Origin of the sequence: Acidovorax sp. FJL06, assembly GCF_003852545.1 — a bacterium.
Lineage (GTDB): Bacteria > Pseudomonadota > Gammaproteobacteria > Burkholderiales > Burkholderiaceae_C > Acidovorax.
Window position 1 is genome coordinate 51938 of record NZ_QAJR01000034.1, and the last position, 57259, is coordinate 109196.

51 protein-coding genes and 1 tRNA gene (1 of these 52 only partly in view) are annotated in these 57259 nt (G+C 65.9%); 20 read left to right on the plus strand and 32 right to left on the minus strand.

Going from position 1 to position 57259, the window contains the following annotated elements:
* Positions 1-63: 63 nt before the first annotated feature.
* The 5 genes from gltX to folC all read right to left on the minus strand — a co-directional run bounded on the left by gltX (position 64) and on the right by folC (position 5931).
* A complete protein-coding gene (gene gltX / locus DBV10_RS18670; protein WP_124515101.1) occupies positions 64-1485 on the minus strand; it encodes a glutamate--tRNA ligase in 1422 nt (473 codons plus the stop codon).
* Positions 1486-1612: 127 nt separating this feature from the next.
* Positions 1613-3118: an amidophosphoribosyltransferase gene (gene purF, locus DBV10_RS18675; protein ID WP_124515102.1), complete on the minus strand. Its 1506-nt coding sequence runs from the start codon at positions 3116-3118 to the stop codon at positions 1613-1615.
* Between the two features lie 78 nt (positions 3119-3196).
* Positions 3197-3685, minus strand: coding sequence for a CvpA family protein (locus DBV10_RS18680; RefSeq protein ID WP_124515103.1), 489 nt, complete (start codon positions 3683-3685; stop codon positions 3197-3199).
* A 43-nt stretch (positions 3686-3728) separates the two neighbouring features.
* Positions 3729-4571, minus strand: coding sequence for an SPOR domain-containing protein (locus tag DBV10_RS18685; protein WP_124515104.1), 843 nt, complete (start codon positions 4569-4571; stop codon positions 3729-3731).
* A gap of 34 nt (positions 4572-4605) precedes the next feature.
* Positions 4606-5931, minus strand: a complete 1326-nt coding sequence (gene folC, locus DBV10_RS18690) for a bifunctional tetrahydrofolate synthase/dihydrofolate synthase (RefSeq protein WP_124515105.1) — start codon at positions 5929-5931, stop codon at positions 4606-4608.
* Between the two features lie 60 nt (positions 5932-5991).
* Here folC and DBV10_RS18695 point away from each other — a divergent pair, with 60 nt between their 5' ends.
* The 4 genes from DBV10_RS18695 to argG all read left to right on the plus strand — a co-directional run bounded on the left by DBV10_RS18695 (position 5992) and on the right by argG (position 9056).
* Positions 5992-6378 (plus strand): ArsC family reductase, encoded by a 387-nt coding sequence (locus DBV10_RS18695; protein WP_124515106.1) that lies wholly within the window; start codon positions 5992-5994, stop codon positions 6376-6378.
* A gap of 155 nt (positions 6379-6533) precedes the next feature.
* Positions 6534-7196 carry a glycine zipper 2TM domain-containing protein gene (locus DBV10_RS18700; RefSeq protein ID WP_124515107.1) on the plus strand — a complete coding sequence of 221 codons (663 nt, stop codon included), beginning with the start codon at positions 6534-6536 and terminating at the stop codon, positions 7194-7196.
* A 174-nt stretch (positions 7197-7370) separates the two neighbouring features.
* Positions 7371-7688, plus strand: a complete 318-nt coding sequence (locus DBV10_RS18705) for a pyrimidine/purine nucleoside phosphorylase (protein ID WP_124515108.1) — start codon at positions 7371-7373, stop codon at positions 7686-7688.
* A 30-nt stretch (positions 7689-7718) separates the two neighbouring features.
* Complete coding sequence (gene argG / locus DBV10_RS18710; RefSeq protein ID WP_124515109.1) at positions 7719-9056, plus strand: argininosuccinate synthase; 1338 nt, start codon at positions 7719-7721, stop codon at positions 9054-9056.
* 170 nt (positions 9057-9226) lie between these two features.
* Here the strand turns inward: argG and murB are convergent, their stop codons facing one another.
* On the minus strand, positions 9227-10300 hold the full coding sequence (murB, locus tag DBV10_RS18715; protein ID WP_124515110.1) for a UDP-N-acetylmuramate dehydrogenase: 1074 nt from the start codon (positions 10298-10300) through the stop codon (positions 9227-9229).
* A 73-nt stretch (positions 10301-10373) separates the two neighbouring features.
* Between murB and DBV10_RS18720 the strand changes: the two genes are divergently transcribed.
* The 3 genes from DBV10_RS18720 to DBV10_RS18730 are packed head-to-tail and all read left to right on the plus strand — an operon-like array spanning position 10374 to position 12608.
* The gene (locus tag DBV10_RS18720) at positions 10374-10859 is read left to right on the plus strand and encodes a YajQ family cyclic di-GMP-binding protein (protein ID WP_124515111.1); all 486 of its coding nucleotides are present in this window, start codon (positions 10374-10376) and stop codon (positions 10857-10859) included.
* Positions 10860-10904: 45 nt separating this feature from the next.
* Positions 10905-11573: a TIGR02281 family clan AA aspartic protease gene (locus tag DBV10_RS18725; RefSeq protein ID WP_370451201.1), complete on the plus strand. Its 669-nt coding sequence runs from the start codon at positions 10905-10907 to the stop codon at positions 11571-11573.
* Between the two features lie 15 nt (positions 11574-11588).
* Positions 11589-12608 (plus strand): HD-GYP domain-containing protein, encoded by a 1020-nt coding sequence (locus tag DBV10_RS18730; protein ID WP_124515112.1) that lies wholly within the window; start codon positions 11589-11591, stop codon positions 12606-12608.
* A gap of 48 nt (positions 12609-12656) precedes the next feature.
* Here the strand turns inward: DBV10_RS18730 and plsY are convergent, their stop codons facing one another.
* The 3 genes from plsY to DBV10_RS18745 form a co-directional block, all read right to left on the minus strand.
* Positions 12657-13334 carry a glycerol-3-phosphate 1-O-acyltransferase PlsY gene (gene plsY / locus DBV10_RS18735; protein ID WP_124515113.1) on the minus strand — a complete coding sequence of 226 codons (678 nt, stop codon included), beginning with the start codon at positions 13332-13334 and terminating at the stop codon, positions 12657-12659.
* 77 nt (positions 13335-13411) lie between these two features.
* Complete coding sequence (locus DBV10_RS18740; RefSeq protein WP_124515114.1) at positions 13412-13903, minus strand: aminoacyl-tRNA deacylase; 492 nt, start codon at positions 13901-13903, stop codon at positions 13412-13414.
* Between the two features lie 71 nt (positions 13904-13974).
* On the minus strand, positions 13975-14934 hold the full coding sequence (locus DBV10_RS18745; protein ID WP_124515115.1) for a LysR family transcriptional regulator: 960 nt from the start codon (positions 14932-14934) through the stop codon (positions 13975-13977).
* Between the two features lie 176 nt (positions 14935-15110).
* On the opposite strand from DBV10_RS18745, the gene DBV10_RS18750 reads away from it, so the two are divergent.
* A complete protein-coding gene (locus DBV10_RS18750) occupies positions 15111-16109 on the plus strand; it encodes a tripartite tricarboxylate transporter substrate binding protein (RefSeq protein ID WP_124515116.1) in 999 nt (332 codons plus the stop codon).
* 33 nt (positions 16110-16142) lie between these two features.
* The gene (locus DBV10_RS18755) at positions 16143-17570 is read left to right on the plus strand and encodes a M20 family metallopeptidase (protein WP_124515117.1); all 1428 of its coding nucleotides are present in this window, start codon (positions 16143-16145) and stop codon (positions 17568-17570) included.
* Positions 17571-17699: 129 nt separating this feature from the next.
* Here DBV10_RS18755 and DBV10_RS18760 read toward each other — a convergent pair whose 3' ends face one another.
* The 5 genes from DBV10_RS18760 to DBV10_RS18780 form a co-directional block, all read right to left on the minus strand.
* The gene (locus tag DBV10_RS18760; protein ID WP_124515118.1) at positions 17700-18761 is read right to left on the minus strand and encodes an aldo/keto reductase; all 1062 of its coding nucleotides are present in this window, start codon (positions 18759-18761) and stop codon (positions 17700-17702) included.
* 85 nt (positions 18762-18846) lie between these two features.
* A complete protein-coding gene (locus tag DBV10_RS18765; protein WP_124515119.1) occupies positions 18847-19728 on the minus strand; it encodes a LysR family transcriptional regulator in 882 nt (293 codons plus the stop codon).
* Positions 19729-19751: 23 nt separating this feature from the next.
* The gene (locus DBV10_RS18770) at positions 19752-20837 is read right to left on the minus strand and encodes an ABC transporter ATP-binding protein (RefSeq protein WP_199740187.1); all 1086 of its coding nucleotides are present in this window, start codon (positions 20835-20837) and stop codon (positions 19752-19754) included.
* A gap of 106 nt (positions 20838-20943) precedes the next feature.
* Positions 20944-22680, minus strand: a complete 1737-nt coding sequence (locus tag DBV10_RS18775) for an iron ABC transporter permease (protein ID WP_124515121.1) — start codon at positions 22678-22680, stop codon at positions 20944-20946.
* Positions 22681-22734: 54 nt separating this feature from the next.
* Positions 22735-24060 (minus strand): ABC transporter substrate-binding protein, encoded by a 1326-nt coding sequence (locus DBV10_RS18780; RefSeq protein WP_124515122.1) that lies wholly within the window; start codon positions 24058-24060, stop codon positions 22735-22737.
* Between the two features lie 329 nt (positions 24061-24389).
* Here DBV10_RS18780 and DBV10_RS18785 point away from each other — a divergent pair, with 329 nt between their 5' ends.
* The 4 genes from DBV10_RS18785 (at position 24390) to DBV10_RS18800 (ending at position 27087) form a co-directional block, all read left to right on the plus strand.
* Positions 24390-24938 (plus strand): chalcone isomerase family protein, encoded by a 549-nt coding sequence (locus tag DBV10_RS18785; RefSeq protein WP_158616831.1) that lies wholly within the window; start codon positions 24390-24392, stop codon positions 24936-24938.
* Between the two features lie 145 nt (positions 24939-25083).
* Positions 25084-25461, plus strand: coding sequence for a response regulator (locus DBV10_RS18790; RefSeq protein WP_124515124.1), 378 nt, complete (start codon positions 25084-25086; stop codon positions 25459-25461).
* Positions 25454-26077, plus strand: coding sequence for a hypothetical protein (locus DBV10_RS18795; RefSeq protein WP_124515125.1), 624 nt, complete (start codon positions 25454-25456; stop codon positions 26075-26077). The genes DBV10_RS18790 and DBV10_RS18795 overlap by 8 nt, the downstream gene beginning before the upstream one ends.
* 14 nt (positions 26078-26091) lie before the next feature.
* Positions 26092-27087 (plus strand): GGDEF domain-containing protein, encoded by a 996-nt coding sequence (locus DBV10_RS18800; protein ID WP_158616832.1) that lies wholly within the window; start codon positions 26092-26094, stop codon positions 27085-27087.
* 86 nt (positions 27088-27173) lie between these two features.
* Here the strand turns inward: DBV10_RS18800 and DBV10_RS18805 are convergent, their stop codons facing one another.
* The 13 genes from DBV10_RS18805 to DBV10_RS18865 form a co-directional block, all read right to left on the minus strand.
* The gene (locus DBV10_RS18805) at positions 27174-27827 is read right to left on the minus strand and encodes a Crp/Fnr family transcriptional regulator (RefSeq protein WP_158616833.1); all 654 of its coding nucleotides are present in this window, start codon (positions 27825-27827) and stop codon (positions 27174-27176) included.
* A 60-nt stretch (positions 27828-27887) separates the two neighbouring features.
* Positions 27888-29630 (minus strand): SulP family inorganic anion transporter, encoded by a 1743-nt coding sequence (locus DBV10_RS18810; RefSeq protein WP_233589977.1) that lies wholly within the window; start codon positions 29628-29630, stop codon positions 27888-27890.
* The gene (locus DBV10_RS18815) at positions 29627-31234 is read right to left on the minus strand and encodes a methyl-accepting chemotaxis protein (RefSeq protein ID WP_233589978.1); all 1608 of its coding nucleotides are present in this window, start codon (positions 31232-31234) and stop codon (positions 29627-29629) included. Before DBV10_RS18815 ends, DBV10_RS18810 begins: the two co-directional genes overlap by 4 nt.
* 70 nt (positions 31235-31304) lie before the next feature.
* Complete coding sequence (locus DBV10_RS18820; RefSeq protein ID WP_124515128.1) at positions 31305-31769, minus strand: hypothetical protein; 465 nt, start codon at positions 31767-31769, stop codon at positions 31305-31307.
* Positions 31770-31842: 73 nt separating this feature from the next.
* Entirely contained in the window at positions 31843-33456 is a 1614-nt protein-coding gene (locus DBV10_RS18825; protein ID WP_124515129.1) for a GMC family oxidoreductase, read from the minus strand.
* Positions 33457-33476: 20 nt separating this feature from the next.
* On the minus strand, positions 33477-35213 hold the full coding sequence (locus DBV10_RS18830; protein WP_124515130.1) for an alkyl sulfatase dimerization domain-containing protein: 1737 nt from the start codon (positions 35211-35213) through the stop codon (positions 33477-33479).
* A 12-nt stretch (positions 35214-35225) separates the two neighbouring features.
* Positions 35226-36917 (minus strand): alkyl sulfatase dimerization domain-containing protein, encoded by a 1692-nt coding sequence (locus tag DBV10_RS18835; protein WP_158616834.1) that lies wholly within the window; start codon positions 36915-36917, stop codon positions 35226-35228.
* 40 nt (positions 36918-36957) lie between these two features.
* Positions 36958-37947: a tripartite tricarboxylate transporter substrate binding protein gene (locus tag DBV10_RS18840; protein ID WP_124515132.1), complete on the minus strand. Its 990-nt coding sequence runs from the start codon at positions 37945-37947 to the stop codon at positions 36958-36960.
* 46 nt (positions 37948-37993) lie between these two features.
* The gene (locus DBV10_RS18845) at positions 37994-38974 is read right to left on the minus strand and encodes a tripartite tricarboxylate transporter substrate binding protein (RefSeq protein ID WP_233589979.1); all 981 of its coding nucleotides are present in this window, start codon (positions 38972-38974) and stop codon (positions 37994-37996) included.
* Positions 38975-38979: 5 nt separating this feature from the next.
* Complete coding sequence (locus tag DBV10_RS18850) at positions 38980-40419, minus strand: aldehyde dehydrogenase family protein (protein WP_124515134.1); 1440 nt, start codon at positions 40417-40419, stop codon at positions 38980-38982.
* A 21-nt stretch (positions 40420-40440) separates the two neighbouring features.
* Entirely contained in the window at positions 40441-41574 is a 1134-nt protein-coding gene (locus tag DBV10_RS18855; RefSeq protein ID WP_124515135.1) for a CaiB/BaiF CoA-transferase family protein, read from the minus strand.
* Between the two features lies 1 nt (position 41575).
* Positions 41576-42769, minus strand: a complete 1194-nt coding sequence (locus tag DBV10_RS18860; RefSeq protein ID WP_124515136.1) for an acyl-CoA dehydrogenase family protein — start codon at positions 42767-42769, stop codon at positions 41576-41578.
* Positions 42766-44301 (minus strand): AMP-binding protein, encoded by a 1536-nt coding sequence (locus DBV10_RS18865; RefSeq protein WP_124515137.1) that lies wholly within the window; start codon positions 44299-44301, stop codon positions 42766-42768. Before DBV10_RS18865 ends, DBV10_RS18860 begins: the two co-directional genes overlap by 4 nt.
* A 232-nt stretch (positions 44302-44533) precedes the next feature.
* On the opposite strand from DBV10_RS18865, the gene DBV10_RS18870 reads away from it, so the two are divergent.
* The 7 genes from DBV10_RS18870 to DBV10_RS18900 all read left to right on the plus strand — a co-directional run bounded on the left by DBV10_RS18870 (position 44534) and on the right by DBV10_RS18900 (position 52394).
* A complete protein-coding gene (locus DBV10_RS18870) occupies positions 44534-45478 on the plus strand; it encodes a LysR family transcriptional regulator (RefSeq protein WP_158616835.1) in 945 nt (314 codons plus the stop codon).
* A 172-nt stretch (positions 45479-45650) separates the two neighbouring features.
* Positions 45651-46559 carry an alpha/beta fold hydrolase gene (locus DBV10_RS18875; protein WP_124515139.1) on the plus strand — a complete coding sequence of 303 codons (909 nt, stop codon included), beginning with the start codon at positions 45651-45653 and terminating at the stop codon, positions 46557-46559.
* A 200-nt stretch (positions 46560-46759) separates the two neighbouring features.
* Positions 46760-47864 (plus strand): peptide chain release factor 2 gene (prfB, locus tag DBV10_RS18880; RefSeq protein WP_124515140.1). Its coding sequence is split into 2 segments (ribosomal slippage): positions 46760-46840 and positions 46842-47864, totalling 1104 coding nucleotides; the frame shifts between segments, so codons are not numbered across the junction.
* Positions 47865-47867: 3 nt separating this feature from the next.
* Positions 47868-48548, plus strand: coding sequence for an HAD family phosphatase (locus DBV10_RS18885; protein ID WP_124515141.1), 681 nt, complete (start codon positions 47868-47870; stop codon positions 48546-48548).
* The gene (pepN, locus tag DBV10_RS18890) at positions 48532-51276 is read left to right on the plus strand and encodes an aminopeptidase N (RefSeq protein WP_124515142.1); all 2745 of its coding nucleotides are present in this window, start codon (positions 48532-48534) and stop codon (positions 51274-51276) included. The genes DBV10_RS18885 and pepN overlap by 17 nt, the downstream gene beginning before the upstream one ends.
* 22 nt (positions 51277-51298) lie before the next feature.
* Positions 51299-52306, plus strand: a complete 1008-nt coding sequence (locus tag DBV10_RS18895) for a class 1 fructose-bisphosphatase (RefSeq protein WP_124515143.1) — start codon at positions 51299-51301, stop codon at positions 52304-52306.
* A gap of 12 nt (positions 52307-52318) precedes the next feature.
* Positions 52319-52394, plus strand: a tRNA-Thr gene (locus DBV10_RS18900).
* A gap of 66 nt (positions 52395-52460) precedes the next feature.
* Here the strand turns inward: DBV10_RS18900 and DBV10_RS18905 are convergent.
* The 5 genes from DBV10_RS18905 to nirB form a co-directional block, all read right to left on the minus strand.
* The gene (locus DBV10_RS18905; RefSeq protein ID WP_124515144.1) at positions 52461-54203 is read right to left on the minus strand and encodes a bifunctional protein-serine/threonine kinase/phosphatase; all 1743 of its coding nucleotides are present in this window, start codon (positions 54201-54203) and stop codon (positions 52461-52463) included.
* A 44-nt stretch (positions 54204-54247) separates the two neighbouring features.
* Positions 54248-55060: a formate/nitrite transporter family protein gene (locus tag DBV10_RS18910; protein ID WP_124515145.1), complete on the minus strand. Its 813-nt coding sequence runs from the start codon at positions 55058-55060 to the stop codon at positions 54248-54250.
* A gap of 329 nt (positions 55061-55389) precedes the next feature.
* Positions 55390-56664, minus strand: a complete 1275-nt coding sequence (locus DBV10_RS18915; RefSeq protein ID WP_233589980.1) for a nitrate- and nitrite sensing domain-containing protein — start codon at positions 56662-56664, stop codon at positions 55390-55392.
* A 102-nt stretch (positions 56665-56766) separates the two neighbouring features.
* Complete coding sequence (gene nirD, locus DBV10_RS18920) at positions 56767-57126, minus strand: nitrite reductase small subunit NirD (RefSeq protein WP_199740181.1); 360 nt, start codon at positions 57124-57126, stop codon at positions 56767-56769.
* A gap of 20 nt (positions 57127-57146) precedes the next feature.
* Positions 57147-57259, minus strand: partial view of a nitrite reductase large subunit NirB gene (gene nirB / locus DBV10_RS18925; protein WP_124515147.1) — the final stretch only. The gene runs 2431 nt beyond the window's last position; only the last 113 of its 2544 coding nucleotides appear in the window; its start codon lies beyond the right edge, outside the window; it ends in the stop codon at positions 57147-57149.

The following is a 57259-nucleotide window of genomic DNA, read 5'->3' on the forward strand; positions in this document are numbered from 1 at the left end:
TTAATGACCCCAAACACTTAGCATTTGTTGTCATCATCCGAGCCTTGAATTATAGACAGATTTTTAGCGGTTTCGCAAACGCGCTACAACTTTTTCACGTCCGACCAATTCCAGCACGGCATCGACCGATGGCGTGTGGGCCGTGCCCACGGTCAAAACCCGTGCTGGCATGGCCAATTGCGGCATCTTCAAGCCCTGGCTGGCGAGCACCTGCTTGAAGGCGGCACTGATAGAGGCCTTGTCCCATTCACAGGCAGACAGGGCATCGGCCAGCGCATCCAGTGCAGGTGCGATGGCTTCGGTGACATGCTGCGCGCGCTCCGCCTCCACAGGCGCCACATCGCCATAGAAGACCTGGGCCCAGTGGGCGAGCGCCACCGTGGTGTCGCAACGGTCCTTGAACAAGGCACAGATGCGCACCAGGCGGCCGTCGGCCAGCGCATCGGCGGCAATGCCACGCTGCTGCAGCTGCGGCGCCACCAGGGCGGCCAGCGCATCGTCGGGCATGGCCTTGAGGTGCTGGGCATTCACCCAGCGCAGCTTGGCCTCGTCGAACTGGGCGGCGCTGCGGCCGAGGTGATCGAGGTTGAACCATTCGAGGAACTGGGCGCGCGAGAAGATTTCGTCGTCGCCATGGCTCCAGCCCAGGCGCGCCAGGTAGTTCACCATGGCGTCGGGCAGGTAGCCTTCGTCACGGTACTGCGTCACAGGCTTGGCGCCGTTGCGCTTGCTCATCTTCTCGCCCTGCTCGTTCAGCACGGTGGGCAGGTGGGCATACACCGGAGGCTCCTTGCCCAAGGCGCGGAAGATGTTGATCTGGCGCGGCGTGTTGTTCACATGGTCGTCGCCACGGATCACATGGGTGATGTCCATGTCGATGTCGTCCACCACCACGCAGAAGTTGTAGGTGGGCGTGCCATCGGGGCGCGCGATCACCAGGTCGTCCAGCTCGTCGTTGCGGATCTCGATGCGGCCCTTGACCTTGTCTTCCCACGCCACCACACCGCCCTGCGGGTTCTTGAAGCGCAGCACGGGCTGCACACCTGCAGGCACCGGCGGCAAGGTCTTGCCGTCTTCGGGGCGCCAGGTGCCGTCATAGCGGGGTTTTTCCTTGGCGGCCATCTGCTTTTCGCGCAGGACATCCAGCTCGGCCACGCTCATGTAGCAGGGGTACACATGGCCTGCGGCCTGCAGGTCGGCCAGCACCGCCTTGTAGCGGTCCATGCGCTGCATCTGGTAGAACGGACCTTCATCGTGGTCCAACCCCAGCCAGGCCATGCCCTCGATGATCACATCCACCGCCGCCTGGCTGGAGCGCTCCAGGTCGGTGTCTTCAATGCGCAGGATGAAGTCGCCGCCCGTGGCGCGCGCAAAGGCCCAGGGGTAGAGTGCCGAGCGGATGTTGCCCAGGTGGATGAAGCCCGTGGGGGACGGGGCGAACCGGGTACGCACGCGGCCCGCGCTGGAAGCAGTGGTTTCTGTCATATCAATACGGTCTGGCCCCTTTCGGGGCCAGTGTCAAGATTCGGTCAATCCGTCTATCCATCAATCCAATGGGCAGCGGGCGAGCAACCGCCGCGCCGTCCTCATCAAAGCGGTTTGGCCGCTGCGCTCACGCCTCTTGCGCGTTCGGCAGCGCGAGGCGGGAGGTGTCTTCTTCGCCCTCTTCCACGCCCACGCGCCCTTCGTTCAGGCGGGCAATGTCTTCTGCCGTGATGTCACCCGTGACATACACGCCGTCAAAACACGAGGCATCAAAGCCCGCGATGGACGCATTGAGCGATCCCACGGCCTTCTTCATGCCATCCACATCCTGGTAGATCAGGGCATCGCAGCCAATCGCCTGGCGAATCTCTTCCACCGTGCGGCCATGGGCCACCAGCTCGCTGCTGGTGGGCATGTCGATGCCGTACACGTTGGGGTAACGCACGGGTGGTGCAGCACTGGCCAGGTACACCTTGCGGGCACCAGCGTCGCGCGCCATCTGCACGATCTCGCGGCTGGTGGTGCCGCGCACGATGGAATCATCCACCAGCAGCACGTTGCGGCCCTTGAATTCGCTGCCAATCACGTTGAGCTTCTGGCGCACGGACTTCTTGCGCACGCCCTGCCCCGGCATGATGAAGGTGCGGCCCACATAGCGGTTCTTGACGAAGCCTTCGCGGTAGGGGATGCCCAGCAGGTGCGCCAGTTGCGTGGCACTAGGGCGGCTCGACTCGGGGATCGGGATGATCACATCGATCTCATTGGGCGGCACGGTAGAGACCACGCGCTTGGCCAGGGCCTCGCCCAGGTTCAGGCGCGCCTGGTACACCGAAATGCCGTCCAGCACCGAGTCGGGACGTGCAAGGTACACAAACTCGAAGATGCAAGGGTTGAGCTGCGGTTTCTCGGCGCACTGGCTGGCATGGACCTGGCCATCCAGCGTGATGAACACCGCTTCACCGGGGTCGATGTTGCGCTCAAACACATGGGACGTGCCCTCCAGCGCCACCGACTCGCTGCCCACCATCACCGTGCCATCCTGGCTACGGCCCAGCGCCAGCGGGCGGATGCCATGGGGGTCGCGGAACGCCAGCAGGCCATGGCCGGCAATCAGGGCGATCACGGCGTACGAGCCCTTGATGCGCTTGTGCACGGCGCGCACGGCAGCGAACACATCCTCGACCTGCAGCGGCACGCCCCGGGTGGAGCGCTCCAGCTCGTGCGCCAGCACGTTCAGCAGCACCTCGGAGTCGCTCTCGGTGTTGGTGTGGCGATGGTCCGTCTGGAACAGCTCGGTGCGCAGCTCGCGGGCATTGGTCAGGTTGCCGTTGTGCACCAGCACGAGGCCGAACGGCGCGTTCACATAGAACGGCTGGGCCTCTTCCTCGCTATAGGCATTGCCCGCCGTGGGGTAGCGCACCTGGCCCAGGCCCACATTGCCCGGCAGCGCCCGCATGTTGCGCGTGCGGAACACGTCGCGCACCATGCCCTTGGCCTTGTGCATGAAGAACTTGCGGCCCTGCTGGGTCACGATGCCCGCTGCGTCCTGGCCGCGGTGCTGCAGCAGCAGCAAGGCGTCATAGATGAGCTGATTGACGGGCGTTGCACTGACGACGCCGACGATTCCACACATAGTTGTTTTCCATCCGTTTGCGGGAACAGCCCCGCGGCAACCCCATGGCAGCGGCTTTTGGCCACTGCCCCATCGATATCAGGAAGGCAGATGCCTACCAAATTCTTCCGGCAACGCCGGTTTCAAGCCCCTGAGCACTTCCGCGAGCACCGGGGCCGCTTGCGACTCCTGCCACCAGGGCGCTTCGTGCAGCGAGGTCAACCCGGCCACCACGGCCACCGCCAGCAGCAGCACCAGGCCTCTCAGCACGCCAAAAACAGCCCCCAGCGTGCGGTCTGCCGGGCGCAGGCCAATGGCCTCAATCAGCTTCTTGGCCAGCCAGGTCACAAAACCACAGGCAAACACCGACGCCACGAACACCACGACAAAACCCGCCGCATAGCGCAGTGCCCCCGCCGACTCGCCAATCGGCAGCAGTGCCGCCATGTCTGCCGCAAACCACTGTGCGACAAAAAAGGACACCACCCAGCCCAGCAACGACAACACTTCAAACACCAGGCCACGCCAGGCACCGATCAGCATCGAAGCCAGCAGCACCGCGACAAAAATCCAATCCAGCGCAGCCATGAACGCAAAGCAACCGAAAAAGCCAGAGAGCCGGGCTGCGGGCTTACAGCGTCAGCACCGAGGCCGACAGCTCCAGCCCCTTGATGCGCGCCGCCGCCTTGTCAGCCTCTGCCCGGTTGGTGAAGGGCCCCACGCGCACCCGCGTGCGTTTTCCATCCTTGGTGTCCACCACCTGGGTATAGGTCTTGAGGCCAGCACGCTCCACCTTGGTGCGCGCTTCACGGGCCTTCTCGGCATCGGCAAACGCCCCCACCTGCACGATGAAACGGCTGTCTTCGGCATTGGCGCTGGCCACCGGCTCTGCGGCACGGCCTTCCAACAGGGCACGCGCACGCGCCGATTCATCAGGGCGTTGCACAGGCTTGGGCTCAGGTGCGGGGGCCGCAGGCGGCTTGGTCTCGTGCCTGGCTTCGGGCTTGGGCGCAGCCGCAGGGGCTGCTGCCGCCACCGTGGGCGCGGGCTTGGCCGGGGCCGCGCGCGGGCCTTGCACCAGCTCTTCCCCCTCCGTCAGCCCGTTGGCGGCCGCACTGCGCGTGGCTGCCGGGCGCTGCGCCGCAGGGGCGGGGTCCTGCTGCGCGGCAGGTGCCGCTGGCTTGGCCACGGGGGCCTCGGCCACAGGGGCGGGCACGACCAGCGGAGCCACCTTGTTGCGGTCAGGAATTTCGATGGGGATATCGACAGGGATGGGCCGGGGCTGGGTATCGAACAGCAAGGGGAATCCGATCACGCCCACCAGCACCAGCACGGCGGCACCAATCAGCCGGTGGCGGGCCCGGCGGCGCATCACCTCGACACTCTCGGCCTGCGGCGTGCGCGGGCGCTTGGACGGCTTTTCGGCCTGTTGCTGCTCACCCTGCCCGGGCCACCGAAACTTGAAAAATGCCATGGAGTAACGACCCGTGCGGACCTCAGAACCTGCCCTATTGGCCCAGATGTTTGGCCTGCAGGCGAGGTGTTCCGTTGATCAGCACACCGCCCACCGTGTAAAACGAGCCAAAGACCACGATTCTATCAGCGGGGTCTGCGGCGGCCACGGCGGCCTCCAGGGCCTGCATGGGGTCTGCGTGCAAGGTGGAGGTGACATCCCGGCGGCCGCCCGCCACCATGTGGACGGCATTCCATTTTTGCTGCAGCGTGGCAGCCGTCTCGGCGCGTGGGGTGGGCAGGTTGGTGAAATACCAGCGGTCCACCAGGGGCCCGACCTTGGCCAGCATGGGCCCCAGGTCCTTGTCGGCCATGGCGCCAAAGACCGCGTGCGTGGTGGGGAAGAACCCCATCGCATCCAGGTTGGCCGTGAGCGCCGCCACCGAATGGGGGTTGTGCGCTACGTCCAGCACCAAGGTTGGCTGGCCGGGCACGATCTGGAACCGGCCCGGCAGCTCCACCAGGGCCAGGCCATTGCGCACCGCCTGGGCGGTCACCGGCAGGCGGTCGCGCAGGGCCTCCAGCGCAGCCAGCACGCCCGAGGCATTGACGAGCTGGTTGGCCCCCCGCAGCGAGGGGTAGGCCAGCCCGGCGTAACGCCGCCCCCGGCCCGCCCAGCTCCACTGCTGCTTGTCGCCCGAGAAATTGAAGTCACGCCCAAAGCTCCACAGATCCGCACCGATCTCGCGGGCATGGTCCACCACGCTCTGGGGCGCCATGGGGTCGCTCACGACCACCGGCCGGCCGGTGCGCATGATGCCCGCCTTCTCACGGCCGATGCTTTCGCGGTCAGGCCCCAAAAACTCGGTGTGGTCGATGTCGATGCTGGTGATCACGGCGCAATCGGCATCGATGACATTGGTGGCATCAAGGCGGCCGCCCAATCCGACCTCCAGGATGGCCACGTCCAGCCGCGCATGGCTCATCAGCCGCAGGATGGCCAGGGTGGTGAACTCGAAGTAGGTCAGGGATACATCGTTGCCATTTTGGGTTCTGGCGCTTTCCACGGCATCGAAGTGCGCTATCAAATCAGAAGCAGATACGCTCTCACCGTGCACGCGGCAGCGCTCCTCAAAGTGCACCAGGTGGGGCGAGGTGTACACCCCCGTGCGGTAGCCCGCCTGCTGGGCCACCGCCTCCAGCATGGCGCAGGTGGAACCCTTGCCGTTGGTGCCCGCCACGGTGATCACCGGGCACTCGAAACGCAGCGCCATGCGGCGCGCCACCTCGCTGACCCGGTCCAGGCCCATGTCGATGTTGCGGGGATGCAGCTGCTCGCAGTGGCGCAGCCAGCCTTCCAGGGTGTGGGGTTTGGTTTGCATACAGCCCGGGATTGTCGCCGAGCCGCATTCCCCACGGGCTTTTCGAGGATGATGCGCGGCATGACCAACGCCCGCATCACCCTCTACGGCATTCCCAACTGCGATACCGTCAAAAAATCCCGCGCCTGGTTCTCGGAACAAGGCCTGGACTGCCAGTTCCACGACTTCAAGAAACAGGGCGTGCCCACCAGCCAGTTGCCCGGCTGGCTGAGCGCCGTGGGCTGGCAGAAACTGGTCAACCGCCAGGGCACCACCTGGCGCAAGCTGGATGCCGGTACGCAGGCGGCGGTCACGGACGACGCCAGCGCCAGCGCCCTCATGCAGGAGCACCCGAGCGTGATCAAGCGCCCCGTGGTCGAATGGCACAGCGCGGGCCATACCCAGGTGTCCGTGGGTTTTGCCCCCGACCAATGGCAAGCCTGGCGTGACACCCTCCCCAAAGGCTGATGCCCCCAGGATCCGGCTGACATTTGCCAGCCAATGCGGGAAAATCGCACAAATCTTTACGCAGATTTACGGCTTCCCAGCCCCGAATTGACGCCCCGAGCCTAAACTTTTCTTCCGTCTGGTGCGTTATGTACCGACCCGAAAGGAGTTTCTCCATGAAAAAGATCGTCATTTTTTCCGCCCTGGCCGCCGTCGCCGCCATGGCGAGTGCCCAAGAACAAGGCCGCGTGCTGTCGGCCACCCCCATCGTCCAGCAGGTGGGCATCCCCCAGCAGGTGTGCGGCAACGAAACCGTGTACAACGGCAACCGCACCACCGGTGGCGGCGCCGTTCTGGGGGCCATCGCCGGGGGTGCCGTAGGCAACTCCATCGGCAAGGGCAGCGGCCGGGCCGCCGCCACGGCCATTGGCGTGCTCGGCGGCGCCGTGATTGGCAACCAGATCGAGGGCAGTGGCCAGCCGCAGTACCAGAACGTGCAGCGCTGCAGCACCGAGACGTACTACGAAAACCGCACGGTGGGCTACAACGTGGTGTACGAATACGCTGGCCGCCAATACACCACACGCACCCAGAACGACCCCGGCCGCTGGATTCCTGTGAACGTGAACGTGCAGCCCGCTGGCCAGACCTACTCCACCCAGCCGGATCCGTATGCGCAGCAAGGCGTGTACAGCCAGCCCGGCGTGGTGACCTCCACCTACCCGGCGCAACCCGTCTACCAACAGCCCACCTATGTGACGCCGCCCGTGACGGTGATTGAGTATGGCTACGACAGGCCGTACTACCCCCCGCACCACCGCAACCCTTACTGGCGCTAAGCCGGCGCCTGGGGCAGCAAAGCCCCAAGCCTCGTGCCCCCAAAAAGAGCCCTTCGGGGCTCTTTTTCTTTGCGCCAGGGCCCCAAGCGCATGTTTCGTTGGGCCCGGCCGCCAGCGCCGCGCCACCCCTGCCCTAAAATCGCGGGTTTCCTCTAACCCCATCCTGCGCTATCCATGACCACCGAAAAAATCGACGGCGTGTCCGTCACCACCCAGGCCAATGTGTACTTTGACGGCAAGTGCGTGAGCCACGGCATCACCTTCTCCGATGGCACGAAGAAGTCGGTGGGCGTGGTACTGCCCGCAACGCTCACCTTCAACACCGGTGCGCCCGAGATCATGGAATGCGTGGCGGGCTCCTGCGAATACAAGCTGGCAGGCACCGACGCCTGGGTGAAATCGTCCGCAGGCGACAAATTCAGCGTGCCCGGCAACTCGAAGTTCGACATCCGGGTGACCGAGGCCTACCACTACATCTGCCACTTCGGCTGATCGCACCCCACACCGCAACGGACCCCGCACATGGCCACCATTCTCCAAAGCCTGCCCCTTGGGCAAAAAGTCGGCATCGCCTTCTCGGGCGGCCTCGATACCAGCGCCGCGCTGCACTGGATGAAGCTCAAGGGCGCCATGCCCTATGCCTACACCGCCAACCTGGGCCAGCCCGACGAGCCCGACTACGACGCCATCCCCAAGAAGGCGATGGAATACGGCGCAGAAAAAGCCCGCCTGGTGGACTGCCGCACGCAGCTGGCCCACGAAGGCATCGCCGCCCTGCAGGCAGGCGCCTTCCACATCAGCACCGGCGGCCTGACCTACTTCAACACCACCCCCCTGGGCCGGGCCGTGACCGGCACCATGCTGGTGGCAGCGATGAAGGACGACGACGTCAACATCTGGGGCGACGGCTCGACCTTCAAGGGCAACGACATCGAGCGCTTCTACCGCTACGGCCTGCTCACCAACCCATCGCTCAAGATCTACAAGCCCTGGTTGGACCAGCTGTTCATCGACGAACTGGGCGGCCGCGCCGAGATGTCGGCCTTCATGACGGCAGCTGGCTTTGGCTACAAGATGAGCGCCGAGAAGGCCTACAGCACCGACAGCAACATGCTGGGCGCCACGCACGAGGCCAAGGACCTGGAGTTTTTGAACAGCGGCATCCGCATCGTCAACCCCATCATGGGCGTGGCGTTCTGGAAGCCCGAAGTCGAAGTCAAGGCCGAAGAAGTGTCGGTGCGCTTTGAAGAAGGCCAGCCTGTCGCCCTGAACGGCGTGGAATTCAACGACCCGGTCGAGCTGATCCTCGAAGCCAACCGCATTGGCGGCCGCCACGGCCTGGGCATGAGCGACCAGATCGAAAACCGCATCATCGAAGCCAAGAGCCGCGGCATCTACGAAGCCCCGGGCCTGGCGCTGCTGCACATCGCCTACGAGCGCCTGGTGACCGGCATCCACAACGAGGACACCATCGAGCAGTACCGCCTGAACGGTCTAAAGCTGGGCCGCCTGCTGTACCAGGGCCGCTGGTTCGACCCGCAGGCCATCATGCTGCGCGAAACCGCCCAGCGCTGGGTGGCCCGCGCCGTGACCGGCACCGTGACGCTGGAACTGCGCCGTGGCAACGACTATTCGCTGCTGAACACCGAATCGCCCAACCTGACCTACGCGCCCGAGCGCCTGTCGATGGAAAAGGTGGAAGACGCGCCGTTCAGCCCGCTGGACCGCATCGGCCAGTTGACCATGCGCAACCTGGACATCTCGGACACGCGCGACAAGCTCGGCGTGTATGCCCGTGCAGGCCTGCTGTCACTGGGTGGCAATGCCGCCCTGGCGCAGCTCGAAAACGACCGCAAGTAAGTTGGGCGGAGTTTTGCCACTCAAAATAGTGGCAAAAATGAATCTAGCGCTCTTCCATCGTGCGCTAGTAGCTATCAAAAAATGAGTAAAGCCACCGATCCCGGTGGCTTTTTCTTTGCCCGTTCGGTGCCGCTGGTGGCCTGCAGAGGCTCGGGAGGGGCCTGGCGGGCCTACACCACCACGGGCTCGGGCTCCAGCCGGATGCCAAAACGCTCGTACACGCTGGTCTCTATGGCCTTGGCCAGCGTCATCACCTCGCCGCCCGTCACACTGTCGGCGCCCTGCCCCCGGTTCACCAGCACCAGGGCCTGCTTTTCATACACGCCGGCCTTGCCAATGGACTTGCCCTTCCAGCCGCAGGCGTCAATCAGCCAGCCCGCCGCCAGCTTGATGCTGCCGTCGGGCATGGGGTAGTGCACGATGCGCGGCTCGCGCGCGATGATGTCGGCGCACTGGTCGGGCGACACCGTGGGGTTCTTGAAGAAGCTGCCCGCGTTGCCCACCACGGCCGGGTCGGGCAGCTTGGTGCGGCGGATGTCGCAGATCCAGTCGAAGATCTGCTGGGCCGATGGCTGCAACACGCCCTCTTCCGCCATCCGGCGCTCCAGATCCAGATAGCCCAGCACCGGCTTCCAAGGTTTGGGCAGGCAAAAACGCACATGGGTGATCACAGCGCGCCCTTCCAGGCCCATGCCCCGGGGCAACCCGTCCGCACCGGGCGCATCCGAGGGCGCGTGCTTGAACACCGAATCCCGGTAGCCAAACCCGCACTGCGCGGCATCCAGCGTGAAGGTGCGGCCCGTGGCCAGGTCAATGGCGTCCAGGGATTCAAAGCGGTCCTGCAACTCCACACCATACGCACCAATGTTCTGCACGGGCGATGCGCCCACGGTGCCGGGGATCAGGGCCAAGTTCTCCAGCCCCGGGAAACCCTGCGCCAGCGTCCAGGCCACGCAGTCGTGCCAGACCTCGCCAGCGCCCGCCTCCACGATCCAGGCCTTGGGGGTTTCCGCCACCAGGCGCAGGCCCTTGATCTCCATCTTGAGCACCACGGGCTTCACGTCGCCGGTCAGGATGATGTTGCTGCCCCCACCCAGTACGAACTTGGGCGCAGATGCCAGCTCCGGGTGGGCCAGCACGGCCAGCACATCGGCGGCGGAATGCACGCGCACCAGCGTCTGCGCGCGTGCGGCGATGCCAAAGGTGTTGCAGGGCTGCAAAGGGGCGTTTTTCTCGACTACCATTGGCCCGATTGTCGCATTCGCCCTTTGGAAGGGCTGCAATTTGCCCCCTGTTTCCCCGAGATTGAGAACCACCATGCCATCTTTTGACACCGTCTGCGAAGCCAACCTGGTTGAAGTGAAAAACGCCGTGGAGAACACCGCCAAGGAAATCGCCACCCGCTTCGACTTCAAGGGCACCTCGGCCAGCATCGAGATCAAGGACAAGGACATCACCCTGATCGGCGACGCCGACTTCCAGCTCACCCAGATCGAGGACGTGCTGCGCAACAAGCTCACCAAGCGCAATGTGGACGTGCGCTTCCTGGACATGGGCGACGTCCAGAAAATGGGCGGCGACAAGGTCAAGCAGGTCATCAAGGTGCGCAACGGCATCGAGAGCGAGCTGGCCAAGAAGATCCAGAAGCTGCTCAAGGAGAGCAAGCTCAAGGTGCAAGGCGCCATCCAGGAGGACAAGGTGCGCGTGACCGGCGCCAAGCGCGACGACCTGCAAGCTGCCATGGCCCTGATCCGCAAGGACGTGACCGACGTGCCGCTGTCTTTCGACAACTTCCGCGATTGAGCCCACGCGCCCCGCAACAAACTCCCTTCGCTTTCCCCCCGCACCATGACCACGCCCCAGCGCCTGCAGCCCTTCGCCATGGCCGTTCTTTGCGGGCTTTTGCTGGCCCCCTGGAGCGCCGTGCATGCGCAGTCGGTTGCCCTGGCCGGCATGCTGGGCAGCAAGGCCCTGCTGGTGGTGGATGCCCACCCGCCCCGCGCGGTGGGCGCCGGGGATGAATACCAGGGCGTCAAGGTGATTGCCGTCACCAAGGAAGAAGCCACCGTCGAGGTCAAGGGGGCGCGGCGCACCCTGCGGCTGGGCGAAGCCCCGGTGAGCGTGGGCGGCCGCAGCAGCAGTGCCAGCGGCCGGCGCATCACGCTGACAGCCGACAGCCGCGGGCACTTCGTGAACAGTGGCACCATCAACGGACAGGTGATGCAGTACGTGGTCGACACCGGCGCATCCACCGTCGCCATCGGCCGCCCCGACGCAGACCGCATGGGGCTGAAATACCAGAACGGCCAGCCCGTGCGCATGAGCACGGCCAATGGCGTAGGACAAGGGTGGCGCATGCGCCTGGACTCGGTGCGCATCGGCGACGTGGAGGTGTTTGGCGTGGAAGCCATCGTCACCTCCCAGCCCATGCCCTATGTGCTGCTGGGCAACAGCTTTCTGAACGAGTTCCAGATGACCCGCACCAACGACCAGATGGTGCTGGAAAAACGCAACTGACACCCGGCACCCGCAATGTCCGCCCACCCCAGCGCCAGCCACCCGCACTCCGAAGGGGAATACGAGGACCTTCTGGGCCTTTGGTCGGACCTGGAGTCGGCGCTGTCGGTGTTGCTGGCCCGGCCCTTGCAGGTGCAGGATTTCCCCGGCAAGGTGCGGCAGTTCGACGCCTGGCTGCAGGATCTGGTGGCGCACGACATCGATGCGGCGCTGTACCTGATGTTCCAGCTGGCCGCCACTTCCACCGTGGGCTACAGCGCATCGCACGCACTGGTGTGCGGCACGCTGTGCCATATCATGGCGCACGAATTCAAGCTGCCCCAGCGGGAGCGGGACAGCCTCGTGCGCGCGGCACTCACAATGAACATCGGCATGACCGCGCTGCAGGACGAGCTGGCCGAGCAGCGCGAGCGGCCCACCGCCGCACAGCAGGAGGCCATCAAGAGCCATCCGGAAGAAAGCATGCTGCTGCTGGAGCGCCTGTTCATCAGCGATGCGCTCTGGCTGGATGTGGTGGGGCAACACCATGCCAGCATCACCGAGCGTGTGCCCCTGGCCAGCCAGGACCCGGTGGACCGGCTCACCCGCATCCTGGGCACCATCGACCGCTATGCGGCCATGATCAGCCCGCGCAAGTCACGCGCGGGCCGCAGCGCCACGGATTCGGTGCGCGCCATCGTGGGGCAGGAAGTGGAGCAGCGCGACGAGGTGAGCTACACCCTGGTACGGTCCATCGGCCTGTGCCCGCCCGGCACCTTTGTCCGGCTTGACAACGGCGACACCGCCATCGTGCTGCGCCGCAGCGACAAGGCCAACCACCCCCTGGTGGCGAGCCTGCTGGACCGCGCTGGCAACCACCACGCCCAGCCCAGCCTGCACCAGACATCCTCCGGCAAGCCCCGCATTCAGTCGGCCCTGGCGCGCTCGGCGGTGAGCCTGGAGCTCAACCACCGCACCATGGTGCGGCTGGGCTTGTATGCCGCCCAGCACAGCGCCGGGCTGCGGGGGCTGGTCACGGGGCCTGGGTCGCTCTGAATTCCAGGCGATCGCCCGGGCCGCGGGCAATCGGAATCATCGCCGGTGTTACTTGTGCGCTTTGCCCGACGACGCGGCAGCACCGGCCTCCGGCTTGTCCTTCTTGCTGCCCAGGCGCGACTCCTTGCCCGCCACCAGCCGCTGGATGTTCTCTTTGTGCCGCCAGGCCAGCAGCAGCGCCATCACCACCATCGAAACGGCAATCGTGCCCTCGGCATACCAGACCACGCCATCCACCAGCAGGTAGTACACCGGGGCAAACACGGCGGCCACCAGCGAGGCCAGCGACGAGTAGCGGAAGAAAAAGGCAATGATGACCCAGGTGAGTGCCGTGGCCAGGCCCAGCCAGCCGCTGATGCCCACCAGCACGCCCAGGGCCGTGGCCACGCCCTTGCCACCCTCAAAGCGAAAGAACACCGGCCACAGGTGTCCCAGGAAAGCCGCCAGCCCCACCAGGGCCACGGTGCCGTCTTCCAGACCATAGGGATGGCCAAACCACATCACCAGCGCCACGGGCAGCCAGCCTTTCATGGCATCCAGCAGCAATGTCACGATGGCCGCAGCCTTGGAGCCCGAGCGCAGCACATTGGTAGCGCCCGGGTTCTTGCTGCCATAGGTGCGCGGATCATTCAGGCCCATCACACGCGTCACGATGACGGCAAACGACAACGAGCCCAGCAGATAAGCAGCCACGGCGGCAAGAAGGGGATAAACAACGGCGGTCAAGGCAATTCCTCGGTGATCGAATCAGATGGATGCAGACAATCAAGCTGTCTGGTGGGCTTGGGTCTTGGTGCGGCGGCCTATTCTGCCAGCGCACATTGCACAGGCTTGGCCCCGAGCAGCTGCACGCACACCTGTGGGTCCAGCTGCACCAGGAACCCCCGGCGACCACCATTGATGGCAATGCGCGGCAACGCCAAAATGGTCTCTTCGATGTACACCGGCATGGCGCGCCGCGTACCAAAGGGCGAGGTGCCCCCCACCAGGTAGCCGCTGTGGCGGTTGGCCACCTCGGGTGCGCAGGGCTCGACCGACTTGGCGCCAATCTGGCGCGCGAGGTTCTTGGTGGATACCTTGCGGTTGCCATGCATCAGCACCAAGAGCGGCTTGGCGTCCTGGTCCTGCATGACCAGTGTCTTGACCACGGTGAACGGGTCCAGCCCCAGCACCTCGGCGCTGTGCATGGCGCCGCCGTGCTCCAGGTATTCGTAAGGGTGTTCAGTGAACGCCACCTTGTTCACCTTGAGCAACTGGGTGGCTTGGGTCTCGGAAACGTGTTCTTTCTTGGCCATGGTGCGGTTCGGGTAGGGCACCGATGGTATCCGTATCCAAATGTGAATGCGCCGAACAGTCCCCCAGGGGTTCAGAACAAGATATCCGGCGCCATGGCCGCCTTGCGGCGGCGCCCCACCTTGCGCTTGCCGTACTGCTCGATGGCCGCCACCAGCACCTGCGTGAACTGCTGCACCAGCGCGGACGGCACGCGGCCCTGCGCGGCCAGCACCTGCAGGCGACGCTGCTGCAGCTGGGCTTCATCAAACGGCCGGGCCGCGAGCAGGCCGGCCTCCACCCAGCGCGCCGCCGTGAGGTAGCTGGCCAGCACCACGTCCTGCCCGCCCAGCAGCGGCAACAGCGCCGACGAGAAATTGCTCTCCACCGCAGGCACATAGCGCAGGCCCTGCACCGCACAGCTCAGGTCGAACAGCTGCCGCCCGGTGGTATTGGCCGCACCCAGCAGCAGCGGGTAGCGCACCACGTCGGCCACACTCACACTGCGCTGGCGGGCCAGCGGATGCTGCGCCGGCATGATGGCGTAGATGGGGGCAATGGCCGAATGCAGCACCTGCAGGCCTTTCTCGGGCGCCACGCTGTACTTCAGCGCCAGGTCCACCTCGCCGCGCAGCACCAGGGCCGACACCTCCTGCGGCACGGCCACCTGCAGTTGCAGCTGCACCTGCGGATGGGCCTGGCGAAAACCCGCCATCACCAGCGGCATGAAGGCGGCCGCAAACCCCTCGGTGCAGGCCAGCCGCACCCGCAGCGCGCCCTGCGCCGACAGGTCCTGCAATTGCTCGACCAGCTCCAGTGCCTGCGCATCGTGCGCATTGGCGTGGGCCAGCAGCCGGGTGCCGGCCTCGGTCAGGGCCATGCCACGCGCCTGGCGCTCGAACAGCACCACGCCCAGGCTGTCCTCGAGCTTGCCCAGCTGCCGGCTCACGGCCGAAGCCGCTACATGCAGGCGCTGCGCCGCCTGGTTGACGGAGCCGGTGCGCGCCACCTCCAGAAAGTAGCGCAGGGGCAGGCTGAGCAGGGAAATGGGCATGGCGTATCGAATCACAAAAAGGCAATGGTCAGTTGCCAAATCTCTATTCAAAGCAATGGTAAACCAGCATCCATCTTGCATGGCTTGAGGCTCCAATTCACCCATGCCCTTGTGCGACAGCCTGCAGCCCTTGCGGCGGCGCCACCTGTTGCCAGGGCCTTACCACCGGAGTCCGCATGAAACGCCTTGTTCGAGCCTCGCTGTTGTCCGCTGCCCTGGCCACCCTCGCCAGCGCCAGCAGCCTTTCGTTTGCCCAGACGGCCGCACCGTCCGAAGCCTGGCCACAGCGCGCGGTGCGCCTGGTTGTCCCCTTCCCGCCCGGCGGCGGCACCGACGCCGTGGCCCGCGCCTTGGGCCAAAAGCTGTCCGCGCGCCTGGGCCAGCCCGTGGTCACCGACAACAAGCCCGGCGCCTCCACCATCATCGGCACAGAGAGCGTGGTGAAGGCCGAGCCCGACGGCTACACCCTGCTGGTGTCGGGCTCCAGCAGCTACACCGTCAATGCCGCCCTGCGCCCCAAGCTGCCCTATGACCCGCTCAAGGACCTGGCACCCGTGGCCATCGTGGCCCGCGCACCGCTGGTGATCGTGGTCAATGCCAACGCGCCCTACAAGGACCTGGCCGCGCTGCTGGCGGCGGCCAGGTCAGCGCCCAAAGCCATCAACTACGCCACGTTCGGCTCGGGTTCGGCCCCGCACCTGGTCGGTGCGCTGCTCGAACAGGCCGCCAACGTGCGCCTGCAGGACGTGCCCTACCGGGGCAGCGCGCAGGCCATGATGGGGCTGATCGGCGGCGAGATCCAGATGGCCATCGACACGGTGGCCAGCGCCGCGCCGCATGTGCGTTCGGGCAAATTGCGTGCACTGGCGATCGCCGGCAACGAGCGCGCCCGCGCCCTGCCCTCAGTGCCCACGGTGACAGAGCAAAAGCTGCCGGATGCCGCCTTCGATGGCTGGTATGCCGTGGCCGCCCCCGCACGCACACCCGCGCCCATCGTGGACAAGCTGCTCAAGGAAGTGGAGGCTGCGATGCGCGACCCCCATCTGCAGGAGCAGATCCGTGCCCAGGGCATGGAGCCCGTTTTTGTGGGCCCCAAAGCCATGCACGCCGCCATGGACACAGAAATCGGCCGCTACCGCGCGCTGGCCCACCGCGCCAAGATCGTGGTGGATTGACGAGTGCATCGATAACCAGCAAGGACCCGCACCATGAACCGCCAACAATTGATCGACAACGTTCAGCGCTACTTCGACGACGGCCAATTTGCCACCGACCTGCGCCGCCGCGTGGCCTGGCGCACCGAAAGCGACACCGGCAAGCTGCCGCCCGAGCTGCACACCTACCTCACCGACGAAATGCAGCCCTGGCTCACCCCCCTGGGCTTTGAGTGCCAGGTGTTCGACAACCCCTCGCCGCAGGGTGGCCCCTTCCTGATGGCCCGCCGCGTGGAAAACCCGACCCTGCCCACCGTGCTCACCTATGGCCATGGCGACGTGGTCAACGGCCAGGAGAGCCAGTGGCGCGAAGGCCTCTCACCCTGGGAGCTGACCATCGAGGGCGAGCGCTGGTATGGCCGGGGCACGGCCGACAACAAGGGCCAGCACACCGTGAGCCTGGCCGCCCTGGCCCACACCATCGAGGCCCGGGGCGGCCGCCTGGGCTACAACGTGACGCTGCTCATGGAAATGGGCGAGGAGGCCGGCTCTCCTGGCCTGGGTGCGTTCTGCGAGCAGCACCGTGATGCGCTGCAGGCCGACCTCTTCCTGGCCAGCGACGGCCCGCGCGTGAACGCGAGCCACCCCACCCTCTTCCTGGGTTCACGCGGTGCGATCAACTTTGCGCTCACCGTGCGCAGCCGCGACAAGGCCTACCACTCGGGCAACTGGGGCGGCGTGCTGGCCAACCCGGCCACCGTGCTCACCCACGCGCTGGCCACGCTGGTCGATGCCAATGGCCGCATCCTCGTCAAAGGCCTGCTGCCACCTGCGCTGCCCGACAAGCTGCGCACGGCCTTGAAAGACGTGGTGATCGGCGCAGGCGCCGACGACCCGGCGCTCACACCTGGCTGGGGCGAACCGGGCCTCACACCCGCCGAGCAACTGGTGGGCTGGAATACGCTGGAGGTGCTGGCGCTGGGCGCGGGCAATGCGCAGCGGCCAATCAACGCCATCCCTTCCCAGGCGGTGGCACATTGCCAGCTGCGCTTTGTGGTGGGCACCGATTGGCAGAACGTGCAAGCCACGCTGCGCGAGCACCTGGACGCACACGGCTTCAACCAGGTCGAGATCACCATGGGCATGCTTTGCGGCGCCACGCGCCTGGATTTGCACAACCCCTGGGTGGACTGGACCCTGGCCTCGCTGCAGGCCAGCGCGGGCCAGCCGGCCACGCTGCTGCCCAACCTGGCGGGCTCGCTGCCCAACGACATCTTTGCCGACCAGCTGGGCCTGCCCACACTGTGGGTGCCCCACTCGTACCCCGCCTGCGCCCAGCACGCGCCCAACGAACATTTGCTGGCGCCAGTGGCACGCGAAGGGCTGGCGGTGATGGCGGGGTTGTTCTGGGACCTGGGCGAGCCGCAAGGCACGCCGTGGCGGGAGGGAGCCTTAGCAGCACAAACTACAGCGGATGCCTGAACGGTAAGCAACAGCCGCCAAAACTGGCGCGGCCCAAGCGAGAGACACCAAGCAAGGGCCGCCCCGCAGCGATGGTGTCGTCCCCCCTCAGGGGGGGGAAGGCGCCGCAGGCGACTCAGGGGGGAGCACTCACAGAGCCGGATCGCGCAGCTCCCAGCGGATTGCATCGATTTCCTTGAGCAGCTCGGGCGACAGCGTGGTGCCCCAGGCGTTCAGGTCCTCGTCCAGCTGCGCCACCGAGGTCACGCCGATGATGGTGCTGGCCACCTGCCACTTGGTGTAGCAGAACGCCAGTGCCATCTGGGTCGGCGTGAGTCCGTTGTCGCGCGCCAGCTGGTTGTAGCGGCGCGAAGCAGCCAGCGCTTCGGGGCGGCCCCAGCGCTGCTTGCGCACCGATTCGTAGGCCGCGATGCGTGCGCCCTGCGGCGCGTTCGGGCCGGTGGTGCCGCTTGCGTCGTACTTGCCGGTCAGCAGGCCAAAGCCCAGAGGCGAATACGCGAGCAGCGACACGTTCAGGCGGTGGCAGGTCTCGTCCATGCCGTTCTCCCAGGTGCGGTTGATCAGGCAATAGGGGTTCTGCACCGTGGCCACGCGCGGCAGGCCATGCTGCTCGGCCAGGCGCACGAATTCATGCACGCCATAAGGGGTCTCGTTCGACAGGCCGATATAGCGCACCTTGCCCGCCTTCACCAGCCCGGCCAGCGCTTCGAGCTGCTCGTGGATGGGGGTCTGCGAGGTTTCCTTGGCGGGGTCGTAGTAGAGGCTGCCGAACGCGGGCACGTGGCGTTCGGGCCAGTGAATCTGGTAGAGGTCGATCACATCGGTCTGCAGGCGGCGCAGGCTGCCTTCGCAGGAGGCCACGATGTCGGTCGCCGTCATGCCCTTGCCTTCGCGCACCCAGGGCATGCCGCGTGAGGGGCCCGCCACCTTGGTGGCCACCACCAGCTTCTGGCGCGCGCCGGGGTTCTTGGCAAACCAGTTGCCGATGATGGTCTCGGTGGCGCCAAAGGTCTCGGCCTTGGCGGGCACCGAGTACATCTCGGCCGTGTCGATGAAATTCACGCCGCGCGCCAGAGAACGACTCAGGATGGCGTGGGAATCAGGTTCGCCCACCTGTTCGCCAAAGGTCATGGTGCCCAGGCAGATGGGGGTGACTTGCAGATCGCTCTGACCGAGCTGGATGGTTTTCATGGGGCTCTCCGAAGAAGCCCCGGAGTGTACAAAGCCCTTTCGCTTTCTGCAGGGCCTGACAACAAGCCCTGGTGCATTCAGCCCCTCAGCCCAGCCCCCAGGTGGCGCGCAGCACCGACAGCGTGGCCACGATGGCCGGGTCATGCTCTGCCGAGCGCGGATGGATAAAGCTCAGCAGCGCGCCCACCCGCGCATGCGGCCAGACCACCACCTCGTCCCGCTCGCCAGCGGGCACCGCCACGTCTTCGCGCAGCAAGGCCAGGCCCACGCCCGAACGCACCAGGGCCAGCGGCGCTGCGGTTTCATCGCATTCCACCACCTGGTGGGGCACCAGGCCCTGGCGGGCGAACATGTCCTTGAGCAGGGTCTGCGCGTGGTGCTGCACGGGCGCGCCAATCCACGGCATCGCGGCGATGTCGCGCCAGCCCGCGTGCAGGATCTGCTGGCGCATCGAGAACGGCCCGGCGATGCGGTAGTGCAGGGTCTGCAAGGCCAGCCCGGTCGCTTCGCGCGGTATGTGCGGGCCGATGTAGAAGGCGCCGTGCATGAGCCCGGCCGCGACCTGGTCGCGCAGCTCTTCGGCCAGCCCGCCGCGCGTCTTGATCTCCAGCAGCGGCAAGGCGCGCACCAGGCCGCTGAGCAGAGAGCCCAGGCGCAGCGAGTCGGGGTCGGCCACCGTGCCCAACAGCAGCGATCCCGTCACCTCGCCCTGCAGCTCGCGCGCGCGGCCCAGCAAGTGGCCTGCGGCGGTGAGCACCTGCTCGGCATCCACCATCAGCGCCTCGCCGGCGCGCGTGAGGCTGATGCGGCCCGGGCGCCGGTCGAACAGGGCCACACCCAGCTCTTCCTCCAGCGCCTTGATCTGCGCGGTGATGGCGGGCTGGGTGACATGCAGGGTCTCTGCCGTGCGCGTCACGTTGCCCAGCTTGGCTGCCGTAACAAAGGCGCGCAGTTGGTAGATTTCCATTCGCGTGCAGTATGCCGGTGGAATCAGCGGTCCAGATAGCGCAATTGCGTAGGCTCAATGCCCAAGCGCACCTGTGCACCGGGCTCGAACATCGCAATGCCCGCGTAGTGCGGCTGGTCGGCCACCATGGCGATCTCGCCCACGCGCACGCGGTAGCGCGAGAACTCGCCCAGGAACTCGGCGCTTTCGACCAGCCCATCCATCCACACGCGCGAGGCATCGCCGTGCTCGTCGCGCACGCGGATGCTGACCTGGTGCGGGCGAAAGGCAATGGCGTTGGGCCCTGGCGTGGGCGGCTCGGGCGGGCGCGGCAGCGTGAGGTTGCCCAGGCCCTTGACCTGGAAATTGAGGGTCTCTCCCCCAATCGCAGTCACCTGCCCTTCCAGCAGATTGGCCGTGCCCACGAAGCCCGCCACAAAGCGGTTCTGCGGAAAGTCGTAAAGCCCCGTGGCCGAGCCCACCTGCTGCAGGATGCCCTTGTCCAGCACGGCCATGCGGTCGGCCGTGGTCATGGCCTCTTCCTGGTCGTGCGTGACAAAGATGGTGGTCAGCCCCAGCTTGCGCTGCAGGTTCTTGAGCTCTTCGCGCATCTGCACGCGCAGCTGCTTGTCGAGGTTGGACAGCGGCTCATCGAGCAGCAGCAGCTTGGGCTCGATGACCACGGTGCGCGCCAGCGCCACGCGCTGCTGCTGACCACCCGAGAGCTGGGCCGGGCGGCGCTCGGCATAGGCCGACAGGCCCACCAGCTCCAGCGCCGCGCCCACCTTGCGGCGGATGGCGTCACGCGTTTCACGCCGCTCCACCAGGCCGAAGGCCACGTTGTCCCACACCGTCATGTGCGGCCACAGCGCGTAGTTCTGGAACACCATGCCCACGTTGCGCGCATGGGGCGGCACGGTGCTGATGTCCTGGCCGTCGATCAGCAGCTCGCCGTTCTGGTGGCGGTTGAAGCCCGCGATGAGGCGCAGCAGCGTGGACTTGCCCGAGCCTGAGGGGCCCAGCAGCGCGAAGAATTCACCCGGCTCGATGCGCAGGTTCACATCGCGCAGCACGGGGGTGGTGCCATAGCTCAGGCTGATATGGCGGCATTCGAGGGAGACTTTGTTCAGGTGCATGATTTCATCCTTTGATGCATGACTTACGCAAAACAGGTTCAGGCAAGTGGCCTGCCATGGTGCACAGACCGTTGTTGCATTCTTATTTGCGCAGGTCCTTTTATGTTTTGGTGGTGACGCGCGAACGCTCCACGAAGCGGTGCGAGAAATACGTGCCCAGGCCCACGACGACAACGGCCAGCACGCCCAGGGCAGCACCCGGCCCACGGCCCGAGATGCTCTGCATGTACAGGTAGATGCCGTAGCTCATGGGCGCCTGGCTCTGGGCCGATGCCAGCAAGATGGTGGCCGACAGTTCCACGGCCGCCGTGATGAAGCTGGTGACGAAGCCCGCAAGGATGCCGCCCGCCATCAGCGGCACCATCACGCGCCGGATGGTGGACAGCTTGCTGGCGCCCAGGCTTTGCGCGGCCTCTTCCAGCGACACATGCACCTGCTGCAGCGCGGCCATGCACGAGCGCAGCGCATAGGGCAGGCGCCGCACCGCATAGGCCAGCATGATGAGCACCCAGGTGGTGATCATGGGCGTGTCGGTAAAGGGCAGGTTCACCCCCTTGAACAAACGCAGGTAGCCGATGGCCAGCACCAGGCCGGGGATGGCCAGCGCGGCCGAGGCCAGGTAGTCCAGCCACTGGCGGGCCGGCAGCTGGGTGCGCAGGATAAGGTAGGCGATGGCCGTGCCGATCACCACATCCAGGCCCGCCGCCATCACGCAGTACAGCAAGGTGTTGCCGATCATGCCGCCGGCATCGTGGAACACGGTGGCGTAATGCTCCAGCGTGTAGGAATCGGGCAGCACCGAGAAGCTCCAGACCTTGGAGAACGACATCAGCAAAATGCCCAGGTGCGGCGCCAGGGTGACGAACAGCACGAACAGGATCCAGCCGTAGGCCAGCACCGACTCCCAACCGGTCAGCTCCCGCTTCTGCAGCGAATTGCCGCCCTTTTGCATGGTGGCGTAGTCCTTGCCCTTCATCACGCGGGCGGCCATCCACAGCGCCAAGATCGAGAAGCCGATCATGATCACGCTAATCACGTAGCCCAGCGGGTCGTCGATGCCCACCGAGGTGATGCGCAGGTAGGCCTGGGGCGCGAGCATGTTGGTCACGCCCATCACCAGCGGCGTACCCAGGTCGTCGAACACCTTCACGAACACCAGCGCAGCCCCCGCCAGGTAGCCCGGCATGGCCAGCGGGAAGATCACGCGCCGGAACAGCCGCCAGCCGCGCGCGCCCAGGTTCAGGGCCGACTCTTCCATGGCGCCATCGATGTTGCGCATCGAGGCCACCAGATTCAGCAGGATGAACGGGAAGTAGTGAATGCTCTCGACAAAGGTCACGCCGACCAGCCCGTCCATGATGGGGATGGTGAAGCCGAACCAGTCGTTCAGCAGCAGGTTCATCGAGCCGCTGCGCCCGAAGATGAGCTGCAGCGCCACGGCGCCCACGAAGGGCGGCATGATGAGCGGCAGCACGCCCAGCGTCTGGATCAGCAGCGCACCGCGGAACTCGAAGCGCACCGTGAGGTAGGCCAGCGGAATCGCGATGACGCTGGCGAAGAACACGCTGGCCAGCGACACGATGAGGCTGTTGAAGAACGACTCGCGGAACACCGACTGGGCAAAGAAGTTGCCGAAGTGCCCCAGCGTGAGCCCCCCTGATTCATTGACGAAGGCCGTGTAGATGACCATGCCCACGGGCACGATCAGGAAGCACAGCAAAAAGGCCAGGATGAGAAGGAACGCCGCCCAGGGGCCAAGGCCCGAAAGCGCGTGCCACGGGCGCAAGCCCGCCGTGGGCAGGCCGGCGGCGCCGGGCTGCGTGGTAGTAGCTGACATGGTGGTTTCTCCGCAGGTGCCGGCCGCGCCCTCTGGCGCGGCGGCATGGGTTTTTTATTTCGCCAGGCTGCGCGCCTCGTTGGCAAGCTGCAGTGCACGCTCGTAGTTGCCGCGTGCCTTGTCGGCCCAGACTTGCTCCAGGCCGGTGAGTTGCTTGGACACCGCCACTTCGCGGCGGTTCTTGCGGAAGAGGTCCAGGAACTCTTCGTTCTTCACGTTGGCCTCCCCCACCAGCGGCGAATAGGCCACAGACCGCGCCTGCACCAGCAGCTCATTGCCACGCGCATTGGGCTTGGCCTTGAGCGCCTTGGCCGCCTCGTGGATGGCACGCGTGGCGGCCTGCAGCTCCTTGAGGCGGAAGGTCACCATCTGGTCAAACAGGCTGGTGACCACCTGGTAGCGGTTTTCGGACAGCTCCGCATCGAACTGCACCTTGGCGCGCTGCGCCACTTCCTGCGGCACAGGGTAGCCCGCAGGCGCCTTCAGGCTGCTGTAGGGCAGGATGGGCAAGCGGCTGATCTTGGGATCGAACAGCAATTGCTGGCCCTCGGTGGACATGCTGAAGGCCATGAACTTGCGCGCCTCCTCGGTGTTCTTGCCGCCTGCGATCAACCCGATGCTGGCCGGCACCACCGCCGTCATGGCCGGGTAGGTAAAGTCCACCGGAAAGCCCGAATACTTGCCGGCCAGGCCAAAGAAGTCGATCACGATGCCGATGCCGTACTGGCCGTTGTTCACGCCATCGGGCACCGCGAAGCTGCGGTCGGTGACAGCAGCGGCATTGCCCATCATGGCCAGCAGCTGCGACCAGCCCTTGTCCCAGCCCTCGCCCTGCAAGATGGTCTCGACCGTGAGCTGGGTCGTGCCCGAGCGCGATGGGGAGGAAATGGCCACGTGGCCAAAGTACTCGGCCCGCGTGAGGTCGCTCCACTCCTTGGGCGCCGGCAGCTTGTGGGCCTGCAGGTAGCGGGTGTTCCACATGATGCCGTAGCCCGCCAGCGCCTGGCCGTAGTACAGGCCCTGCGGGTCGTTGAGCGGGTAGGCACCGATCTTGGCCGGAGCGATGGGGTTGCGGGTGTCCGGCGCGGCCTGCAGAAGCTTGTTGCGGGCCAGCACCTCGAAGGCATCGGGGGCCGACGCCCACATGATGTCGGGCCGCTGGCCTTCAGGCAGCTCGCGCACATAGGCAATCGCCGCCGTGGTGTTCTTGTTCAGGATCTCGACCTTGATGCCCGGGTTCTTGGCCTCGAAGGCCTTCTGGTAGGCCGTGGTCAGCTCCTTGGGAAAGGAGGTGAGCACCGTCACGGTGCCCGCCTGCGCGCCCTGCACTGCACACAACAAACCGGCGGCCAGGGCCCCCGCACAAAGAATGCGCTGCATGGATGTCTCCTTATGTTCTGGTGCATGCAATGTAGGTGGCCCGTGCGGCGGCGGCCAATCATTGTTTTTGATGCGGAACATCAGTCGCGCGGCCTGTCGGGTTATCCCTGAGAACCTGCGACCCGTTGGATCGGCAAGGCCCGTTGTGCACGAACTCAGGGTAATCCTGCGGCGGTGAGCCGTGCAAATGTCGGAATTCAGACATTGCGGATAGCCACCCGTCCCTAGCATGCAGCGCTGCGCCATACGGAACTGAAAGTGAAAGTGAAGGCGTGCCTCGCAACAAGCAAAGGATGGTCATGAAAGCATGGATCGCAGGAATATCGGCAATGTGTTGGGCAGCAGCCACCTGGGCTGCGCCGGCGGAGCTGGGGGGCGTGAAGATTGAGCCCACGGCACAGGTTGCAAACGCCCCCGCGCTCACGCTCAACGGTGCCGGCCTGCGCATGGCGGGCAACAACAAGATCACGGTGACGCAGGTGTATGCGCTCAAGCGCTTTTCCAGCATGGAAGAGTTCCTGTCCATGCCCGGCCCCAAACGCTTTGTCGTCACCTACCTGCGGGAGTTTCCGGGGGGCATTCCGTACAAGAACCTGTCACGGGGCATCGAGGACAACCTGCCCAAGAGTTCGCGCTCCCTGTTGATCCCCAGCCTGATGCGCCTGAGCGACGCCCTGGCGTCGGTCAAGCGCATCGCACCGGGCGACCAGATGACCGTGGATTGGGTGCCGGGCGTGGGCAGCGTGGTCTCGATGCAAGGGCGCCAGCTCCTGGACCCGTTGCCTTCACCCGAACTGTTTCAGGGCTACGTGGCCATGTGGATAGGGGCGGCGCCGCTGGATGCTGCCGTCAAAGGCGCGCTGCTGGGCCAGGACTGAGCCCAGCGGCAATAGCTTACGCGCACCCTTGCGCTCACGATAACCGCCCTGCCTGCCCGGGCCGTGGCTCCGTTGCGAGCCCACGGTTCGCTGTGCGATGATCGTAACGCAATGTGTTCAGAATTATTTCAAGATTGTGCTGCGTATGATTTCCTCCATCCTCGTCGTTGATGACTCAAAAAGTTCCCGCAAGATCAATCTCGCCATGGTGCGGGAGTTGACGGGCGAGAACGTGACATGCCTGGAAGCCGACAGTGGTGAAGTGGCGCTGGATATTCTGGGCAGCCAGCGTGTCGATGTCGTGCTGCTGGATCTGACCATGCCAGGGATCAGTGGCTTCGACGTGCTGGCCCAGATGCGCAGCAAGCACCTCCATGGACGCGTCATCGTGGTCAGTGCCGACATCCAGCGCCTGGCCAAGGAGCGCGTGGCTTCGCTGGGCGCCACCGGCTTCATCGAAAAGCCCATCAAGATCGAGGCCCTGCGCGCCATGCTGACCCAGCTGGGAGCCATCCATGAGTGAAGAACTTTTCAACGAAGACGAGCGCGACGTCCTGGGTGAGATGGTCAACATCGCCATGGGCAAGGCGGGCGCCACGCTGGCCGAGGCGTTTGCCGGTTTCGTGAACCTGCGCGTTCCCGAGATCCGCGCCGTCAGCGCCGAGGACCTGCGCGAAACCCGCGCCCGGCTGATGCACACCTACGAGCGCATCAGTGTGCTGGAGCAGGAGTTCTTTGGCGAGTTCGCCGGCACCATCGCCGTGGTCTACGGCCCCGCCAGCTATGCGGCGCTGCGCCAGGTGCTGGGTTTTGACGACCGTGCGGGCGATGGCCGGCGCCAGCGCGAGGAACTGTTGCTGGAATTGGGCAATGCCCTGGCCAGCACCTGCGTGCAGGAAATCAGCACCTTGCTGGAGTTGCGCACCGGCCTGCGCCCGCCGCGCGTGATGGCCTTCGACGTGCCCACCAGCGAAGCCGATTGGCATCTGTTTGGCGAATTGGAGACGCTGGCCGGGCAGATGCTGCTGATCGACATCGTCTTCCACCTGGAGGGCCATGAGGTCCCCTTCGAGCTGATGGTGACCGTGCAGCAAAACTGCCTGCCTGCGCTCAAGCAAGCCCTGGCCAAGCGCATCTGATGGGTGCCCTGGTCATGAAGTCTTTGCAAAACGCCAGCCTGGATGCCACTGACATCGTCGACAACCTGTTGACCGTGGGCATCGTCGTGGTCGACCGGCGCTTCACGGTCATCATGTGGAACCGGTTCATGGAGCTCAACAGCAACCTGCGAGCCGAAGACATCCTGGGCAAAAACCTGTTCGATGTCTTTCCAGAACTCAACCGCAACTGGCTGGAGAAGAAAATCCGCAGTTGCCTGGTGCTGCGCTCCGCCTCGTTCAGCTCATGGCAGCAAAGGCCCTATTTGTTTCGCTTCAAGGCCTCCAACATGCTGTCGCTGGAGACCGACCACATGTACCAGGACGCCGCCATCTTCCCGGTGCGCGACGCCGCAGGCCTGGTGGAAGGCGCCTGCATCGCCATCCACGATGTGACCGAACTGGCCGAAGCCAAGCGCCTGCTGGACCTGTCGCTGGACCAGGCGCTGGATCTGGAAGAGTCCAACCGGCGCGACGCGCTCACCGGGCTGTTCAACCGCAAGTTCTTCGACGAGCAGATTTCGCAGGAAGTGGTCACCGCACGGCGCCACAACCGCCCGCTGGCCCTGGCCATGATCGACATTGACCACTTCAAGACGATCAATGACACCTATGGCCATGTCGCCGGAGACCGCGTGCTGCGCGCCTTGGCCACACTGCTCAACAACATGCTGCGCGGCTCGGACTATCTGTGCCGCTATGGCGGCGAAGAGTTTGGCCTGATCCTGCCGCAGATCTCGCCGGAGCACGCAGGCATCCTGCTGGAGCGTCTGCGCAAGGCGGTAGAAAATGCCGATACCCTGCTGGACGATGGTGTGACCGTCGTCAAGTTGACCATCAGCGTGGGCGTGATGCCCCTGCGCGAAGGTGTGGCGCCCGGCACCATGGTGCGCATGGCCGATGAGCTGCTTTACGCCTCCAAGCAGGCCGGACGCAACTGCGTGAGCCTGTACAAGCCCGAGGTTGCGCCCGTACCGACCGAATCCCGCTGACAGGACTGCCCCGCCTGGCGTACAAAGGTCCGACTAGCAGTCGCAGACCCGGTTTGCGATGCTGCATGCCCACGCAGCACTGCAGATTAAAGATCAGCAAACTCAGCCAGGCGCTGCAGGTCGGCGATTTCACAGCGGCCATAGGCCATGCGCACCAAGCCCTTGCGCTCCAGGGCCCCCACCAGCAGGTTGGCCGACTGGCGTGAGCAGCACGCCAGTCCGGCCAGGCGGGCCTGGGTGACCACGAGCACCGCCCGGCCGCTCACCAGGCCCTGCTCGCGCGCCAGCAGGCCAATCAGCTTGGCCATGCGATGCTCGGGCGCAACCAGCACCGACTGGCCCGCCCACTCCGTCAGCAACTGCATGCGCGCCCCCACCTCACCGATGATGAGCGGGTACAGCTGGGGAAACTGTTCGCAGCAGGTGCGCAAGTCGCCCACACCAAGCGCCGCCAACTGGCTGTTCGCGCTGCAGCAGGTGTCAAAGCGCGGGGGCTGCGGCGTGAACACCTGCATCCAGCCCGCCCAATGGCCCGGTCCCAGAGAGCTGACAACGACCTCCTTGCCCGCCGCACTGCGGCTGACCAGGTCCACACTGCCCCGCAGCACCAGGCGCACATGGCGTGGCAATTGCCCAGCAGGGCTCAGCACCGAGGGGGACTTGTAGCGCTCGATCACGGCCCGGCGGGTGACCCAGTCCAGCGCCTCAGCCCCCACCTGGCCGAACAGGGTGTTTGCCACCGCAGCGCGCAGATCAATGCCGCTGGGCCCGGCCGCTCCACCAAAGCCGCACATGCGCTGCTACCGGGAAAGCACCGGCCCCGGGCTGGCCACGTGCGCCGGCTGACCCCGTACGGTGCCGGCCAGTGCCTCCGCCTGGAGCGGTGCGGGCTGCGCGCAGTCGCCTGCGCTTTGCAAGTAGGCCATCAACTCGGCTTCGGTGCTGAAGGTGCGAACCCAATGCGACTCCGGCTGCCAGCCCGCAGTGGTCAGTTGGGCCAGCACCACGGTCTTCAGGCCGCAGATGCAGAACGGAACCTGGCGCTGGCGCAGCATGTGGGTGGTCGCCAGAAACGACTCCGCGCCCGTGGCATCCAGCCAGTTGATGGAGCCGGCGAAAAGACAAACCCGCCGGGTGTCCGGGTGGTGGTCCAGATGGCGTGCGATGGCATCCACGAAGGCGGCCGAGGTGGCGAAGTCCAGGGCGGCATCGAAGCGGATGGCATGGGTATGGGCCTGCAGCGGCGGCAAGGCCCAGTGGTGGCGGTCGCGCAGGCTGCCGTCGGGGTGCAGGCCCACCTCCACCACGCGCGGATGCAGGCGGCGCACATGGAAATGCGCCAGCGACAGCAGCATGCCCAGCGCGATGCCGCCATAGAGATTGGGCGCGGTGGCGATCGTGGCCACAAAGGTCAGCAGCGCAATGCAGGCCTCCACGCGCGAGAAGCGCCACAGCGCCTGGAACTGGCGGGGCTTGATCAAGCCCACCACCGCCACCAGCACCACGGACGCCAGCACCGGCCTGGGCACCAAGGCCAGGACGGGCGCACAGAACAGCAGCATCAGCAGCACGACCCCCACCGCGAACACCGAGGCCCAGGCGCTGCGCGCTCCGGCGAAGATGTTGAGCGCCGTGCGCGAGAACGATGCGCTGGTAGGAAAGGCGCCGCACAGGCCCGCCGCGATCTTGGCCAGACCCTGGCCCACAAGCTCCTGGTCCTTGCGCCAGCCGCCTGCACCCGCCAGATCCGTGCGCGCCGCGGAGGCTACCTCCAGAAAGCTCACCAGGGCAATGATGAGCGTGGGCGCCAGCAGATGCCCCAGCGTTTCCAGCGGCGGTACAGCGGGCCATTGCAGGGCCGGAAACCCTTGTGGCAATTCACCGATGACCGCCCCGCCCGCCTGCGCGTAGCCCAGCCCATGCGAAATCGCCGCACTGCCCAGGACCACGACCAGCACCGTGGGAAAGGTGGGCCACGCCTTGCGCGCGGCCCACAGCAGCAGGAAACTACCCACCCCGAACAGCGTTGATGGCAGGTGCCACGCCGCCGCGCCATCGAAGACCGTCGCCAGGGACGGCAGCCCCAGCACGGCGGCCAGCTGCGTTCCGATGATGAGCACCGCCGCCGCCTGGGTGAACGCCATCATCACCGGGCTGTTGACCAGGCGGATGATCCACCCCAGCCGGGCCATGCCCAGCACCAGCTGCAGGGCCCCGGTGGTCAGCGCCAGCCAGACGGCCAGCTCCACCCAGTGCGCGCTGCCGGGGCTGGCCAGGCCGGACAGCGCGGAATACACCAGCAGGCAGGTCAGGGCCGTGGGGCCCACGGCAACGCGCGGCGCCGCGCCGAACAAGGCCGCCACCACGGAGGGCAGCAAGGACGCATAGACACCGGTGATGGGCGGCATGCCGGCCAGCGCGGCATAGGCCACGCTCTGCGGCACCACCATCAGGCCGACAACGATGCCCGCGCGCAGATCGGCGCGCAGCAGGCCGCCGGTGGGGCGGGGCCAGCGCAGGAAGGGGAACAGTCGGCCTGTCACGTTGCCATCAGTTGGCGCCCGCCCGCCGGCCCGGCAGGGGCGGCCAGTCGGGGCTGTGCGGGGGCATGCACCGACGCCGGCAGTTGAAACTGGCTCACGATGCCGGCCAGGCGCAGGGATTGGTCCTTGAGACTGGCCGACGCTGCGGCAGACTGCTCGACCAGCGCGGCGTTCTGCTGCGTCATCTGGTCCAGATGCCCCACGGCCTGGTTCACTTCGGACAGGCTGGAGCTCTGCGCCGATGCCGACTGCGTGACGGCCTCGATCACATGGCCGACCCGGTGCACCGAATCCACGATTTCCTGCATGGTGGCGCCCGCGCTGGCGACCAGTTGCGTGCCGGAAACGACACTGTCCACCGAGGCCGTGATGAGCTGCTTGATCTCCTTGGCCGCAGAGGCCGAGCGCTGGGCCAGGGCGCGGACCTCTGCAGCCACCACCGCAAAGCCCCGCCCTTGTTCGCCGGCACGGGCCGCCTCCACCGCAGCGTTGAGCGCCAGGATGTTGGTCTGGAACGCGATGCCGTCGATGACCGAGATGATGTCGGCAATCTTGCGCGAGCTGTTCTGGATATCTTCCATGGTGGTCACCACGTTGCCCACCACCTCGCCACCGCGGGTGGCCACCTGGGTGGCGGAACTGGCCAGCTGGTTGGCCTGGTGGGCCGAGGTGGCGCTGTGGCGCACGTTGTCGGTCAGCTGCTCGATGGAGGCGGCGGTTTCCTGCAGGCTGCTGGCCGCGTTCTCGGTCCGGTTCGAAAGGTCCTGGCTGCCATGCGCGATCTCGCTGGCCGCGGTATGGATGGAATGGCTGGTCTCCAGGATATCGCCAATCAGCTCCGCCAGGCGGCGCACCGTGGCCTGCAGCGACGCCTGCAACCGGCCCAGCTCATCGCTGCCACCGTCGGGCACCGGGATGTCCAGCCGGCCCTGGGCAATGGCCTCGCTCACCACCATGGCCTGGCGGATCTGCGTGACGATGCCGCGCCCCACCCACCACGCCACGCCACCAGCCAGAGCGACAGCCACTGCAATCAGTGCCACAGCGATCATCCGGGCCCGGTTTGCAAGCTGCCCAGTCTCCTCCCGCAGCCGCCCCACTTCGGCATGGGCCGAATCCGACACCGATTTCAGGGCCGCAAAGGTTTTGGCAAAGGCCCGCTCGGCGCTTGTCAACATCGGCATGGCCATGGCCATGTTGGTCTGCGCGTTGGCCAGCGCGGACATCCCCATCTTCTGGTAAGTGGGAATCGTCTCGGTGATGGATGCCAGGGCCTGGCGGTCCTCAGGCCTGGCCTTCTCGTCCAGGCTGCGCAAGATCTGGACAATGGCCTGGCACTCGGACTGCAGCCACTGGCTGCTCGCCTGGATGTCCTTGGGCTCCAGGCTCTCCGACAGCAGCACCGTCCGGTACAGCGCCGCATTCAGCGCGAGCATGCGGGCTCTCACGTCGTCCAGTTCACTCTGCACAGCCACATGGTCGTCCAGCAGTGCCCCGAAAGAGGCATTCAGGGTACCAATAGACCACACACCCACGGCCCCCACCACGACCAGGAACACCGTGATCACCAGGGGGGCCAGCAAAACCCGATACAGCAGCTTCATAGGCAGCCTCTGTTGAAGTGGAACACCCCCGGCCGCGTGCCGGGGGCAACGTTGGCAGCGTTGTTGGCGCTTATTGCAGGATGACGCACGCCAGGGTCTTGGCGTCGATCTTTTCGCAGAAGGCGTGCTGGGGCACGGCCTTGGCCGAGTTGCCGACGGCGAACTTGTACTGCGCCTCCCACTGCGACTTGCCCGCATTGATGGGACCCACGATCTGCTTGACGATGGGCGTGCCGTCGATGTCGGCAAAGTCGGCAGGGAACTCATTGCCCACCAGCTTCTGGTTCTTGGCATTGGCCAGCACCATGGCCGCGCTGGTGGCGATCATGCAGCCGAAGCCTTTCTTCTCCTTGCACTTGGTGGCGTCGGTGCCGGCGTTAATGGCCTCGGCCGCCTTGCCAACCCCTTGTGCCTTGGCTTGCGCCACGATGCTGGAGAGCATGGACTTGGCCTCATCGGGGGTCGCCTGGGCCTGGGCGAACATGGGCAGGGCGACAAGCAGCGCGATGCCTGCATTGCGAAACAGGGGGTACATGGAAATCCTCACAAACAAACAAGCTGGCGCTGTAACCAAGCCACAGCGCAAAGGAAAGAAGAACTGGTAACGCTCAGGCGCCCTGCTGGATGAAGTCGGCGACGCGCTCACCCATCACGATGCAAATGGCATTGGTGTTGGTGGAGGCGATGGTGGGCATGGCCGACCCATCGGCGATACGCAAGCCCTGCAGGCCATGCACACGCAGATGCGGATCGACCACAGACTGGGCCGCGTCGCTGCCAATGCGGCAGGTACCCACCGGATGCCATGCGGTCGCACCGGTGGCGCGCAGGTAGTCGATCAGCGCCTCATCGCTGCCGCAGGAGGGTCCGGGACGCTCTTCTCCAACAATCCACCGGGCCATGGGCCCGGCCGCCGCAATGCGCCGCGTCATCTTCAGCGCGGTCAGGCAGGCATCAACGTCGCGCGCATCCGTGAAGTGGTTGGAGATCATGCGCGCGTTCGCAGCAGGGTCCCGCGAGGTGATGTGGGCCGACCCGCGCGAATGCGGCCGGATCTGGAACGAAGCGATGGTCACCCCGTCGTGTTGATCAATCTCCACCTTGCCCTTGCCCCGGTTGCCCGAAGTGGAAATCTGCTGAATCTGCAATTTCACATCGGCTTTGGCACCACCGCTTTGCTCGGGCACAAAGGCCTGCGCCGTGATCGTGTTGCTCGACAACGGGCCATCGCGGCGGGTGACATAGCGCAGGCCCGCCCCCAGCTTGCCCACCGCGCTGTTCAAGGTGCCGTTCCAGCTCACACCCGGCTTGGTGCGGTAGACGATGGGGCTGTAGACATGCTCGGAGAGGTTCTCGCCCACCATGGGCAGCTCATGCAGCAGAGGCACGCCGGCCGCGCCCAGCACCTCGCGGCGGCCCACCCCTGAAAGCTCCAGCAGCTGTGGCGTGTTGAAGGCACCGCCACACAGGATGATCTCCTTGCGCGCATTCAGCGACACCTCGCGCCCAGCGCTGCGGGCCTCGATGCCCACGGCGCGCTTGCCGTCAAAACGGATGCGCGTGGCAAAGGTCTCAGTCATCACTGTCAGGTTGGGACGGCCCTCGGCTGGGTCCAGGTAGGCCATGCGGGTGTTGCAGCGCACACCGTTGCGGGTGTTCATCTGCATCCTGGAACCACCAAATCCACCCGCGTTGTAGTCCTTGACCCGCGGGCCCACCTTGGCCGCAACGATGGCGTCCAGAAAGTCATCAGCCAGCGAATTGTTGGACTGGAACTCGGTGATGGTCATGGGGCCCGAGGCACCCCGGTATGCCGAGTCACCACCCTTGAAGCTCTCGATCTTGCGGAACCAGGGCCGCAGTTCGTCATACGACCATCCCGGGCAACCATCAGAAGCCCACTCGTCGTACAGATGCGGTGTGCCATGCACCCACACCATGCCATTGACGGTGCTCGACCCGCCCGTGGCCCAGCCCCGGGGCCAATAGATCTTGCGGTCGTGCAGTTGTGGATCGGGCTCGGTGAAGAAGTCGCGCAGGTAAATGCCTCGGCTCAGCACCTCGGCCACGCCGAGAGGGATCTTGGTCCAGATGTTCTTGTCGCGCGGGCCGGCCTCCAGCAGCAGCACGCTGTGCTGGCCGGACTCGGACAGGCGGGCCGCGGCGGCGGCGCCGCCAGAGCCTGCGCCCACCACGATGTAGTCAAAGGTATCGGTATTCATGGGGTTGGTCTCCATCGGAGTCATGCGCCGCAGGCTTGTGCAGCTGTATCAAAGAGCGCCAGGAACGGCTCAACCGCTGTCGCCTGCTGAGGCGTCACCGCACCCTGGGTGGCCAACAGCTCGCGGACACTGGTCTGCCCCAGGTAGAAGCGGGCCCAGTCGGCATGGGTGACGCGCAGGACCAGGTCGCCCTCCTCGGCCGCCCCCGGTGCCGCCAGGTATTCGCAGATGCCATTGCGAACCTGCAGGCCGTGGCACTGGGCTTTGTCGGTGATCTCGACACGCAGGCGCAGGCGCTGCTCACCGGCCTTGGCCGGGTCCAGGCGGATGCGGAAGAAGTTGACGTAGCGACCGGGCTCCGCCGCGAGAATGGCCTCCAGGTTCGGCAGCACCGAGCGCACCGGGGCGATCTTTTCTTCCAGTTCCAGCGCCTGGGTCAAGCAGAAGTGGCGCGCAATCGTGTTCGGAGCGCGGTAGGCAATCTGCCGCAGCGTTTCCGCCTGAGCCACACGGTATCCGACCTTGGCGGGCTCGGTGGCCAGCAGCCAGCCCACCAGCCGGCTCGCCCAGACCAGATCGCCCGCAGCCATGGCCTCCTGGTATTGCTGGAACACGGTGGCCGCCCCGCCAAAGCCCTTGACGATGCGCGCGGCCTCCTCGGCCAGCGGCAGGCGGTGGACGCTGGCCGCATCGCCATCGAACCAGCCAAAGACATGGTGGTACAGGTGCAGCGGAAAGTAGAAAAATTCGCTGTAGATCTCGGCGTTGTTCGGGAATGCGGCAAGCGCCTCAGGCAGGCGGACAAAATCCTTCAGGGCGTCGGGCGACAGGCCCTTGTTGATGCCGCGCAGGGTCTGGTCGATCATGTAGCTGATCGCGTCCATGTACAGCTCCAGCGACTGGCGGACTTCGTCCTTGCCCACCACCGGCAGCGCATGGGTGTTGACCAGGTACTTGGGTGCAATGTCGCGGATCACGCGCAGACCGTTGCGCCACGAGGTCGGGTCGCGGAACACATCGCCGCGCAGGGTGTAGAAGTTGAACAGGCTGGGCCACAGGAAGTTGTTGTAGACCGCATCGAGTTCGGGAATCCAGGTCGTCAGGCTGTCTTCCGAGTCGGAGAAATACTTTGTGAAGAACTGCATGCGCAGTCCGGCCACCACCATCTCCTGCCCGTCCTGCACCAGGTGCGTGGCCAGGGCCGTGCCCTTGGCCTTGCCGGGGGGAATGATGGCGCCCAGGCCGGTGTCCGCGCCGCTCTGGGGCAGGTGCAACGCAAACTGGCGCTCGTAGCGCGCGGTCAGTGCCGGCATGGCCTCGGGGAACTCGCCGCCCGAGGCAAAGCCGGTGGCGATCTCGGTCAGGTACTTGTTGACATCGTGGTGGCCGATGATGATGGCGTCGGGCGCCTCGCGCAGGAAAGCCTGCGTGCCATGGGCGTAGTGGTTGTGGCTGTAGATGATGGCCTTGATCGGCTTGTCGCTGACCTTGCGGAACTCGGCCAGGGCCTTTTCGCCGTCTTCCAGGTCGTCCCCGGTGTCGAAGATCACCAGGCCCTCGGGGGCCTCGATCATCATGCGGCTGGAAATGCCGATACCCACCAGGTTCCAGATTTTGGGCGCCACTTCGATCATCTTGGGCGCCACGGCAAAGGTGGCGGTGATGGCCTTGAGGGTGGACGCGGCCACGCGCGCGCCACGGGGACCGTCCATCAGGGGAATGTCTTGACCACGGTAGCGGTCGAGTGGGTGCGTCATGTTTTGTCTCCGTCAAATACCGGTGCCGGGCAACCAGGCCCCCAAAACAGCCTCTCCCAGCTTGCGATCTCCGCTGATCGCGAGTTCGGCCGATGCCAGCGTGGCAAGGTCCGCCACGTCGCCAGCAACCAGCGCGGCCCATTGCGCCAACCCTATGCAGACATGGGCATCGGGCTTGCCGCCGCTCAAGCATGGCGTGACCGCAACCACGCCATTGCGCAGGTTCAGGGTGAAATCGGCTGCGTCGATGCTGAGGTGCACGCAGCGGCTGCCTTCAGCACTCAGGGCGGGATCGACACGAAAACGCATGGCATTGACATAGGTGGCCACCGGCATCTGGCGGACCGTAGCGGCCGTCACAAAGCGGATGGGCGGCTGGCGGGTATCGACCAGCCCTTCCAGTTCACGCGCCTGCGTCAGATACCACGACCGGGTGTTGGAAGCCGTGGTCACCTGCCCCATGGCACGCAGGGCATCGGCCTTGGTCTGCCGCGCCTCAGCATCACAGGCGCCCGCACGCAGGGCTTGGGTGGCGAGCTCAGCCGCCCACTGGTACTCCTTGTTCGCCAGCGCCTGTCGCGCCTGAGCCAGTACGGCCCCAGTGCCGCCAGCCAGGGCACACCAGCGTTGGGCCGACTCCTGCTCAGGCAGCCGGTGCAATTCGACCGTGTCCGAGCCGAACCAACCGACCAGGCCGGTATAGATTTGCCGCACGTAGTACGGCAGCTCGCCGTAGTACTGCCCCGTCAGCCGCCCTTCGGCCAGCGCCTTGGGCAGTTGGACGAACCGCACCAGCTCATCGGGCGACATGCCGCGGTTAATGCCGCGCACGGTCTGGTCGTAGGTGAACTGGATGCAATCCCGGTATTCGGTCACTGCGCGCCGCACTTCGTCCTCGCCGCTGATAGGCACGCCATGCACGCCCACCAGATGGCGCGGCTGCAGCTCCAGGATCTTGTCCAGGCCAGGCAGCAGACGGGCCGGGTTGCGGAACATTTCGCCACGCAGGGTGTAGATGTTGAACATCACGGGCCAGGCGATGTTGTTGATGACCACGCCGTCGTCGGGCATCCAAGTCAGCAGGGTGTCGTCCGTGTCCCCGGCGTGGTGCCAGAACTGGAACGGCACACCGTCGATGCGCTCGCTCTGACCGTCGTCCAGCCAACGGTTAGGGCGCACAAAGCCCGGCTGCGGCTGGTAGCGATCCAGCGGAAAGAAGGTTTCGCCCAGGCCCTGGTTGGGCATGGAGTCCGGCCCATCCGCCGGCAGGAACATGCCAAACTGCATGGCCACGCGCCGGGTCAGGAAGGGTGCCAGATCGCCCAAGGCGCGCGACATCACCTGCATCAGGTCCTTGTGGGCGTAGATGGGCAGCGCATCGTCCTGCCCCGCGGGCACGTAGGTGCGAGACCCCAGCGCATAGTGGCTGTGCGTGTAGATCAGCGCACTGACTGGACGGTCGGTCACGGTGCGGAAGTCCTCCAGCTGCTCCGCCGACTGCTGCACACAATCACCCGTGTCCACCACGATCATCCCCTGCTCACCCAGCACCATGGTCGAGTTGCCCAGGCAACTGCCCAACTGGCAGTAAACCCGGTCGGTGACCTTGTGCAACTTGCGGGAAAGGGCATGCCCGTGCGCCACATAGGCCGCGTTGGCCACTGCACCTCGGGCACTGGTCACCACTTCGACGGGATGTCCCATGTATGGATTGCTCATAGATATACCTTTGAAATTTGCTGTATCAGTTCAATTGAAGGTTGGCGTCTTTGACGGCTTCTGTCAGCCATGCCAGTTCTTTAGACACCAGGTTCTCGAAGGACTGGACGGTGGGGCTGGAAAGCGGCGTGGTGCCCATGCCCGCAAATTTCGTCTTCACATCGTCCGATGCAACAGCCACGGCAATCTGCTCCCGCAGCTTTTCCACGATGGTGGACGGCGTGCCCTTGGGTGCCGCCACTCCACCCCAAAAAACCAGGGGCGGATCATCGAAACCCGCTTCCTTGAGGGTGGGAACGTCTGGCATCGAAGGGTGCCGCTGGCTGTCGATCACGGCCAGGGGGCGAACCATGTTTTTCTGAACAAACTGCAAGGTCAAGGCCATGGCCAGCCCCAGGTACTGGATGTCCCCGGTGATCAGTGCCGTGGTGGCATCCGGCATGCCCTTGTAAGGCACATGGACGGCATTGAGGCCATGCCGCTTGCTGAAATTGGACGACCACAGGTGTTCGATGGTGCCCGGCCCCACCGAGCCGTAATTCACCGAGCCAGGCTTGGCCCTGGCAGCGGCCACCAGGTCTTGCACCGTTTTGTACGGTGAAGAAGCGGGCGCCACCAGCACGGCAGGCATGGAGCCGATCAGCGAAATCGGCGTGAGGGACTTCAGCATGTCGAAGCGCTTCAACGCCACCTGCGCTGCAATCATGCCGGGGTAGATGTGCATCAGCGTGTAGCCATCGGCAGCGGCTTGTGCCATGGCCTGCATGGCGATCACGAAACTGCCTCCAGGCCGGTTGTCCACGACGAAGGATTGCTTCATCTGGTTCTGAAGCGCGTAGGTCAGCACCCGTGCCGAAGCATCGGCAGCGCCGCCAGCCGGCAAGGGAACGATGAGCTTGATCGGCCCCTTGGCGGGGTAGGCGTCCTGCGCCCAGGCGCCCGCCGGGCTCAGGGCGCCTGCGCCCAGGGCGGCCATCGAGGCCAGGAACTGGCGACGGTCGGTGAATGTCTTCATGGCTTGTCTCCTTGTGGTTTATAAAATGTCGTCTTGCGCAAAGAATTCACTGGGCCTCGAGCGCGGCGGCGCGCATCATGCGTTCGGTGGCGGGTACTTCTGCGGCCAGCGCAGCGGTAAAGGCCTGGCTACCGCCGCTGGCCACTTCGGACCCGGTGGCCTCGATTTTTTCGCGCACGGCCGGCAGGGCCAGCACCAGTCGCATGGCGGCTTCGATGCGCTGCACCACCGGTGCCGGTGTGCCCGCAGGCACCGAGAGGCCACCGAATGAAACCACCGTGATGTCTGGAAATCCGCTCTCGACCAGCGTCGGCACGGTCGGCAGGCGCGGGTTGCGCTGCGCGCCGGTCACGGCCAGGGCGCGCAGCCGGCCGGCCTGCACCTGCGGTGCGGCCACGCCCACGATGGGCAATGAAAACTGAATCTCGCCCGCCAGCACGGCCATGACAGTCGCCGCGGCGCCCTTGTAGGGCACATGCACGGCCTGGACATGGGCGGCCTGCAGCAGCCATTCGGCCGCCAAGTGCGAGGGCGTGCCGCTGCCGCCCGAGCCGTAGCTGGCGGCGCCCGGCTTGGCACGCAGGCGCTGCAGCAGATCGGCCACGCTGCGGATGTCGGAGCGGGCATCCACCACCAGCACGGCATCGGAGCTGGCGATCATGGACACATGAACGAAGTCCTTCATCGCGTCATAGCCCGGCGCCTTGTAGATCCGCATGTTGGCCGCCAGCGGCGAGCCCGAATAGAGCCAGGTGCTGCCATCGGCCGGCGCACGGCGGGCGAGCTGGGCGCCCAAGTTGCCCGCTGCGCCGGGCTTGTTGTCGATCACGATCGGCTGCTCCAGCACCTTGGACAGCGCTTCGCCAACGATGCGGCAATGGATGTCCGGCGACGAGCCGGCCTGGTACGGAACGATCCAGCGGATGGCCCGACCGGCATCGGCCGGCTGAGCGCTGGCAGTGGCAGGTGCCAGCCAAGCCAGGCAGGCCAGGCCCAGCGCTTGCAACAGGGAACGGCGCGTATTCATGGCAGTCAGGCCGCAGCGGGCACCAGAATGGATTGCGGTTCGAGGTAGGCCTTCAGGCCTTCAGGCCCGAATTTGCGGCCCAGGCCCGAGTGCTTGACGCCGCCAAACGGCATGCCCAGGTCCATTTCGGCGCCGTTGATGTGCACCATGCCGGCCTGCAGTCGGCGGGCCACCTGCCGGGCCTGTTCCGCCCCACCCACCACATAGGCCGACAGGCCGAACTCGCTGCGGTTGGCCAGTTCGACGGCCTCGTCCACGTCGCCATAGTCCTGGATCACGAGCACCGGGCCAAACGCTTCTTCCTGGACGATGAACGCATCGTCGGGCACGCGGCTGAACACGGTGGGGCGGGCATAGCAGCCCGCTTCCAGCCCCTGCGGATGGCCGGTGCCGCCAGCGACAAGGTGGGCGCCATCGCGCAGGCCATGCTCGATAAAGCGCTGCACGGTCTGGTAATGCATCTCGTTGCCCAGGGGCCCCATCTGGGTGCCTGGCTCGGCCGGGTCACCAATCACGAGGTGGTTGGCGACGGCTGCCGCCACAGCCTCGGCCTCGGCCAGACGCTCGCGCGGCACCAGCAGGCGCGCCGGGGCGTTGCAGGACTGCCCGCTGTTGCGCAGCAGTCCGGTCATGCAGGCCTTCACGGCAGCGGGCAGGTCCGCATCGGGCAGCACGATGAAGGGCGACTTGCCGCCCAGCTCCAGCACCACGCGCTTGGACTGGGCCACCGAGGCCTGGCCAATCGCATTGCCCGCCGCCACCGAGCCCGTGAAGGACACCATGGCCACGGCGGGGTCGCCCACCAGGCGCCGGCCCACCACATGGCCGTTGCCCAGCACCATGTTGAAGGCACCGGGCGGCAGGCCGGCGTCGTGCATGACCTGGGCCAGCAGCACGGCGGTGGCCGAAGCGTGCTCGCTGGGCTTCCAGACCGTGGCGCAGCCGGCGGCCAGCGCGGGCAGCAGCACGCCCATGGGGCCGTTGAGCGGCCAGTTCCACGAGGTGATGCACAGGCTCACGCCCACGGGCTGCTGCAGCAGCAGATGCGGGCCCCGCTGCTCCTCGAACGGGAAATCCGCCAGCACGCGGCTCCAGGCCTGCACCTGCATCAGACCGGCCGGCACCTGCAGGCGCTCGCACAGCATGCGCGGTGCGCCCAGGCTTTGCTGCACGGCGTCCACCAACGCGGCCTGGTGCTTGCTGTAGCTGGCGGCAATGCGCTGCAGCATGTCCAGGCGCTCCTGGCGCGTGGTCAGCGCCAGAGCGGCCTGGGCGGTTTGTGCTGCCTGCACGGCAGCATCGGCATCGGCTTCGCTGCCAAACCGCGTGTGCGACAGCGGCTGGCCCGTGGCAGGGTTGAAGGACTCGAACGACTCGGCCCCCGTGCTCTCGACCCACTGGCCGTTGATGTAATGCCGGGTATAGCGGTTGATGGCGGTGCTCATGGGCGATGCCTCCTCGGATCGTCAGGAAAGTGGTTTGGTAAACCGTTCGGCCGGGCCCTGGCCCAGGGCCGGAGCCGGCCCCAGCGGCGGGTGCTTGTGGCCGTCGAACATGGCCGGAAAAAAGAGCTCGGGCTGCCCGTCGTCTGCGGTGCGCTGCGTGAAGAAGCCCCGGGCCTGGGCATGGGGGTCCTCCAGCGCCTCGCGGCCGGTGTAGACCGGTTCTACCGCCGTGTCCACGCCCTGCAGCCGGTCCATCCACACCGACAGGGGCTGCGTGGCAATGGCCTGCGCCAAAGCCTCGGCCAGGGCCTGTTTGTGCTGGTCGCGCCCTTGGCGGGTGTGCCAGCGCGCATCGCCCAGGGCCGGGGCCAGGTCGCTGACGGCTTGTGCAAAGTTGGTCCAGAACTTGTCTTCCAGCGTGGCAATGCACAGGTGGCGACCATCGGCGGTGCGGTAAAGAGCGCTGTCGGCCATCACATGGGCCAGCTCGGCCGGGGCCTTGTCCGCCGGCGAGCCCAGCATCATCGGCGCCGTCCAGCCCATGGTGGCGTCGTAGATGGAGGCGTCTACATGGCAGCCCTTGCCCGTCTGCTGCACCTGGGCCCGGGCCATGGCCAGGGCCAGGGCGGCCGACTGGCCCGCCACCATGTCCGCCAGGCGGATCTGCGGGCGCACCAGCTGGTGGTCGAGCTGCGAGGGCACGGCGAAGTAGCCGGCCAGCGACAGAAAGCCGATGTCGTGCCCAGGGTGGTCACGGTAGGGGCCGGTCCAGCCAAAGCCCGAGATGGAGCCCACCACCAGGCGCGGCTGCACCTCCATCAAGGTCTGCACCGACAGGCCCAGGCGCTCCAGAGCGCCCGGCCGGAAGCCCTCGACCAGGATGTCGGCCTCGGCCACCATGGCCAGCAATGCCTCGCGCCCCTGCGCCTGCTTGAGGTCGAGCACCACCGACTGCTTGCCCCGGTTGAGCATGGCAAACAAGGCCGGGTTCATGCGCCGCACCGGGTCCCCGGTGGGCGGCTCGACCTTGATGACCTCGGCGCCAAAGCAGGCCAGCAACCAGGTGCAGTAGGGCCCCGGCAGCAACAGCGACAGGTCGAGCACCCGGCAGCCGGCGAGCGGCCTGGGGCTGTTCCACGCGGCGTGGGCGGACATATCAGGCTCCACGATCAGACTCCAGCAGTTCTTTGGCCACGGTGTTGCGCAGGATCTCGCTGGTGCCGGTCAGGATGCGCATCATGCGCAGCATGCGGAACAGCCATTCCACCGGGTTGCCGCGGATCAGGCCCGTGCCGCCATGGATCTGCACCGCCTGGTCGGCAATGCGGAAGGCCGCCTCGGACACGAACAGCTTGCACATCGAAGCCTCCATGCGCAGGGGGGCACCGGCATCGAGCTGGCGCGCAGCATCGAGCGTCATGGCGCGTGCTGCCTGCAGCTCGGTGGCCATGTTGGCCAGCATGTGGGCGATGGCCTGGAACTGGCCGATGGGCTTGCCAAACTGGGTGCGCTGGTTGGCGCGCTGCACCGACAGGCGCAAGGCCAGCTCGGCAAAGCCGATGATGGTGGCGCAGTGCAGCAGGCGGTTGAAGTTGATGCGCCCGATGCCCAGCTTGAAGCCCTCGCCCTCGGCGCCGATGCGGTTGGCGGCCGGCACACGCAGGTCCTGCATGTGCAGGTCGGCATGGCTGGCCTGGCCGTGCATGGCCACGTAGTCGCAAACGACCTGCATGCCGGGGTCGTGCATGTCCACGAAAAAGGCGGAAATACCACGGGCACCAGCCGCCGGGTCGGTGACGGCCAGCACGATGGCCACGTCCGCATACGGTGCGCCCGAGATAAAGCGCTTGTGGCCGGTGAGCAGGTAATGCTCGCCCTGCGCGTCGTGGCCGTGCACGGCACGCGCCTGGATCGCCGCTGCGTCCGAGCCGGCCTGCTCCTCGGTCATCGCAAAGCACACGGCCATCCTGGCGTCGCTGATGGGGCGCAGAAAGCGCTCGATCTGGTCTGGCGTCGCCACCTTGAACAGGTAGCCCACGCGCGGCGGCCCGCTGAGCTCGCCCAGCACATGCTGGGCCAGCACGGCCCCCGAGCCGGCCACGAAGGTCTTGACGCGGCACATCTGCTCGGCGCTGAAGCCGGCGCCGCCTTGCTCGACGGGCAGCATCAGGCCGTAGAAGCCCAATGCGGCCGAACGTTGCCAGACCTGCTGGAGCAGGTCCTTGCCGGGCTGCCCCTCCCAGGAAATGCCATGCGCCTTCTCGAAGGGCAGCAGCTCGTCCTGGATGTAGCGGCCGATGGCGGCCATGGTCTCCTGGACCTGGGTTTCGGTGACGGTAAAGTGGCTCATACGCGGCGCTCCTTGCCAGCCCAGAAGGGTTCGCGCACCAGTCGGCGCACGATCTTGCCGTTGGGATTTTTGGGCAGTTCCTGGATGAAATCAACGGACCGGGGCCGCTTGAAGCCGGGCAGCCGCTCAGTGCAAAAGGCCAGGATGTCCTGTGCCGAGGCCTGGTGGCCGGGCTTGAGCACCACCACTGCCTTGATCTGCTCACCCCATTCCTCGTCCGGGATGCCCACGGCGGCGGCCTCATAGATGGCGGGGTGGGCGAACAGCACCTGCTCGATCTCGGCCGGGTAGATGTTGAAGCCGCCGCAGATGATCATTTCCTTCTTGCGGTCCACGATGTAGATGTAGCTCTCCTGGTCGACCATGGCCAGGTCGCCCGTGCGGTAGTAGCCATCCACAATGGCTTCGGCGGTGAGCTCCGGCGCGTTCCAGTAGCCCTTCATGATGTCCTCGCCGCGCACGATGATTTCACCCACCTCGCCCGGCTGCACGTCCTGGCCCGCATCGTTGACCACGCGCACCTCGGTTTCGGCATAGCAGCGGCCACACGACGCCAGGCGCTTCGGGTTGTGCGCAAGCGCATCCACGTGGTCTTGCTCGGTGAGGATCGTGACCATGGAGTTGGTTTCGCCGGCACCGTAGCCCTGCACCAGGATGGGCCCGAACAAGGCAATGGCTTTTTCCACCAGCGCGGGGGCCATGGGCGCGGCGCCGTAGAGCACCAGGCGCAGCGAGCCCAGGTCGTAGTCCTGGATATTCGGGTGGTTGACGATGCGGTTGATCATGGTCGGCACCATGAACAGGCGCGTCACGCGTTCGCGCTCTATGGTCTGCAGCAGTTCGGTTTCCTCGAACCGCCCCAGCAGCAGGCTGGCCGCGCCGCAGTACATGAGATACATCAGGTTCATGCCACTGGCGTGCGTGATGGGGCCCACATGGGCCTGCACGTCGCCCGGCATGGCTCGGCGCATGGGGCTCATGAGGAACTTGCGCAGCATGGCCTGCCGGTTGCCAAAGGTCTGCATCGCCGCCTTGAGCACACCAGAGCTGCCCGAGGTGTAGTGCAGCACCGCCACATCGTCGCCCTGCGTGGTCCGCTGGGCCCCTGCCGTGGGCTGGCCGGCGATCCAGGCCTCGTAGCCTTCGTCCATATCGACCACACGCAGCAGCGTGGGCACTTCGGCCATGCGGGCCTGGACGGCCTTGGCGTGCTCGCCGCCAGCGATCAGCACCTTGGCCCCCGAATCCCGCAGCATGTGCAGGGCCTCGTCGGTGCTCAGGCGGGAATTGATAGGCACCTTGACGCAGGCCGCCTTGTAGCAGGCCACTTCGGCCTCCACCAGTTCGGTGCGGTTCCAAGCCTGGACCGCCACGCGGTCCCCGGGAACCACCCCGGCCTGAATCAGGGCATAGGCCACCTGGTTGGCACGCTGTTCCAGTTCGGAAAAACTGATGCGCTTGCGGGCGTCGACCAAGGCGGTCTGATCGGGCCAGTAGCGAGCGGCACGGGTAGTGATTGAACCCAGTTCCACGTGATGTCTCCTGTGAAAAGTCTTGCTGTTTCTGCTTTGCTTGTCCTCAGTATCTAGACTTCACCGGGCGCTGCCCAATACCAAATCCGAATCCGCGCCATGCGGCCCGGGCATGGGGCGCATGGCACGGGGGCCATGGCTGGGCATGCGGAAAAACGCAGCCCCACGGACCCGGCAACTCCCCTATGATTTCGCCCACCCACACCACACAGCACCACGCCCACCTCGAAACATGGCCTCCCTTGAGTCGATCATCTCCCTGCGGCAAATGCGCTATTTCGTGTGCGTCGTGGAGCAAAAGGGCTTCACCTCCGCCGCGTCGATCCTGCATGTGGCCCAGCCCTCGCTGAGCCGCCAGGTCGCCCAGCTCGAAGAGGCCATCGATGCGCAGCTGCTGATCCGCACCTCCACCGGGATCATCCCCACCGAGGCCGGACTGAAGGTCTACCAGGCGGCCCGGGATCTCCTGGACAGCGTCAATGGCCTGGGAAACGCCGTGAAGGGCATCCAGCAAGAACCGGAGGGGCGTGTCTCGATCGCCTTGCCCGCCACCTGTGGCACGCAGTTCCTGGCCGATGTCATCAAGACCTGCAAGATCGAGATTCCCAAGGTGGAACTGCATGTGCAGGACACCATCAGCACGATCACCAGCCAGGTGCTGAGCGCAGGCCTGGTGGACTTCGGGGTGCTGCCCAATGCAGAGGAGGTGCAGGGCATCGAGGCCGAACCCATCTTCCACGAATGGCTCTACCTGGTGACCGTGACCGAAGGAAGGAAACGCGCCCCCACCGAAATCGACCTGTCCAGCCTGGCGGGCCTGCCCCTGGTGATGGGCCCCCGCACCATGCACCTGAGGCGCTATGTCGAACGTGTGGCGGCCGAGCAGGGCATTGCCTTGCATGTGCGCTACGAACAGCAGACCGTGGGCACCATCATCGGCGTGGTGCGCTCGGGCCTGGCGGCCACTGTCTCCAACTGGCCTTCTGCGGTGGACCATTTTTCCATCGGAGAGTTTGCGATCCAGAAGTTCGTGAACCCCGAACTGCACCGCGTCATTGCCATTGCCCACCCCATCGACCGGCCCCTGCGCCGCCCCGCCAAGGCCGCATACGACATCGTCAAGCGCCTGCTGATCGAGCGCGTGAAGGACGGACGCTGGCGGGGCACGCTGGTCTGACCCCGCTGCCCTCATCTGCCGGAAGGCGGCCCGCCCCGTGCCACCTGCGCGACAGCCCTGCGCCTGCAGCGCCGTGGTGGCCGGCGTAACATTCCGCCCACCCGGCCCCTACAGCCCAAAGGCCCTGCCGAACCCCTCGGCGGGCGGCCCTGCCCCCTCTTCCTGAGACCCCATGTACCAAGCCCTCCAACCCTCGCGCAGCAGCACGCTGGCCCTGCGCCACCTGAACTACCACGTCCGCCACTGGGGGCCCGACACCAGCCCGCTGCCCACGCTGGTGTTGCTGCACGGCTGGATGGACGTGGGCGCGTCTTACCAGTTCACGGTGGACGCGCTGCAGCGTGAGCGCCGCATCCTCGCGCCCGACTGGCGCGGCTTTGGCCTGACCACCGGCGCGCCAGTGGACCACTACGTGTTTGCCGACTACCTGGCCGACCTGGACCTGCTGCTGGACCACTACGCCCCCGACGAAGCCATCGACCTCGTGGGCCACAGCATGGGCGGCAACGTGGCCATGATGTACGCGGGCGTGCGGCCGCAGCGCATCCGCCGCCTGGTGAACCTGGAGGGCTTTGGCATGCCCGCCACACAGCCCGATCAGGCGCCCAAGCGCTATGGGCAGTGGATCGACGAGCTCAAGCAGTTGCACACCGGCGACATGGCCCTCAAGGGCTACGACAGCCAGGAGGGCGTGGCCCGCCGCCTGATGAAAACCAACCCGCGCCTGTCCGAAGACAAGGCCCGGTGGCTGGCCGGCCACTGGGCGCGGCCCAACGCACAGGGCCAGTGGGAGATCCTGGGCGACCCGGCCCACAAGATCACCAGCGCCCAGCTGTACCGCCTGGACGAGGCGCTGGAGCTGTACAAAAACATCACCGCCCCCGTGCTGGCCGTGGAGGCCAGCGACGACAGCCTGGGCCAGTGGTGGAAAGGCCGCTACAGCCTGGCGGAGTACCACCAGCGCCTGACCCATGTGCGCAACTGCCGCACGGCCGTGGTGCACGATGCAGCGCACATGCTGCACCACGACCAGCCGGCCCAGGTGGCACGCCTGATCGAGGAGTTTCTGGAGCAGCCCTGAAGCGGATTTGAGAAAACAGCCCACAGCGCTTTCTGGATAAGCGCAAGCAGCTATCATTTTTGATTTTTACGCACCACCGCCGGGCGCTCGCCAGCCCGGGCATGCATGCGCCGCAGCCCATCGCAGGGCTTTGCCGGGGCGGCTTGCTTGTCCCATGAGAAAATCGCGGGTTATTCCACAGAACACGCAGGACAAGAACCATGGACGCAGAACGCATCAACCTCATCGGCACCACCCTCGACGACCTGGCTCTGCGCACGCAAGAGTTACGGAGGTATCTTTGACTTCGATGCCAAATTCGAACGCCTGCGCACGGTAAACGCCTCGCTGGAAGACCCGGCGGTCTGGAACGACCCGAAGAAGGCCCAGGAGCTGGGCAAGGAACAAAAGTCGCTCTCCAGCGTGGTCGTCACACTGGACAAGCTCACGCGCGAGCTGGCCGACAACGTCGAGCTGTACGAGATGAGCAAGGAGGAAGGCGATGAGCCCGGCCTCCTGACCATCGAGGCCGAAACCGCCAAGCTCAAGCCGCTGATCGAGGAACTGGAGTTCCGCCGCATGTTCAGCAACGAGGCCGACCCGCTGAACTGCTTTGTGGACATCCAGGCCGGCGCCGGAGGCACCGAGGCCTGCGACTGGGCCAGCATGCTGCTGCGCCAGTACCTCAAGTACGCCGAGCGCAAGGGCTTCAAGACCACGGTCGAAGACGAAACACCCGGCGACGTGGCCGGCATCAAGAGCGCCACGATCAAGATCGAGGGCGAATATGCCTTCGGCCTGCTGCGCACCGAGACCGGCGTGCACCGCCTGGTGCGCAAGAGCCCGTTCGACAGCTCGGGCGGCCGCCACACCTCGTTCGCCTCGCTGTTCGTCTACCCCGAGATCGATGACTCCATCGAGATCAACATCAACCCCGCCGACGTGCGCACCGACACCTTCCGCGCATCCGGCGCAGGCGGCCAGCACATCAACAAGACCGACTCGGCCGTGCGCCTGACGCACATCCCGACCGGCATCGTGGTGCAATGCCAGGACGGCCGCAGCCAGCACAGCAACCGCGACGTGGCCTGGCAGCGCCTGCGCAGCCGCCTGTACGACTTCGAGATGCGCAAGCGCATGGAAGAGCAGCAGAAGCTGGAGGACACCAAGACCGATGTGGGCTGGGGCCACCAGATCCGCAGCTATGTGCTGGACAACAGCCGCATCAAGGACCTGCGCACCGGGGTGGAAATCTCGGCCACGCAGAAGGTGCTGGACGGCGACCTCGACGCGTTCATCGAAGCCTCGCTCAAGCAAGGCGTGTAACGGATGACCGCGCCCACCCAGGCCATCATCTTCGACATGGACGGCACCATGATCGACTCCATGCCCTGGCACGCCCAGGCCTGGGTCTTGTTCGCGCGCCGCCGGGGCATGGACATCGACGTGCCCGACCTCATGGCGCGCACCACGGGCAAGAACGGCACCGAATGCATCGTGGAGCTGCTGGGCCGCGCCGTGTCGCAGGACGAGGCCGACGCGCTCACGCACGAGAAGGAAACCATCTACCGCGAGCTGTTCGCGCCCCGGTTCGCCGAAGTGGCGGGCTTTCGCCAGTTTGCGGCCAAGGTGCGCGCGCGCGGGCTCAAGGTGGCGGTGGGCACGGCCGGCGACCTCGGCAACGTGGAGTTCGCGTTGGGCCACCTGGGCCTGGAGCCAGCCCCGCAGGCCATCGTGCGGGGCGACGAAGGCCTGCCCGGCAAGCCCCAGCCCGCCATCTTCCTGGAAGCCGCGCGCCGCATTGCCACCGACCCGGCACACTGCATCGTCTTTGAAGACGCACCTTTTGGCATCGAGGCTGCCCGCCGCGCGGGCATGCGCGCCGTCGCCATCTGCAGCACCCACACGCCCGAACAACTGGCCGGGCCCCATGTACTGGCCGCCGTGCGCGACTACACCGAACTCATGAACACCGACTTTCTGGAGAGCATCCATGTTGCAACTGCTTAAGGGAGACGGAGCAGGCCAGGCCGTCGCCATCCGCCGCGAGGACTACACCGCCCCCGCCTACTGGATCGACAGCGTCGAGTTGACCTTCGACCTGGACCCGAACAAGACCCGCGTGCTCAACCGCATGACCCTGCGCCGCAACCCGGACGTGGCGGCAGAGCCGCTCAAGCTCGACGGCGACGAGCTGAACCTGGCGCGCGTGCTGGTCAACGGCCAGGGCACCTCGTTCAAGATGGAGGGCGCGCGCCTGGTGCTGGAGAACCTGCCCGAGGGCGAGGAGCCCTTCGCACTGGAGATCTTCACCACCTGCTGTCCCGCCAAGAACACCCAGCTCATGGGCCTGTACGTGAGCCAGGGCACGTTTTTCACGCAGTGCGAGGCCGAGGGTTTTCGCCGCATCACCTACTTCCTGGACCGCCCCGATGTGATGGCCAGCTACACCGTCACGCTGCGCGCCGACAAGGCCCAGTACCCGGTGCTGCTCAGTAACGGCAACCTGGTGGACAGCGGTGCGCTGGAAGACGGCCCCAACGGTGCCCGGCATTTCGCCAAGTGGGTGGACCCGCACAAGAAGCCCTGCTACCTGTTCGCGCTGGTGGCGGGCAAGCTGGTGGCACGCGAGCAGCTCATCAAGAGCCGCTCGGGCGCCAACCACCTGCTGCAGGTCTACGTGCGCCCCGGCGACCTGGGCAAGACCGAACACGCGATGAACTCGCTGATGTACAGCGTGGCCTGGGACGAAGCCCGCTTCGGCCTGCCGCTGGACCTGGAGCGCTTCATGATCGTCGCCACCAGCGACTTCAACATGGGCGCCATGGAGAACAAGGGCCTGAACATCTTCAACACGAAGTACGTTCTGGCCAGCGAAGCCACGGCCACCGACACCGACTTCGCCAACATCGAAAGCGTGGTCGGCCACGAGTACTTCCACAACTGGACGGGCAACCGCGTGACCTGCCGCGACTGGTTCCAGCTCTCGCTGAAGGAAGGCCTCACCGTCTTCCGCGACCAGGAATTCAGCATGGACCTGGCGGGCAGCCCGTCGGCCCGCGCCGTCAAGCGCATCGAAGACGTGCGCGTACTGCGCACCGCCCAGTTCCCCGAAGACGCAGGCCCCATGGCCCACCCGGTGCGGCCCGACAGCTACGTCGAAATCAACAACTTCTACACCGTCACCATCTACGAAAAAGGTGCGGAGGTGGTGCGCATGCAGCACAACCTGGTGGGCCGTGACGGCTTCGCCAAGGGCATGAAGCTGTACTTCGAGCGCCACGACGGCCAGGCCGTGACCTGCGACGACTTCGTGCAGGCCATTGCCGACGCCAACCCGCAGAGCCCCCTGGCGCAGCACCTGCCCCAGTTCAAGCGCTGGTACAGCCAGGCCGGCACGCCCCGCGTGCGCGCCACGGGCCGCTACGACGCGGCCACGCGCTGCTATGCGCTCACGCTGTCGCAAAGCTGCGCCCCCACGCCCGGCCAGAGCGAGAAGCTGCCCTTCGTCATCCCGGTGGAGCTGGGCCTGATCGACGCCAGCACCGGCGCCGCCCTGCCCTTGCACCTGTCGGGCGAAGAGCCGTCCGGCGGCACCTCGCGCGTGGTCGTGCTCACCGAGGCATCGCAAACGCTCACCTTCACCAACGTGGATGCCGAGCCCGTGCCCTCGCTGCTGCGGGCTTTTAGCGCGCCCGTGGTGCTGGACATCGACTACAGCGATGCGCAGCTGCTGGCCCTGCTGGCACACGACGCCGACGCCTTCAACCGCTGGGAAGCCGGCCAGCGCCTGGCGCTGCGCATTGCTATCAATTCAATAGCTGATAGCGCTCAACAGACAAGCGCTGGCGGCCGGTTTGACCATCAGATCCTGCCCGCAGCGTTTGTGGATGCCATGCGTGCCGTGCTGCGCAACCCCCTGCTGGACGCGGCCTTCAAGGAGCTGGTGCTCACGCTGCCCTCCGAGACCTACATCGCGGAACAGCTCGACGTGGTGGACCCGCAGCGCATCCACGCGGTGCGCGAAGCCATGCGCGAACAACTGGCCGTCTCGCTGCAAGCCGACTGGGAAGCCGTGTGGGAGCAGACCCAGGACACCGGCGGCTACCGCCCCGACCCGGTTTCATCGGGCCGCCGCGCCCTGAGCGGCCTGGCACTGCACATGCTGTGCATTGCGGCCCAACACACAGGCGATGCCGTGTGGCCCGGCAAGGCCTACCAGCGCTTCAAGGTGGCCGGCAACATGACAGACCGCTTCAACGCGCTCACGGCCCTGGTCGCCAGCGGCAGCGAGCTGGCCGCCCCGGCCCTGGCACGCTTTCACGCCATGTTCAAGGACGAGCCCCTGGTCATCGACAAGTGGTTCGCGCTGCAGGCAGGCAGCCCCGACCGGGGTGGCAACGTGCTGCCCGCCGTGCGCCAACTCATGCAGCACCCGGACTTCAGCCTCAAGAACCCCAACCGCGCACGCAGCGTGATCTTCAGCTACTGCAGCGCCAACCCCGGCGCCTTCCACCGCGCGGACGCGGCAGGCTATGTGTTCTGGAGCGACCGCGTGATCGAGCTCGATGCCATCAACCCGCAGGTCGCTGCCCGCCTCGCCCGCGCGCTCGACCGCTGGAAGAAGCTGGCAGCCCCCTGGCGCACGGCGGCCCGCGAAGCCATCGCCCGCGTGGCCGCCAAGCCCGACCTCTCCAATGATGTGCGCGAGGTCGTCACCCGCGCACTGGCAGATTAACCATCACGCAGCAAAGACCGATATGGCAAAAAGCATCAGCCTGACCCGCTACCTCGTTGAACAACAACGGGTGGACGGACTCATCCCCTCGCAACTGCGCCTGCTGCTCGAAGTGGTGGCCCGCGCCTGCAAGAGCATCAGCCACGCCGTGAACAAAGGCGCACTGGGCGGCGTGCTGGGCACGGCCAACAGTGAGAACGTGCAGGGCGAAATCCAGAAAAAGCTCGACATCATCGCCAACGAAGTGCTGATCGAAGCCAACGAATGGGGCGGCCACCTGGCGGCCATGGCCTCGGAAGAAATGGACGGCATCTACCTGGTGCCCAACCGCTACCCCCAGGGTGAATACCTGCTGCTGTTCGATCCCCTGGACGGCTCCAGCAACATCGACGTGAACGTGAGCATCGGCACCATCTTCAGCGTGCTGAAAAAACCCGATGGCGACCGGGGCGTGGAGGAAGGCGACTTCCTGCAGCCCGGCCACCAGCAGGTCGCGGCGGGTTACTGCGTCTATGGCCCGCAGACCACGCTGGTGCTCACCGTGGGCGACGGCGTGGCCATGTTCACGCTCGACCGCGAACAGGGCTCCTTCGTGCTCACCGAAGAAAACGTACGCATCCCCGAGGACACCAAGGAATTCGCGATCAACATGAGCAACATGCGCCACTGGGACGAGCCCGTGAAGCGCTACATCGACGAATGCCTGCAAGGCAAGGAAGGCCCGCGCGGCAAGGACTTCAACATGCGCTGGATTGCCAGCATGGTGGCCGACGTGCACCGCATCCTGACCCGTGGCGGCGTCTTCATGTACCCCTGGGACAAACGCGAGCCCAACAAGCCCGGCAAGCTGCGCCTGATGTACGAGGCCAACCCCATGGGCTGGCTGGTGGAGCAGGCCGGCGGCGCAGCCACCAATGGCAAGCAACGCATCCTCGACATCCAGCCCACCCAGTTGCACGAACGCGTCAGTGTGATCCTTGGCTCAAAAAATGAGGTAGACCGCGTGACAAGCTACCATTCCACGCTATAATTTAAGTCTTACGCCGGTGTAGCTCAGTCGGTAGAGCAGCTCATTCGTAATGAGAAGGTCGGGTGTTCGATTCATCTCTCCGGCACCATATAAAAGCCTCTGATTCGCAAGGATCAGAGGCTTTTTGCATTGGCGTTGGAGTCTGTTCACCGGCTCAATGCCCAAAGACACGCAGCCCCACCAACACCAGGACCGCCAAGCCGAGTGCCAGCGTTGTGGCCTGCCAGAAGACCACCGGATTGCGCTCGACCAGGGGGACACCCCGTGTCTGCCGAAACTGCAGCCTGGGCGGTGAATGCAGGTCGTGCAGAAACTCCGACACGGCCTCCTGGCGCTTGGAGGGATCGGGGTGCAGGGCCTTTTGCAGCACGCCGTCCAGCCAATCGGGCATCTCGGGCCGAAGGTGGCGCACCGGCACATACCGCAGTTTCTTGAGATCAGTGGCAGAGCGCAGGTGCACCACCTGCAGGCCGTAGGGCAGTTGCGCGGTCAGCATCTGGTAGGCCAGCACCGCCAGCGAGAACAGGTCGGAGCGGGCCGTGCTCTCTCGGCCCATGAAGCACTCCGGGGCAGCGTACTGCAGGGTTCCCGCGATGGGCTCCGCCGTTCTTTCTTCTGGCGTGGCGGGTGCCAGCCCTGCGACCTGGGTGGCGCCAAAGTCGATGATGCGCACGGTGCCGTTGCGGTCGATCATCACGTTCTCGGGCCGCAGGTCCTGGTGCAGCATTTCCTTGAGGTGCATGGCATGCAGCCCCTTGGCCACCTGCGCAATGATGCCGCGCACCGCATCCAGGCCGGGACGCGGGTGGTCCACCATCCACTGGGCCAGCGTCTGGCCCTCCACAAACTCCATCGCAACATACACATGCCGGCGGGGGCTGTCGCTGGCATGGGGCCGGAGCACATGGGGGCTGTGGATGCGGCGCGCCACCCACTCCTCCAGCAGAAAGCGGTCCAGGTAGTCGGGGTCGCCGCACATGTCCACCGACGGCGTCTTCAGCACGACCTGCTGGCCCGTCCGCTCTTCCACGGCCAGATGCACATGGCTGCGCGCACTGGCATGCAGTTCACGCACCACGCGATAGCCTTCAAACTGCATGCGCGGAGACAATGGCGGCGGCAGGGCCAGCCCTTCACGCAGCACCTGCAGGTTGTCGAGGCTGGCATCGGGCAGCGCGTCGATGCGCAGCAACTGCACGGTCATGTCGTCGTCGCCCCCCCGCGCCTGGGCCGCATCGACCAAGGCTTGCGCGGCAGCGTCGAAGTCGTCGGCAAAGCGGGAAAGCGCATCGCGCACAACAGCGGCATCGAGGTGGGCATAGGCCCCGTCGGTTGCCAGCAGGTAGATGGCGCCAACCTCGGCCACCATGCAGCCGTAGTCGATCTCGACATTGGCACTGGCACCGAGCGCGCGCGCCAGGAAGGATTCCACCGACGAAAGGTGGACACGGTGGTCCTTGGTCAGCTGCTCAAGGGCCTGCGCATGCAGGCGGTAGATGCGCGCATCGCCCACATGCAGCAGATGGACTTCGCGGCCTTTCAGGATCAGTGCACTGAAGGTGCAGACATAGCCGCGGTCCTTGTCGAAGCGTGCGTGGCTGCGCAGGGTTTGCGCATGCAGCCAGGCATTGGTGGCCCCCAGCACACGCTGTGCCGAGCGGCGCACCGACCAGGCGTCGGACGTGGCGTAGTAGTCGTCCAGAAAGCTGCGCACCGAGGCCGCGCTGGCCTCCTGGCTGACCGCGCTGGAGCCAATGCCGTCGGCCAGGGCCACCACAATGCCTTTGCTGCCAAGCAAGGGCTCGCCGGGCAGCATGGCGCCATGGAAGTCCTGGTTGACTCCTTTGCGCCCCGCTCGGGAATGTTGGCCCAGGGTGACACGCAGTGCTGCAGCCATGGCTCAGCCTCCCCGCACCGCCCGGGCCGCACTTTCGCAGGCGGTCATGCCACGCGGCGCTTGGGCGCCGTCTTGTAGTGCGTCGAATACAGCGTGGCCCCCACGAAGGTCAGGCCGCCCACCAGGTTGCCCAGAACAGTGGGGAGTTCGTTCCAGATCAGGTAGTCCATGAGCGTGAACTTGCCACCCAGCATCAGGCCCGTGGGGAACAGGAACATGTTGACGATGGAATGCTCGAAGCCCATGTAGAAGAAGATCATGACGGGCATCCACATGCCAATGGCCTTGCCGGAGACCGACGTGGACATCATGGCGGCGACCACCCCGGTGGAAACCATCCAGTTGCACATCACCCCCCGGATGAACAGCGTGAGCATGCCGGCGGCACCGTGCGCTGCGTAGCCCAGGGTGCGCCCCTCGCCGATGTGGCCCAGCTTCTCGCCCACGGCGTTGGGGGCCTCGCTGAAACCGAAGGTGAAGATGATGGCCATGAAAACAGCCACCGTGAGCGCGCCAGCGAAGTTGCCAACAAACACCAGGCCCCAGTTGCGCATGACACCGCCCCAGGTCGCGCCCGGGCGCTTGTCGAACACGGCGAGCGGGACCAGCGTGAAAACGCCGGTGAGCAAATCAAAACCCATGAGGTACAGCATGATGAAACCCACCGGGAACAGCATGGCGCCGACCAGGGGATTGCCGGTGTTGACCGTGACGGTCACGGCGAACGCCGCGGCCAGGGCCAGAATGGCGCCGGCCATGTAGGCGCGGATGAGCGTGTCGCGGGTGGACATCAGCAGCTTGGATTCACCGGAATCGACCATCTTGGTCACGAACTCGGCAGGGGCGAGATAGGCCATTTGACTTCCTTAGGACGGGGAACGGGCTCCCCCTCGGGCATGCGGCCCAAGGCGGTAAAAAAGAAAACGGCGTCCAACGTGTGACCCGCCTGAGCGGGCGACACAAAGGACGCCGTTATCCTTGGATGCGCGATTCCGTGGTCTGCTGCAGGGATCTGCAGGCAGGAAGCACCAGGCCGCCGTTAGCATGGAACGCTCTTGGGATGAGCAAGTTCCGTACCGTGGCTAAAAGGGGTTTTCAGGCGTTCCGGGCCCGTTAAGGGGCACCCCAGCGGCGCGGGCCTGCACAAGGGCTGGGCACCGCACTGCACGGCACCAACTTGGGTCGGTCAGGGTTGCGGCTTGGGGGCCCGCTGGCCCTGCTGCGCAAACGCAAAATCCGGCAGCGACAGCGTGGCCTCGGCCACGTCCAGCAGGCGGCGATTCTGGTCCATCGAGGTTTTCTGCAGCACCCGGAAGGCCACCTCTTCATTCATGCCCAGCCGCGCCATCAGCACCCCCTTGGCCCGCTCGATCACCTTGCGCTCGTTGAGCGTGCGGCGGGCGGCGTCCAGCTCGGCCTCCATGCCGGCCATGCGCGCAGACTGGGTCTGCAGCAGGTCCACCAGCGAGGCCGATTCGCCCGTGTGGGCAGCCCCCACCGGATCGGGCAGGGCCGAGGGCGCCAGGGCCATGTCAAAGAACCGGTCCACGGCATGGGTGCGCTGCGGCGGGTTGTCGCGCAGGCCGCGCAGCAGGCCCTTGGAGTCCTGCAGGTCCTGTTGGGCTTCGAGGATGCGCGCCTCGCAATCCTCGCGCAGGCGCTTGACCAGATCCACCTGCAGGTGCCACAGCGCATTGATGCGCTCGGAACACACGTCGAACCAGGTGTCGCTGAGGTCGCTGTCGAGCGCCGCCCCCGGCCGGGCCACGCACAGCGCACGGCGCAGGCGCTCCAGCTGGGCCACGGCCGGCACCAGTTGCTGCTGCTCCCAACGCGCCCGCAGCGCGGGTTCGGCGAATTCGGCAAACACGCGCAGGCTGCGCTCCTGTGCATCGATGAGGTGAATCACCCGCTGCTGGTGCGCTTCGTTGCTGCTGCCAGACGCATACAGCAGGGCCCCCAGGGCCCGCTCCTGGCCTGCCTCTTCCTCGGCCTGCACCAGGTGCAGCAAGGCCACCAGCATGCGCGACACACTGGGCAGGCCCGCTGCATCGGCCACATGGAAGACCAGCTCGATCAACCCGGCGATGAGGTGGCTGTAGGCCGCCACGGAGTCGTGCGCCGTCATCGCCTGGCGCTCGATCTGGGTGCGCAGCGCCGGCAGCGACTCCAGGCCCAGCAAGGCCCACGCCATCAGCGACAGCGCCTTGGCGGTGGCGCCCTGCCCCGGCTCGATATGCTGCGCAAACACTTCACGCAGCCGCGCCTCCAGGGGCGCAACCTCCTCCATGACACGCAGCCGCACATCGGCAAACCGCTGGGCCTTGGATGCCAGGTACGCGCCCGAGACCCCCCGCTCCCGCTGCAGGCCCTGGATCAGTTGCCCGATCACATCCACCAGCTCGGCGCGGCTGGCCAGGTGCCGCACGGCATCGATCTCCAGCTGCTTGGAGCGGAGCACAAGGTTCGATACGGACAAAGGCGCAGCCGGGTCTAGCATGCAAGGTTCCTGGGTGGTGTGTACGCAGCGCTGCGGAAATGCAGCAACCTGGTTGCCATTGTGTCAGGCGGCCACCGCCACGCTGACACGGCCACCCACGGCGCGCACGCTGTGGGCGTTTACCGATTGCTCTGGCGCCTCCAAGCATTCGCCGGTCTGCAGGTCAAAGTGGTTCTTGTACAGCGGTGAGGCCACCACCACGCGGTCGCCAATGCTGCCCACCAGGCCCCGGGCCAGCACGCTGGCACCGGACTTGGGGTCCACGTTGTCGATGGCAAAAAAACGGTCGGCATCGACACGGAACACCGCCACGTGGCGGTTGGCCACCAGGGCGCATACGCCGGTGCTGGGCAGGATGTCATCAACCGCACAGATGTCGGTCCAGGCAAGGGCGGCGGTGCTGTTCATGGGGAGTGCACTCATGGTTTTTCGTCTTTCTTCAATCAAGCAGCCTGGCGAATGGGAATGACCTTGGCCGAAGCCTGGCCGCGCTCCTCGGCGCGCGCCGGGCGGATCTGGCCACGCTCCTCCACGAAAAGCACGTTCTCGTCGCCCT

Coding starts and splice junctions, on each gene's coding strand:
- gltX (WP_124515101.1), bottom strand. CDS start 1,485: ATGACAGAAACCACTGCTTCCAGCGCGGGCCGCGTGCGTACCCGGTTC.
- purF (WP_124515102.1), bottom strand. CDS start 3,118: ATGTGTGGAATCGTCGGCGTCGTCAGTGCAACGCCCGTCAATCAGCTC.
- DBV10_RS18680 (WP_124515103.1), bottom strand. CDS start 3,685: ATGGCTGCGCTGGATTGGATTTTTGTCGCGGTGCTGCTGGCTTCGATG.
- DBV10_RS18685 (WP_124515104.1), bottom strand. CDS start 4,571: ATGGCATTTTTCAAGTTTCGGTGGCCCGGGCAGGGTGAGCAGCAACAG.
- folC (WP_124515105.1), bottom strand. CDS start 5,931: ATGCAAACCAAACCCCACACCCTGGAAGGCTGGCTGCGCCACTGCGAG.
- DBV10_RS18695 (WP_124515106.1), top strand. CDS start 5,992: ATGACCAACGCCCGCATCACCCTCTACGGCATTCCCAACTGCGATACC.
- DBV10_RS18700 (WP_124515107.1), top strand. CDS start 6,534: ATGAAAAAGATCGTCATTTTTTCCGCCCTGGCCGCCGTCGCCGCCATG.
- DBV10_RS18705 (WP_124515108.1), top strand. CDS start 7,371: ATGACCACCGAAAAAATCGACGGCGTGTCCGTCACCACCCAGGCCAAT.
- argG (WP_124515109.1), top strand. CDS start 7,719: ATGGCCACCATTCTCCAAAGCCTGCCCCTTGGGCAAAAAGTCGGCATC.
- murB (WP_124515110.1), bottom strand. CDS start 10,300: ATGGTAGTCGAGAAAAACGCCCCTTTGCAGCCCTGCAACACCTTTGGC.
- DBV10_RS18720 (WP_124515111.1), top strand. CDS start 10,374: ATGCCATCTTTTGACACCGTCTGCGAAGCCAACCTGGTTGAAGTGAAA.
- DBV10_RS18725 (WP_370451201.1), top strand. CDS start 10,905: ATGACCACGCCCCAGCGCCTGCAGCCCTTCGCCATGGCCGTTCTTTGC.
- DBV10_RS18730 (WP_124515112.1), top strand. CDS start 11,589: ATGTCCGCCCACCCCAGCGCCAGCCACCCGCACTCCGAAGGGGAATAC.
- DBV10_RS18740 (WP_124515114.1), bottom strand. CDS start 13,903: ATGGCCAAGAAAGAACACGTTTCCGAGACCCAAGCCACCCAGTTGCTC.
- DBV10_RS18745 (WP_124515115.1), bottom strand. CDS start 14,934: ATGCCCATTTCCCTGCTCAGCCTGCCCCTGCGCTACTTTCTGGAGGTG.
- DBV10_RS18750 (WP_124515116.1), top strand. CDS start 15,111: ATGAAACGCCTTGTTCGAGCCTCGCTGTTGTCCGCTGCCCTGGCCACC.
- DBV10_RS18755 (WP_124515117.1), top strand. CDS start 16,143: ATGAACCGCCAACAATTGATCGACAACGTTCAGCGCTACTTCGACGAC.
- DBV10_RS18760 (WP_124515118.1), bottom strand. CDS start 18,761: ATGAAAACCATCCAGCTCGGTCAGAGCGATCTGCAAGTCACCCCCATC.
- DBV10_RS18765 (WP_124515119.1), bottom strand. CDS start 19,728: ATGGAAATCTACCAACTGCGCGCCTTTGTTACGGCAGCCAAGCTGGGC.
- DBV10_RS18775 (WP_124515121.1), bottom strand. CDS start 22,680: ATGTCAGCTACTACCACGCAGCCCGGCGCCGCCGGCCTGCCCACGGCG.
- DBV10_RS18780 (WP_124515122.1), bottom strand. CDS start 24,060: ATGCAGCGCATTCTTTGTGCGGGGGCCCTGGCCGCCGGTTTGTTGTGT.
- DBV10_RS18785 (WP_158616831.1), top strand. CDS start 24,390: ATGTGTTGGGCAGCAGCCACCTGGGCTGCGCCGGCGGAGCTGGGGGGC.
- DBV10_RS18790 (WP_124515124.1), top strand. CDS start 25,084: ATGATTTCCTCCATCCTCGTCGTTGATGACTCAAAAAGTTCCCGCAAG.
- DBV10_RS18795 (WP_124515125.1), top strand. CDS start 25,454: ATGAGTGAAGAACTTTTCAACGAAGACGAGCGCGACGTCCTGGGTGAG.
- DBV10_RS18800 (WP_158616832.1), top strand. CDS start 26,092: ATGAAGTCTTTGCAAAACGCCAGCCTGGATGCCACTGACATCGTCGAC.
- DBV10_RS18815 (WP_233589978.1), bottom strand. CDS start 31,234: ATGAAGCTGCTGTATCGGGTTTTGCTGGCCCCCCTGGTGATCACGGTG.
- DBV10_RS18820 (WP_124515128.1), bottom strand. CDS start 31,769: ATGTACCCCCTGTTTCGCAATGCAGGCATCGCGCTGCTTGTCGCCCTG.
- DBV10_RS18825 (WP_124515129.1), bottom strand. CDS start 33,456: ATGAATACCGATACCTTTGACTACATCGTGGTGGGCGCAGGCTCTGGC.
- DBV10_RS18830 (WP_124515130.1), bottom strand. CDS start 35,213: ATGACGCACCCACTCGACCGCTACCGTGGTCAAGACATTCCCCTGATG.
- DBV10_RS18835 (WP_158616834.1), bottom strand. CDS start 36,917: ATGGGACATCCCGTCGAAGTGGTGACCAGTGCCCGAGGTGCAGTGGCC.
- DBV10_RS18840 (WP_124515132.1), bottom strand. CDS start 37,947: ATGAAGACATTCACCGACCGTCGCCAGTTCCTGGCCTCGATGGCCGCC.
- DBV10_RS18845 (WP_233589979.1), bottom strand. CDS start 38,974: ATGAATACGCGCCGTTCCCTGTTGCAAGCGCTGGGCCTGGCCTGCCTG.
- DBV10_RS18850 (WP_124515134.1), bottom strand. CDS start 40,419: ATGAGCACCGCCATCAACCGCTATACCCGGCATTACATCAACGGCCAG.
- DBV10_RS18855 (WP_124515135.1), bottom strand. CDS start 41,574: ATGTCCGCCCACGCCGCGTGGAACAGCCCCAGGCCGCTCGCCGGCTGC.
- DBV10_RS18860 (WP_124515136.1), bottom strand. CDS start 42,769: ATGAGCCACTTTACCGTCACCGAAACCCAGGTCCAGGAGACCATGGCC.
- DBV10_RS18870 (WP_158616835.1), top strand. CDS start 44,534: ATGGCCTCCCTTGAGTCGATCATCTCCCTGCGGCAAATGCGCTATTTC.
- DBV10_RS18875 (WP_124515139.1), top strand. CDS start 45,651: ATGTACCAAGCCCTCCAACCCTCGCGCAGCAGCACGCTGGCCCTGCGC.
- DBV10_RS18885 (WP_124515141.1), top strand. CDS start 47,868: ATGACCGCGCCCACCCAGGCCATCATCTTCGACATGGACGGCACCATG.
- pepN (WP_124515142.1), top strand. CDS start 48,532: ATGTTGCAACTGCTTAAGGGAGACGGAGCAGGCCAGGCCGTCGCCATC.
- DBV10_RS18895 (WP_124515143.1), top strand. CDS start 51,299: ATGGCAAAAAGCATCAGCCTGACCCGCTACCTCGTTGAACAACAACGG.
- DBV10_RS18905 (WP_124515144.1), bottom strand. CDS start 54,203: ATGGCTGCAGCACTGCGTGTCACCCTGGGCCAACATTCCCGAGCGGGG.
- DBV10_RS18910 (WP_124515145.1), bottom strand. CDS start 55,060: ATGGCCTATCTCGCCCCTGCCGAGTTCGTGACCAAGATGGTCGATTCC.
- nirD (WP_199740181.1), bottom strand. CDS start 57,126: ATGAGTGCACTCCCCATGAACAGCACCGCCGCCCTTGCCTGGACCGAC.